Genomic DNA, 57,270 nt, shown 5'->3' with positions numbered 1-57,270 from the left:
AATCGCTGGAAGAAGCGCGAAAAACACTGTTGCTCTGGCTCGTGAACTATAACGCCAGGCAGCAGTCCGAACTGATATGCGTCTTTGATGCCTATAATACCAGTGGTGTGGAATCAAGAGAGTACTTTCACGGTATACATGTCATCTATTCCAAAAGGGATGAAACAGCAGATGCAGTCATTGAACGGCTCGTCTATGATTTATATGATAAGCACATTACACGCATCACTGTCGTAACGAGTGACTTATCCGAACAGCATACGATTTTCGGTGCGGGCGCACTCAGAATTTCTTCAAGAGAATTCCTGCTTGAATTACAGGAAGAGAAAATACTGCTGGAACGTGAATTGATGGATATGAACGAGGATAAGCCACGACTGCGCATTCCGATTGATGAAGAGACGAAGCAGCGGCTTGAGGCATTGCGGAGAGGTTTCAAGTAAAAAATTTATCTTAATGGCAACAATTGTAAAAGTAGATGCAGCATTGTAGAATTAAAAGAAAAAAGAGGTATGCTGTGGACATTCTACTGCTGTATATTTTTGAAACCCCTGCTGATTATCATAGTGAAAGTGATGAAAGTCTTGTCTCTGAAATCAATAAGGGCAGCGAAGTTGCTTTTGAGACATTGACGGCCCGTCTGAAACCCCTTATTCTACATTGCAGCAGTCGCTATCCGCATCTTGATAAGCAGGAAGTCTATCAGGATGCACTGATTCTTCTGTATCAAACGGCACTGAAGTTCAACGAAGAAAAATGCGTCAGTTTCCGTCCGTACTATTTAAAGGTCCTGCATTATCGATTGATAGACTGGGCGAGAAAAGAGCGTCAATATCGTTTATTTATCAGTATGCAGCAGCCCATCCATGAACAGACTTCTGACCAGACGCTTGAAGAGACGCTCCGTGACTCTAAGCCTTCCCCTGAGAGCGATAGTATCTATAAAGAGCTGTGGCTGCTGATCAATCCAGTGACGCTCGGCTTAAGTCCTTTTGAGTACAAACTGCTGAAACATTTGCTTGCCGGACGGAATCTGATTGAAGTGATGGAGCTGGAAGAGAAGTCTGAGCGCATCGTCAGAAACGCGCATGCACGGCTCAGAAGAAAGGTTCTCTCCCAGTTGATGCGTTGACAATTAATTCTTTAGGTTTTATATTAAATAAGATTAAGGTGAGTTAAAGTGAAAAAAGTAGCGATGAACTGTTCGAGATGCGGCAGCAGAAACTATACAGCGACAAAACAGGATTCAGCAGTAAGGCTGGAACTGAAAAAATACTGTAAGACCTGCGATGCACATACGATACACAAAGAGTCAATTTAGGAGGCAATCTCATGCAGAAGGAAAATTTCTTCCAGGGTGTTATATCAGAAATGAAAAAAACGACTTGGCCGACCGGTCAAGAAGTTGTGCGTGATACAACAATCGTTGTGCTCACGGTTTTATTCTTTATTTTATTCTTTTATGCAGTCGATTTAGGCATTACAGAACTGATCAAGTTAATTAATTAAGGAGGCACATCATGTCAGAAGAAAGCAAAAAGCATTGGTATGCGGTTCATACGTATTCCGGGTACGAAAATAAGGTCAAAGACAACTTGGAAAAACGTCTTGAGTCCATGAACATGCAGGATCAAATCTTCCGCGTTGTGATTCCTGAAGAAGAAGAAACAACGATTAAAGATGGTAAGCGTAAGACATCACTCAAAAAAACCTTCCCAGGTTACGTATTAGTGGAGCTCGTCATGACAGATGAGTCATGGTACGTTGTGCGTAATACACCGGGGGTAACAGGTTTTGTAGGTTCAGCAGGAGCCGGCTCAAAACCAAATCCTTTGTTGCCGGAAGAAGCGAAGTTTATCCTGAAATCAATGGGTATGGCAGAGAAAACCATTGATGTGGAACTTGAAATCGGTGAACAGGTCCGCATCACGACAGGTCCGTTTACTAATCAAGTAGGGGAAATCAAGGAGATGGATGCTGAGAAATATAAGCTGACAGTTCTCGTTGAATTATTCGGTCGTGAGACACCTGTTGAAGTTGAATTTGACCAAGTTGAAAAATTATAATAAAAAATTAAAATATACACTTGAAAAATGGTGTAAGAAATGATATTATTCTAGGGTCGTGTCTAAACACGATTGTTGAGTGGGAGGGTAAATCTCATACCCTGTGACCACATCACGATACTATAGGAGGTGCACATCGTGGCTAAAAAAGTTATCAAAGTTGTTAAATTACAAATTCCTGCAGGGAAAGCGAATCCAGCACCACCGGTTGGTCCAGCATTAGGTCAAGCGGGTGTGAACATCATGGGATTCTGTAAAGAATTTAACGCACGTACACAAGAACAAGCAGGTTTAATCATTCCAGTTGAAATTTCTGTATTTGAAGATCGTTCATTTACATTTATCACTAAAACTCCACCTGCAGCAGTCTTACTGAAGAAAGCAGCTAAAGTTGAAAAAGGATCAGGCGAACCTAATAAAAACAAAGTGGCTACAGTAACTGAAGACCAAGTACGTCAAATTGCTGAAGAAAAAATGGAAGACTTAAACGCAGCAAGCGTTGAAGCAGCAATGCGTATTATCGCTGGTACTGCTCGTAGCATGGGCTTTGAAATTAAATAATCAATCGTTTTAAAAAAGCAGACGTCTGACGTCTGCTCTTGCGTTATTAATGTGGGAGGACATTCCGCTAAAACCACTAAAGGAGGAGAAAGACAATGGCTAAAAAAGGTAAAAAATATCAAGAAGCCGTACAAAAAGTTGATGCTCAAAACTTCTACTCAGTAGAAGAAGCAATCAAACTTGCAAAAGAAACAAGCACAGTAAACTTCGACGCTTCAGTTGAAGTTGCGTTCCGTTTAGGAATTGATACTCGTAAAAATGATCAGCAGATCCGTGGTGCAGTCGTTCTGCCGAACGGTACTGGTAAAACTCAACGTGTCTTAGTATTCGCTAAAGGTGAAAAACTGAAAGAAGCGGAAGCAGCAGGTGCTGACTACGCTGGTGATACTGAGTACATCAACAAAATCAACCAAGGTTGGTTTGATTTCGACGTTATCGTTGCAACACCTGACATGATGGGTGAAGTCGGTAAACTGGGTCGTGTTTTAGGACCTAAAGGTTTAATGCCTAACCCTAAAACAGGTACAGTGACAATGGACGTTACAAAAGCAGTTCAAGAAATCAAAGCAGGTAAAGTTGAATACCGTGCTGAAAAAGCAGGTATCGTTCATGCGGCGATCGGTAAAGTATCATTTGATGAAGCGAAATTAGTTGAAAACTTCAACACGCTTAAAGATGTTTTAGCAAAAGCTAAACCAGCATCATCAAAAGGTGTTTACTTCAAATCTGTAGCAGTTTCTACTACTATGGGCCCTGGTATCAAGATTGATCCAGCTGAAATCCGTAACTAATTTATATTGACAAATATCAGATTACACGTTATAGTGTAATCTGTATTTATAACCTAAGACAGCAGGGGCCGTGTGCTTAATTATCCTGCCGAGGTGAAAATTGACTTGAATCTTCAAGCACTTTTTACCATGGGTGAAAAGTGCTTTTTTAATTTATTAAAAAAGCACGAAAATCTTAATGGAGGTGTCAGAATGTCTAAAGCAGTTGAAATGAAACAACAACAAGCGGATTTGATTACTGAACAGTTTAAAAACTCAGTATCTACAATCATCGTTGACTATCGTGGTTTAACAGTTGCCCAAGTAACTGAACTGCGTAAACAACTTCGCGAAGCAGGCATCGAATTCAAAGTTTACAAAAACACTTTAGTTCGTCGTGCAGCTGAAGCGGCAGGTGTTGAAGGAATTGAAGAATTCTTAACAGGCCCTAACGCAATCGCATTCTCTAATGAAGAAGTTGTAGCGCCAGCAAAAATTATTGCTGACTTCGCTAAAGAAAACGAAAAATTAGAAATCAAAGCCGGCATCATCGAAGGTAAAGTGACTTCTGTTGAAGAAGTTAAAGCGATCGCTTCTTTACCATCAAAAGAAGGTCTTATCTCTATGGTACTTTCAGTATTACAAGCACCAATGAGAAACTTCGCTTACGCTGTTAAAGCAGTAGGCGAACAAAAAGAAACTGGTACAGAAGCAGCAGCTCCTGCAGCTGAAGAAGCACCAGCGACTGAAGAAACAACAGAAGCATAATTAAAACTAAAACAAAAATGGAGGAAATATAATCATGACTAAAGAACAAATCATCGATGCAATCAAAGAAATGTCAGTATTAGAATTAAACGACTTAGTTAAAGCTATTGAAGAAGAATTTGGTGTAACAGCAGCAGCTCCTGTAGCAGTAGCTGGTGCAGCTGGTGGCGCTGCTGAAGCAGAACAAACTGAATTCACAGTTGAATTAGTATCTGCTGGCGCTTCAAAAATCAAAGTTGTTAAAGCTGTTAAAGAAGCAACTGGTCTTGGCTTAAAAGAAGCTAAAGACGTAGTTGATAACGCTCCTAAAGCAGTTAAAGAAGGCGTTTCTAAAGAAGAAGCTGAAGAATTAAAAGCTAAATTAGAAGAAGCTGGCGCAACTGTAGAAGTTAAATAATTACCACTTCCATGAAAAAACCCGTTATGATAATAACGGGTTTTATTTTTATATAAAGGAGTGCCGTATGAGTCATTATTACAGTGAAGAACAGGATGTCGCATCAAACCCTGTCCATTTTACCTATACATATGAAACGTATGAACTGAAACTGAAAACTGACAGCGGGGTTTTTTCAAAAGGCAGTATTGATTTCGGGTCGAATGTGCTTGTGCGTGCCTTTCTGCAGGAAGAGATGCACGGCTCAAAAATACTGGATGTCGGCTGCGGTTATGGTCCGATCGGGCTGATGGTTGCGAAAGTTCATCCTCACAGCCAGGTTCATATGGTGGACGTCAACGCACGTGCGCTTAATCTGGCCGAAGAAAATGCGCAAGCTAACGGTATTGGTAACGTGAATATTTATAAAAGCGATGCACTGGAGCAGGTAGAGGAGACTTTTAATGCCGTGCTGACGAATCCGCCTATCCGTGCAGGCAAAGAGGTCGTCAATCAGATTCTCGATCAGAGCTATGAGAGACTGGAGACGGGCGGGGCGCTGTATGTCGTCATCCAGAAGAAGCAGGGTATGCCGTCAGCAAAGAAAAGGATGGAAAGTTTATTCGGCAATGTGACCGTGCTGACGAAAGATAAAGGTTATTATATATTAAAGAGTGTAAAAGGTTGACTGGAAAGTTGCCGTCTGTTATAGTAATAGAATGTTAAATTTTAAATTCAATAAGTATGTACTTTTCTAGCTCGTATTAGCAAGATGAAGACAGTCATATATTTCGAAAATGGAGTTAATATGGATTCCGTTTTCTTTTTGTCTTATGAGCTCGTGAGTCATTACAATCTTTGAGGGGTGAATCTGTTGACAGGTCAACTTATCCAGTACGGAAGACATCGTCAGCGTAGAAGTTACGCACGTATCTCCGAAATTTTAGAATTACCGAACTTAATCGAGATTCAAACGAAATCTTATGAATGGTTCCTTGAAGAAGGGCTTCTTGAAATGTTCCGTGACATTTCTCCGATTGAAGACTTCACAGGCAATCTGTCATTAGAGTTTGTAGACTATAGACTTGGCGAACCTAAATATGACTTAGATGAAGCGAAAAACCGTGATGCGACTTATTCTGCACCGCTCCGTGTTAAAGTTCGTCTGATCATTAAAGAAACAGGAGAAGTAAAAGAGCAGGAAGTATTCATGGGTGACTTCCCGCTGATGACTGATACAGGAACGTTCGTTATCAATGGTGCCGAACGCGTTATCGTATCGCAGCTCGTCCGCTCACCATCTGTTTACTTCAATGATAAAGTAGATAAAAACGGTAAAGTAAGTTTCGGTGCAACTGTCATTCCTAACCGTGGAGCTTGGCTTGAATATGAAACAGATGCGAAAGATATCGTTTTTGTTCGTATTGACCGCACACGTAAGTTACCTATTACTGTTCTGCTGCGTGCTTTAGGTTTCTCAAGCGATCAGGAGATTATTGACTTATTAGGCGATAATGAATATTTACGCAATGCGCTTGATAAAGATAATACAGATTCTGTCGAGTCTGCTTTACTTGAAATCTATGAACGTCTTCGTCCGGGCGAACCACCTACAGTAGATAATGCAAGAGGCTTACTGTATTCTCGCTTCTTCGATCCAAAACGCTATGATTTAGCGAGTGTGGGTCGCTATAAAATGAACAAAAAACTGCATTTAAAACACCGTCTTTTCAACCAGACGCTTGCTGAGCCGATTGTAGATGTCGAAACAGGTGAGATTGTGGCTGAAGAAGGCACACTGCTTGACCGTCGTAACCTCGATCAGATCATTGATGTGCTTGAAAATAATGCCAACCTTAAAGTTTATGAACTTGAGAATGGTCTTCTCGATGAGCCGATTGAAATTCAATCAGTCAAAGTCTATATTCCTGGTGATGAAGAAAAACGTACGACGACTATCATTGGTAATGCTTTCCCTGATGATGAAGTGAAGAGCATCACGCCTGCTGATATTATCTCTTCCATCAGCTACTTCTTCAACTTACTGCACGGGGTCGGCTTTACCGATGATATTGACCACCTAGGTAACCGTCGTCTTCGTTCAGTGGGCGAGTTACTGCAGAACCAGTTCCGTATTGGTCTGTCTCGTATGGAGCGTGTCGTACGTGAGCGTATGAGTATTCAGGATACAGAATCTATTACGCCGCAGCAGCTCATCAATATTCGTCCTGTGATCGCTTCTATCAAAGAATTCTTTGGTAGCTCTCAGTTATCACAGTTCATGGACCAGGCGAACCCATTAGCAGAGTTGACGCATAAACGTCGTCTCTCTGCATTAGGACCCGGTGGTTTAACACGTGAGCGTGCTGGTATGGAAGTGCGTGACGTCCATTATTCTCACTATGGCCGTATGTGTCCGATTGAAACGCCGGAGGGTCCGAATATCGGGCTGATCAACTCATTATCTTCATATGCGCGTGTCAATGAGTTCGGTTTCATTGAAACACCGTATCGTAAAGTAGATATTGAGACGAATCGCGTAACCGATCAGATCGATTACCTAACAGCTGATGAAGAAGATGCTTACGTTGTGGCACAGGCGAACGCACGCCTTGATGACGAAGGACATTTCCTTGATGACGAAGTAGTCTGCCGTTTCCGCGGAGATAACACGAAAATGGCTCGTACACGTATGGATTACATGGACGTATCACCTAAGCAGGTCGTTTCAGCTGCGACAGCGTGTATCCCGTTCTTAGAAAATGATGACTCCAACCGTGCCTTAATGGGTGCGAACATGCAGCGTCAAGCGGTACCTTTAATGAATCCGGAAGCGCCATTTGTCGGAACAGGTATGGAGCACGTAGCAGCCCGTGACTCAGGTGCGGCAGTTGTTGCGAAGTACAAAGGGCGTGTTGAACACGTTGAAGCCCGTCAGATTAAAGTCCGTCGTATCGTCGAAGAGGGCGGCAAAGAGATTGAAACAGATTTAGATACTTACAAATTATCTAAATTTGCGCGTTCAAACTCAGGTACATGTTATAACCAACGCCCTATCGTAGCGGTAGGCGACGTCGTCACAAAAGGTGAAATCTTAGCGGATGGTCCATCTATGGAACTCGGCGAGATGGCCCTTGGACGTAACGTAGTAGTCGGCTTCATGACTTGGGACGGTTATAACTATGAGGATGCTGTTATCATGAGCGAGCGTCTTGTCAAAGATGACGTTTATACGTCTATTCATATTGAAGAATATGAATCAGAAGCTCGTGATACTAAACTCGGACCTGAAGAAATTACACGTGATATTCCGAACGTTTCTGATAATGCCCTTAAAAACTTAGATGATCGCGGGATCATTTATGTCGGTGCTGAAGTTAAAGACGGGGATATCTTAGTCGGTAAAGTAACGCCTAAAGGTGTGACTGAATTAACGGCTGAAGAACGACTGCTTCATGCTATCTTCGGTGAGAAAGCGCGTGAAGTCCGTGATACTTCATTACGTGTCCCTCATGGTGCAGGTGGTATCGTTCTTGATGTTAAAGTCTTCAACCGTGAAGACGGCGACGAATTATCACCAGGTGTCAACCAGTTAGTTCGTGTCTATATCGTTCAGAAACGTAAAATCCACGTCGGAGATAAAATGTGTGGTCGTCACGGTAATAAAGGGGTTATCTCTCGTATCTTACCGGAAGAAGACATGCCGTTCATGCCGGACGGAACACCGATCGATATCATGCTTAATCCACTCGGTGTACCATCACGTATGAACATCGGACAAGTACTTGAATTACATTTAGGTATGGCTGCGAAAAACTTAGGGCTCCACGTTGCTTCTCCGGTATTCGATGGTGCGAACGATGAAGATGTCTGGTCAACAATCGAAGAAGCAGGGATGGCACGTGACGGTAAAACGGTTCTTTACGATGGTCGTACAGGTGAACCATTTGATAACCGTGTCTCTGTAGGTGTGATGTACATGCTGAAACTTGCTCACATGGTAGACGACAAACTGCACGCACGTTCTACTGGACCATACTCACTTGTCACTCAGCAGCCACTGGGTGGTAAAGCACAGTTTGGTGGACAACGTTTCGGTGAGATGGAAGTATGGGCACTTGAAGCATACGGTGCCGCTTACACCTTACAGGAAATCCTTACTTATAAATCAGATGATACAGTCGGCCGTGTGAAAACTTATGAAGCCATCGTTAAAGGCGAGAACATTCCGAGACCAGGTGTTCCTGAATCGTTCCGCGTATTGATGAAAGAGCTTCAAAGTTTAGGGCTCGACGTTAAAGTAATGGATAATAAAGACGAAGAAATTGAAATGCGTGACCTTGAGGATGACGATTATGCTGATACAAAAATCAACTTAAACATCCCTCAAGAAACTGAAGTGACTGAAAAGTAATTCTGACGATGTGCCTGAAAGAAGAGCTTAAGCTCTTCTTTAGACACTTTTAATATAAAAACTTGAGGAGGTAGGGCTTTGATTGATGTAAATAACTTTCATTACATGAAGATAGGTCTCGCTTCACCTGAAAAAATCCGTTCATGGAGTTTTGGTGAAGTTAAAAAGCCAGAAACAATTAACTACCGTACATTAAAACCAGAGAGAGACGGTTTATTCTGCGAAAAGATTTTCGGGCCAACAAAAGACTGGGAATGTAGCTGTGGGAAATACAAACGTGTTCGTTACAAAGGGATGGTCTGCGACCGTTGTGGTGTTGAAGTAACGAAATCTAAAGTTCGCCGTGAACGTATGGGTCACATCGAGCTTGCAGCGCCAGTTTCACATATCTGGTACTTCAAAGGTATTCCGAGCCGTATGGGTCTTTTACTCGATATGTCTCCTCGTTCGCTTGAAGAAGTGATTTACTTCGCTTCTTATGCAGTGATTGATCCAGGTCCGACAGGTCTTGAGAAAAAATCTTTACTGTCAGAACGTGAATACCGTGAATATTATGATAAATTCCCGGGTCAGTTTACGGCGAAGATGGGTGCAGAAGCCATTAAAGATTTATTGACAACAATCGATCTTGATGACGAACTGAAATCTTTACGTGAAGAACTGGAATCAGCTACAGGTCAGCGTCTGACAAGAGCAATCAAACGTCTGGAAGTAGTGGAATCATTCCGTAATTCAGGTAATGACCCATCTTGGATGATCTTAGATGTACTGCCGATCATTCCACCGGAAATCCGTCCGATGGTTCAGCTTGACGGGGGTCGTTTCGCGACAAGTGACTTAAACGATTTATATCGTCGTGTCATCAACCGTAACAACCGTCTGAAGCGCCTGCTTGATTTAGGTGCGCCTGGCATCATCGTGCAGAACGAGAAACGTATGCTGCAAGAAGCGGTAGATGCGCTGATTGATAATGGTCGTCGTGGCCGTCCGGTAACAGGACCGGGTAACCGCCCGCTGAAATCTTTATCGCATATGTTAAAAGGTAAACAAGGTCGTTTCCGTCAGAACTTACTTGGTAAACGTGTAGACTATTCAGGTCGTTCAGTTATCGTCGTAGGTCCAAACCTTAAGATGTATCAATGTGGTCTTCCAAAAGAAATGGCACTCGAATTATTCAAGCCGTTTGTGATGAAAGAACTTGTAGAACGTGAAATTGCTACGAACATCAAGAACGCTAAAGGTAAAATCGAGCGTATGGATGCTGAAGTATGGGATGTATTAGAAGATGTCATCCGTGAACATCCTGTTCTGCTGAACCGTGCACCGACACTTCACAGATTAGGTATCCAGGCCTTTGAACCAACCCTCGTAGAAGGACGTGCAATCCGTCTTCATCCGCTTGTAACAACAGCTTACAATGCCGATTTCGATGGTGACCAGATGGCCGTTCACGTACCGTTATCTAAAGAAGCGCAGGCAGAAGCGCGTATGCTGATGCTTGCGGCACAGAACATCCTGAACCCGAAAGATGGTAAGCCGGTTGTAACACCTTCTCAGGATATGGTCTTAGGTAACTACTACCTGACTCTTGAGCGCCGTGGTTCTATCGGTGAGGGACGCATCTTCAAGGATGCAAATGAGGTCATCAAAGCCTATACAAATGGTTTCGTTCACCTGCATTCAAGAATTGCAGTGAGTGCCTCATCATTCAACAACCCGACCTTCACGGATAAACAGAATACACAGCTGCTGATTACAAGTGTCGGAAAAGTCATCTTCAATGAAATCATGCCGGAATCGTTCCCGTTCATCAACGAGCCGACTTTGACAAACCTTGAAGAAAAAACGCCTGAACAGTACTTTGTGGATGCGACGGATATTCCGGAAGAAGGATTACTCAAATATCTGGAGAATACACCGCTCGTTAAACCATTCAACAAAAAGTTCCTCGGTCAGGTCATCGCTGAAGTCTTCAATCGTTTCCACATCACTGATACATCAATGATGCTTGATAGAATGAAAGACTTAGGTTTCCGTTATTCTTCACGTGCAGGTATCACAGTTGGTGTATCTGATATCGTGGTATTACCGGATAAACAACAGATCATCAGTGAAGCAGAAGAGAAAGTCGACAAAGTAACGAAACAGTTCACACGTGGTTTAATCACTGAAAGCGAACGTTATGCAGCCGTCATTGATATCTGGACTAAAGCGAAAGACGAAATCCAAGCACGTCTGATGAACTCTCTTGATGACCTTAACCCGATCTTCATGATGAGTGACTCTGGTGCCCGTGGTAATGCCTCTAACTTCACGCAGCTTGCGGGTATGCGTGGTCTGATGGCCAACCCGGCTGGTCGAATCATCGAGTTACCTATCAAATCTTCATTCCGTGAAGGTCTGACAGTACTTGAATACTTCATCTCTACACACGGTGCGCGTAAAGGTCTTGCCGATACAGCGCTGAAAACAGCTGACTCAGGATACTTAACACGTCGTCTTGTAGACGTGGCACAAGATGTCATTGTCCGTGAAGCAGACTGTGGTACAGACCGCGGTCTCTTAGTCTCTGCTATCCGCGAAGGTTCAGAGTTGATCGAGCCATTCATTGAGCGTTTAGAAGGACGTTACTCCCGTGAGACAGTCCGTCATCCGGAGACAAAAGAAGTCCTGGTCAAATCAAATGAACTGATCACTCCTGAAATCGCAAAAGCAATTGTGGATGCAGGTATTGAAGAAATGCATATCCGTTCAGCCTTCACATGTAATACACGTCACGGTGTATGTGAAAAATGTTACGGTAAAAACCTGGCAACAGGGGAAAAAGTGGAAGTCGGTGAAGCAGTCGGTACCATCGCTGCACAATCGATCGGTGAACCAGGTACACAGCTTACAATGCGTACCTTCCATACAGGTGGGGTAGCCGGTGCCGATATTACACAAGGTTTACCGCGTATCCAGGAGTTATTCGAAGCGCGTAATCCGAAAGGTCAAGCGATCATCTCTGAAATCAACGGTGAAGTCGTTGAAATCAATATCGTTAAAGACCGTATGCAGGAAATCAAAGTCAAAGGTGAAAACGAAGTACGTCCGTACTTAGCACCAGCGACAGCTCGTCTGAAAGTAGAGGTCGGTTCTAAAGTCAGCCGCGGTGAAGTCATGACGGAAGGTTCAATTGAACCGAAGGAATTACTTGCTGTAGCAGGTCTGAACGCGACACAAAGCTACCTGCTTAAAGAGGTACAGAAAGTTTACCGTATGCAAGGGGTAGAAATTTCAGATAAGCACGTTGAAGTCATGGTCCGTCAGATGTTACGTAAAGTCCGTATCATTGAAGCGGGAGATACGAATCTCCTGCCGGGCGCACTGGTAGACATTCATGTCTTTACAGATGCTAACCGTGAGATCTTCAAAAACAGAAAACGTCCGGCGACAGCGAAACCTGTCTTACTGGGTATTACAAAAGCATCACTTGAAACAGAAAGTTTCTTATCTGCTGCATCATTCCAGGAAACCACACGTGTGTTAACTGATGCTGCGATCAAAGGTAAACGTGATGACTTGCTCGGTCTTAAAGAGAATGTAATTATCGGTAAATTAATTCCTGCGGGCACAGGTATGAGACGTTATTCAGGCGTTGAATACGAAAAAGATGCACCGGAATTTGAACCGGAAGAAGCGTTTGTGACTGAATAGTAAAAGTGGATCCACTAGGATCCACTTTTATTTTTTATTAATAGGAGTTGACACTTATCTCATAAGGTGTTAATATAATTAAGGTTGATGCAGAAGCACTTTGGAGGATTTCCATGTCTAATGAAAAAGTTCATTCTAATCAATATGTAGTGGGCCTGAAGCAGACGCTGAAGGCATTAAAAGAGCACCGTGCAGAATCGATTGTGATTGCGCAAGATGTTCAAATCCACTTATTAACCGATGTGCTCTTAAAGGCACACACGCAACAAGTTCCAATAGAATTCATCGATTCTCGTCGAGAACTCGGAAATCGATTTGGAATTCAAGTGAAAGCGATGATCGCTGCTTACTTGAAAAATGGTTTGTAAGCCATTATTCTTACAAAATTTTTATTTACCCTAAAAATGAACCACCTGGATGTGTGGAATTAAAGAACAGAGAGGAGGACATACAAAATGCCTACTATTAACCAATTAGTTAAGAAGCCTCGTACTTCTAAAATTAAAAAATCAACTGCACCTGCACTGAACAAAGGTTATAACAGTCATAAGAAAAAATCTACTGATGTAGCATCTCCACAAAAACGTGGTGTTTGTACACGTGTAGGTACTATGACACCTAAAAAACCTAACTCAGCGTTACGTAAATATGCACGTGTGCGTTTATCAAATAATATCGAAGTCAATGCTTACATTCCTGGTATCGGCCACAACTTACAAGAACACAGTGTTGTACTTATTCGTGGTGGACGTGTAAAAGACTTACCGGGGGTACGTTACCACATCGTTCGTGGTGCGTTAGATACTTCAGGTGTTGACGGTCGTATGCAAAGCCGTTCATTATACGGTGCGAAAAAACCTAAAGCAAAAAAATAATTGATATTACTAACTGAATTGTTTCATTTATGTAAATATCAAAGTCATTGCTAGACATTAAATCAGCTAATAAATATACTTGGAAAGGAGGACATACACATGCCTCGTAAAGGTCCTGTTGCAAAAAGAGACGTATTACCGGATCCAATTCACAACTCTAAATTGGTTACTAAATTAATCAACAAAATCATGCTTGATGGTAAGCGTGGTACTGCTCAAAAAATTCTTTACTCAGCATTCGACTTAGTTCAAGAACGTTCAGGTCGTGATGCAATGGAAGTTTTTGAAGAAGCTATCAACAACATCATGCCTGTTTTAGAAGTTAAAGCTCGTCGTGTTGGGGGTTCTAACTACCAAGTACCTGTAGAAGTACGCGCTGAGCGTCGTACAACTTTAGGTTTACGTTGGTTAGTAAACTACTCTCGTCTTCGTGGAGAGAAAACAATGGAAGAGCGTTTAGCAAATGAAATCTTAGATGCTGCTAACAACACTGGTGGTGCTGTTAAGAAGCGTGAAGATACTCATAAAATGGCAGAAGCAAACAAAGCGTTTGCTCACTACCGCTGGTAAGATGAAAGTAACCAATCGCAGCAAAGACTTCAGTCTTTGCATGCTTTTGGTGTCTTTCTAAATATAAACCCAATTCCTGGAAGGAGAAAGAATACCCATGGCAAGAGAATTCTCTTTGAAGAACACTCGTAATATCGGTATCATGGCCCACATCGATGCTGGTAAAACGACGACTACTGAACGTATTCTTTATTATACTGGCCGTATCCATAAAATTGGTGAAACACATGAAGGTGCTTCACAGATGGACTGGATGGAGCAAGAACAAGAACGTGGGATCACAATCACTTCAGCTGCTACAACAGCGCAGTGGAATGGTCACCGTATCAACATCATCGATACACCAGGTCACGTAGACTTCACTGTTGAAGTTGAACGTTCACTTCGTGTACTTGATGGTGCTGTTACTGTACTTGATGCACAGTCAGGTGTAGAACCACAAACTGAAACTGTATGGCGTCAAGCGACAACATACGGTGTACCTCGTATCGTATTCATCAACAAAATGGATAAAACAGGTGCAGACTTTGATTATTCTGTAGGTACTTTACACGACAGATTACAAGCGAATGCACACCCAATTCAAATGCCGATCGGTGCTGAAGATGAATTCAACGCAATCGTTGATTTAGTTGAAATGAAACTTCATACTTATACAAATGACTTAGGAACTGATATCGAAGTGACTGACGTTCCTGAAGAGTATTTAGAAGATGCACAAGCAAAACGTGAAGCATTAATTGAAGCAGTTGCTGACTTCAATGAAGAATTAATGGAGAAATACCTGGGTGGAGAAGAAATCGGTGCTGATGAACTGAAAGCGGCTATCCGTCAAGCGACTTGTGACGTTGAGTTCTTCCCAGTTTTAGCTGGTACTGCCTTCAAAAACAAAGGTGTTCAATTAATGCTTGATGCAGCAATTGACTACTTACCATCACCATTAGATGTTAAGCCTATCGTGGGTCATGCAGCTGATGATGAAGAACAGGAAATCGTAGCTAAACCTGACGATGCTGACCCATTCGCAGCGTTAGCGTTCAAAGTTATGACAGACCCATTCGTTGGTAAATTAACATTCTTCCGTGTGTACTCTGGTACATTGAACTCAGGTTCATATGTTCAGAATGCGACTAAAGGTAAACGTGAACGTGTAGGTCGTATCCTGCAGATGCACGCGAACTCACGTGAAGAAATCTCTACAGTATATGCTGGAGACATCGCTGCTGCTGTTGGTCTTAAAGATACAACAACAGGTGATACACTCTGTGATGAAAAAGTTCAAGTTATCTTAGAATCTATGGAATTCCCAGAGCCAGTTATTCACTTATCTGTAGAACCAAAATCTAAAGCTGACCAAGATAAAATGACTAACGCTTTAGTTAAGTTACAAGAGGAAGATCCAACATTCCACGCGCATACTGATCCTGAAACAGGACAAGTTATCATCGGTGGTATGGGCGAACTTCACCTTGACATCTTAGTTGACCGTATGAAACGTGAATTTAAAGTTGAATGTACAGTAGGTGCGCCAATGGTATCTTACCGTGAAACGTTCAAAACATCTGCTGCCGTTCAAGGTAAATTCTCACGTCAATCAGGTGGTCGTGGTCAGTACGGTGACGTTCACATCGAATTCACACCTAACGAAGTAGGTAAAGGTTTCGAATTCGAAAACGCTATTGTCGGTGGGGTTGTTCCTCGTGAATACATTCCATCAGTTGAAGCGGGTCTTAAAGACGCAATGGAAAACGGTGTTCTTGCTGGATATCCATTGATCGACGTTAAAGCGAAATTATTCGATGGTTCTTACCATGATGTCGATTCATCTGAGATGGCCTTCAAAGTAGCTGCGTCACTTGCACTTAAAGAAGCTGCTAAGAAATGTGATCCAGTTATCCTTGAACCAATGATGAAAGTTGAAATCGTAATGCCTGAAGAATACATGGGAGATATCATGGGTGACGTTACAAGTCGTCGTGGACGTGTAGAAGGTATGGAAGCGCGTGGTAACGCTCAAGTTGTTCGTGCATTCGTTCCTCTTGCTGAAATGTTCGGTTATGCAACTAACTTACGTTCTAACACTCAAGGACGTGGTACTTACTCAATGGTATTCGACCACTATGAAGAAGTTCCAAAGTCAGTTTCTGAAGAAATCATCAAGAAAAACAAAGGCCAATAAGCTTTAAGTTATCAAGATTGATTTTTGCAGTAAAATGCTTTATAAATGAGTTATAGCTTTACCTCATGAGGGTGAGAATCCCTCATGAGATATATATAAACTTATATCTAAGGAGAGATTTCAAAATGGCTAAAGAAAAATTCGACCGTTCGAAAACCCATGCCAATATTGGTACAATTGGTCACGTTGACCACGGTAAAACTACATTAACAGCTGCTATCGCAACTGTATTAGCAAAAAAATTAGGTGGGGAAGCTCGTTCTTACGATCAAATCGATAACGCACCTGAAGAAAAAGAACGTGGTATCACAATCAACACTTCTCACATCGAGTACGAAACTGAAAAACGCCACTATGCACACGTTGACTGCCCAGGTCACGCTGACTATGTTAAAAACATGATCACTGGTGCTGCACAAATGGACGGCGGTATCTTAGTAGTTTCTGCTGCTGACGGCCCAATGCCACAAACTCGTGAACACATCCTTTTATCTCGTAACGTAGGTGTACCTGCACTTGTTGTATTCTTAAACAAAGTTGACATGGTAGACGACGAAGAGTTATTAGAATTAGTTGAAATGGAAGTTCGTGACTTATTATCTGAATATGACTTCCCAGGTGACGATGTACCTGTAATCGCTGGTTCAGCATTACGTGCATTAGAAGGCGACGAAGCTTACGAAGAAAAAATCATGGAACTTATGAACGCAGTTGATGAGTACATCCCAACTCCAGAACGTGACTCTGAAAAACCATTCATGATGCCAGTTGAGGACGTATTCTCAATCACTGGTCGTGGTACAGTTGCTACAGGTCGTGTTGAGCGTGGACAAGTTAAAGTCGGTGAAGAAATCGAAATCATCGGTTTAACTGAAGAATCATCAAAAACAACTGTAACAGGTGTTGAGATGTTCCGTAAATTATTAGATTACGCTGAAGCTGGGGACAACATCGGTGCATTACTTCGTGGTGTATCTCGTGATGACGTACAACGTGGTCAAGTATTAGCTAAACCAGGTACAATCACTCCTCACACTAAATTCAAAGCTGAAGTTTATGTATTATCAAAAGAAGAGGGTGGACGTCACACTCCATTCTTCTCTAACTACCGCCCACAGTTCTACTTCCGTACAACTGACGTTACTGGCGTAGTTAACTTACCAGAAGGTACTGAAATGGTAATGCCTGGCGATAACGTTGAAATGAACGTTGAACTGATTTCTCCTATCGCGATTGAAGACGGTACTCGTTTCTCAATCCGTGAAGGTGGACGTACAGTTGGATCAGGTGTTGTATCTGTAATCGAAAAATAATTCATTCTAAATGAATGCCAAAAGCCGAAGAGGACGCTCTTCGGCTTTTTTTAATGCTGATATTAATCAATCCTGTTACTGAGTTCAGCCATATGTTCCACAATGGTCAGAAAAGTTTTTACACCATATAGCATGCCCACTTCATCTATATCAAAATTGGGATGATGATGGGGATAAGCTGCATCTTTCTCGTCGTTCATCACACCTGTATAAAAATAAGTACCTGGTCTTTCCTGGAGGAAGTAGCTGAAGTCCTCACCGCCAAGTGATGGCGGCTGTATTCTGACTTCTGCAGCGTAGCCTGCCTGTTCAACTTTCTGCTTCAGCCATGCTGTTTCAGTATGCGGATTAACGAGTGCCGGATAGCCATCTATATAATCCAGCGTCACTTCCACCTCATAGCCGACTTCCACGGCTTTGATAAGCTGGCGCATACGTGTCTTGATCTGCTCTTTCACTTCTTGAGCGTAAGTACGGACTGTCCCTGACAAGTGAGCATGTTCAGCAATGACATTGAAAGCATCCCCTGCATTAAATTCTCCTATGGTGATCACGCCGGTGGCAGTTGGATTTACAGACCGTGAGATAATGGTCTGGAACTGGGTGATGAGACCGCTTGCTGCAATAATGGCATCATGTGTCTCGTGAGGGGCGGCCCCATGTCCGCCTTTACCCCGGATATGAAGGGTGAAGCTGTCTGCATTCGCATAAGCAGGACCTGGACAGAAAGCGATGGTGCCGGTCGGTAAGTAGCTTGCTGTATGGGTGCCGAAGACATAGTCGACGCTTTCTAATACACCGTCGTCAATCATTGCACGGGCGCCTCCTGGAATGACTTCTTCTGCATGCTGATGGATCAAGACGATAGTGCCTCTGATCTTGTCTGAATGAGCCGTCAGAATTTTCGCTGTGATCAGCAGCATAGCAGTATGAGCGTCATGGCCACAGGCGTGCATGACACCTTCTACTGTTGACTTATAAGGCACATTTTTAGCATCCTGGATCGGCAGTGCATCGAAATCTGCTCTGAATGCAACAGTGGGGCCTGCCAGCTTTCCTTTAATCACACCGACTACGCCGTTACCACCGATGTCACGTTTGACTTCTATTCCTAAATTTTCGAGATAATCTGCAATATAACGCTTGGTCTGCTCTTCTTTAAAGGAAAGTTCAGGATGCATGTGGAGATAGCGTCTCACTTTTATCAGTTCATCTTGATAGTCCTCGATATGCCAGTCCATTATTTCACCCCGCTAAAATAATCTTCTACTGACTGCAGGAAGACTTTTACGGCACTCAGCATCCCTTTTTCGTCGATGTCAAACTTAGGGTGATGATGCGGAAAATCTGCCTTAAAGTTTTCATTGCGAGTGCCCGTATAGAAAAAGGCACCAGGTACGCGCTGTAAGTAATAGGAGAAGTCTTCGCCCCCAAGAGAAGGTTCAAGTTCGATCAGTTCTGTGACACTTTCTATTTTTTTTGCGGCTTCGACAATCAACATCATTTCTTTTTCCGTGTTGACAACAGGTGGATAGCCCTTTAAATACTTTAAGTCATATGTGATACCCGTTGTAGTGACCAATCCTTCGAGACAGTTTTTAAGTTCCTGATACATGATGTTCTGTGTTTCAGCATCAAACGTCCGGATGGTCCCTCCAATAAAAGCAGTGTCGGGAATGACATTGTTTTGTTCTCCGGCATTCAGCATGGTAATCGAAAGGACAGCAGGTGCTGTCGGTTTTGTCTTCCTGGAGACGATATACTGCAGATCATTGCATAGACGAATGGCTGCTGCAACGGGATCAATCGTTGTATCTGGATGCGCCGCATGCCCGCCTTGTCCTTGTAAGGTGATCCAGAAGTCATCCGGAATACCGGTGACAGTTCCGACTTTATAGCCGATCTGTCCGACAGGAAGGGAACTTGAGACATGCTGACCTATAATAGCATCGACGCCTCTTAAACAATCGTCAGCTATCATCTGGATAGCGCCGCCTGGGTCCACTTCTTCAGCGTGCTGGTGAATGAAGACGAGGTTGCCGGGAATCTCATCTTGATGCTGGCTGAGTATTTTGGCAGTGATGAGCAGTACCGCTGTATGCGCATCATGGCCGCACGCATGCATGACACCAGGAACTGTTGACCGATAAGGCACTTCCTTTTCATCCTGAATAGGTAGGGCGTCGAAGTCTGCCCGAATCGCCAGTGTAGGCAGCGCAGGGTCTTTGATGATACGGCCGACAACACCGCGGCCGCCGACTCCGGTCTCCACCTCTATACCTAAACTGTGCAGGTAGTCGGCAATGTAGGCCGGTGTCTTTTCTTCCTGAAATGACAGTTCGGGATGCATGTGTAAATATCTGCGAATTTTAATCAGTTCATCATTATATTGATCAGCTAATTGAGTCAACATTTAATATACCTTCTTCCATTAAGATAGCTAAAAACATTTTAAGGCCTGTCGCCAGTGAATCCTCATCCAGGTCAAAGAGGGAATGATGGTGAGGCTTAGCATCTGCATGACCGGCGCCCGTTAAAAAGAAGGCGCCCGGCTTTTCCTGAAGATAATAAGAGAAATCTTCTCCAATCATCATCGGCTCTGCTTCAGCAAAAGGCAGGTTCAAGCGTTCGGCAGCGCGCTTGACGATTTCATATTCCCGGGAATGATTGACGACTGAGGGATAGCCGTCAGTATAATCCAGCTTATAAGTGATGCCTTTTGCCAGGGCGAGTCCTTGCAGCTCGTGTTCCAGTCCGTCCTTAATCTGCTGTTTGACGGCAGGATCAAATGTGCGGACAGTGCCCGTGCACGTTGCTTCGTGACTGATGATATTGAATGCATTTCCTGCGGCCACTTTGCCGATTGTCACGACAGCAGAATCGACCGGATTGATCGTTCTTGAAACAAGTGTCTGGATGCTGGTAATGAACTGCGCCATGGCCACAATGGAGTCGACTGACGTATGAGGTTTTGCGCCATGGCCACCTTTACCGATGATCGTGACTTCGAACATATCCGGACTCGCCATCATAGGACCAGTTGTACAATGAATTTCGTGCGTATTAAATGGACTCCACAAATGCTGACCATAAATGACGTCTACATCTTCAAGTGCACCATCTTCTATCATGGGTTTCGCACCCCCCGGCGCTAATTCTTCAGCGAACTGAAATATCATGCTGACGTTACCGTTCAGTTCAGCATGGTGTTCGTCCAAAATGGACAAAAGTGATAACAGGATTGAAGTATGACCATCATGACCACATGCATGCATCACCCCCGGCACCTTCGATTTATAGGGGACATCCTTTTCGTCCTGGATAGGCAGTGCATCAAAATCAGCTCGAAAGGCCACCGTTCTTCCGCCATTCCCTTTTATTTCAGCGACTATACCCTGTCCGCCGACTTGCTCTCTGATATGAAAATGAGTGAGTTTCTGTAGATGTTTCAATATATATTGATAAGTTTCAGTCTCCTGGAATGAGAGTTCTGGATACTGATGAAGATATCTTCTCTGTTCAACCAGAGAGGACAACTGCGTGTCAACAAGTTGTGCTATGTCCATATTTCAGCCCCCCGTTTTCTTTAAATTCTAGCAAACCTGTTCGCAGAATAAAACAACTGTATTTTAAATCATCAGAATCGTCTGAGAAAAAGTGCATGCATGAGAGACAAGATAGCGGCCAGAAATTTCTGAAAATAGTGTTGACATTAAACAAGCAGTCCTTTAATATTCATATTAACCAAAAATTAAATAGTTCTTATCAAGAGTGACTGAGGGATTAGGCCCGATGACGTCCAGCAACCTGTCCACTGGAAAAGGTGCCAATTCCTACAGTACACCCGTACTGAGAGATAAGTAGAGATACTGATGGCGACGTTTTTCCTGTAGACAGGAAAAACGTCTTTTTTTGCTTCTTGATGATGAACAAGGGGGAAACTATGAATTTTGATGAGTATTTCTTAATGGATGAACAAGCAGTCAGCGCTTATATCAAATACAAGACGACCTTGTTTGAAACAGATGACCTGACTGTGACAGAAATCGGTGATGGCAACCTGAATTATGTCTTCAGAGTTTCTGATGGAGAACGCTCTGTCATCGTCAAGCATTCCGGTCACACGGCCCGTATCTCCGATGAGTTTGTGCTGTCGACGGACCGTACAATCAGAGAAGGACATCTGATTCAGGCACATAGCCGTTACGTCCCGGACCTTGTGCCTGACATTATTCTGATTGATCCAGTGATGAAATGTGTCATCATGGAGGATTTGAAGGATTATACGATATTACGGACAGCTCTGCAGGACGGACAGCTCTTCCCGTTTCTAGGTGAGGAGTTAGGCCGCTACTTAGCAGAAACTTTGATCCGGACTTCGGATTTTATCATGCCGGCTAAAGAGAAAAAAGCACTGCAGAAAGAGATGATCAACCCGGAACTCTGTGAGATTACTGAAGACTTGGTCTATACAGAACCTTTCTACAATAACTTCAACCGTAATGAGCTGAGCGAAGACTTAGCAGCAGTGGTGGACCGCATCGTCTATCAGGATTCTGCTCTTAAGGCTGCTGTTGCACAGGCGAAGCTGAAATTTCTGAACAAAGCAGAGAGTCTGATTCATGGTGACCTGCATTCAGGATCAATTTTTATCAACAAGTCTGGCCTTAAAGTCATTGATCCTGAATTCGGCTTCTTCGGTCCGGCAGGCTATGACCTCGGCAATATTATCGCCCATCTGTTCTTTGCACATACCCATGCCTCCTCATCAGGGCGAGTTGAACAGGCCCTCTGGATAGAGCGGACACTTGATGAGGTGCTAAGGACATTCCGCTCTCAGGCGCTCAGTATTCTCCAGCGGGAAACAATAGATGTCGCCTTGCGTGACGCCTCTATTATTGCAGGATTCATCAATGAGATTGAGAAAGATGCCTATATTGTCGCAGGACTGGAAATTATCCGCCGTATTGTGTGGATTGCCAAAGTCTCCGATATTACGAGCTTAGAAGATGACCGTACGAGAGCGGAGACACAGCTGTTACGGTTCGCCGTCTTTTTAATCAAGTATCCTGAACAGGTCAGAGCTTACTCATCATTATTCACACTGCTTGACAGCAGTAAGGAGTCAGTCGCATGAAAGCTATCTCTTACAAAGAAGGCCAGCTGACACTGCTGGATCAGACGGCGCTCCCTCATCAGACAGTCTATAGAACTTATACAGAACATGAAAAGATTGCGCGGGCTATTGAAGATATGGTGGTCAGAGGAGCACCTGCTATCGGGATAACGGCTGCTTACGGCGTGGCGGTAGGTGCACGTGAATATCAGCGCGGTTCTTTCAGAGAACACATGATGCGTGTGATTGAAAGGCTGCAGCATACACGCCCGACAGCTGTTAATCTGCACTGGGCACTGAGACGGGTTCATGCGGTTATCACGGAGAATCCCGCTGAGACTATTCAGGCACTGGAAGAGGAAGCCGCTCAAATCTTTCAGGAAGACCAGGCCATCAACTTAGCGATTGGTCAGCATCTTAAGCGATTGGTGACGGACTCATCGGCTTTTCTGATTCACTGCAATCCTGGCCGGCTCGCTACTAGTGATTACGGCACAGCGACTGCCCCCTTCTACCTGGCACATGAAGAAGGGACACAGTTTAAAGTGTACAGCGGAGAAACCAGGCCGAGGCTGCAAGGGGCACTGACAGCCTACGAACTGTCACAGGCGGGCATTGATGTAACCATTATCACGGATTCAACAGCTGCAACATTAATGCAGCAAGGGAAAATCACGGCGGTATTTGTAGGCTGTGACAGAGTGGCAGCGAACGGGGATGTGGTCAATAAAATTGGCACACTGCCTCTGGCGATAACCGCCCATTATTTCAACGTTCCCTTTTATGTGGCGGCGCCTACACCGACGTTCGACTTGAGCATAGAAGACGGCGGTGCTATTCCGATAGAAGAGCGGCATGCCACTGAAGTGACTCATCTCCGTGATCAAGCGGTGACAATCGAAGGTGCCGTCTATAATCCGGCATTTGATATCACGCCGGCCGCACTGATTACAGCCATCGTCACAGAACAGGGTGCAATCGAACCCACTTACGAAGCAATTCAGAACTTATTCAGCAAAGGGGAAAAACAATGAAACGAACATTCGGGCTATTAATGGCTGCAGGTATACTGCTGGCTGGCTGCGGTGAGCAGGAGCAAACAGCAGCAAGCGCAAATTAGGGACTATTCTCGGCGCGCTTCTAATCGCCGTACTGGAAAACGGACTGGTCATGCTGTCAGTCCCTTATTACCCCCTGAACATTGTAAAAGGATGTGTACTTGCCATAGCACTCATTTTAAATTATCAGCCATTTACAAAAGGAGGTCGTCATCATGTCTGAAATCACAGCTAGTTATTTTTTCACAGGGAAAGTGGCGGCTGCTGAGCCATTTGCTGAAAAGCTGGCTGTCGGTCTGACGGTCGGCAGCTGGACCGAGCTGACCACACTTGATCAAGAGCACCTTGCGGCCTACAAGGGCCGGGTTGTACACGCCGAACAGCAGTCAGATGGTCTAGCCATCAAGATCGCCTATCCGGTTAAAAATGTGACACCGGACTTTTCTTCTATTTTGACGACAGTATTCGGCAAGTTATCACTGGACGGTGCGGTTAAACTCATTGATATTGATTTTGGCGACTATGTCAGTCATTTTCCGGGGCCTGCTTTCGGTATTGAAGGAATAAGACGTCACCTCGGAATTGAGTCCAGGCCGCTAGTTATGAGCATATTTAAAGGGATCATCGGCCGGGATGTGGAATTTTTCAAAGCACAGCTTCGTGCTCAGGCACTCGGGGGCGTAGACATTATTAAAGATGATGAGATTCTCTATGATGTACCTGAACTGCCTTTTGAAGAGCGTATCAGCGCTGCAGCAGCCGTATTGAAGGAAGTGGAAGACGAGACGGGGCATAAAGTCCTCTACGCCGTCAATCTGTCGGGGCCTGTCTTTGAGCTCAAGGATAAAGCAGTCCGTGCCAAAGAGCTGGGGGCGACGGCGATCCTTTTTAACGTTCATGCTTATGGACTGGACGTTCTGAAAGGAATCAGGGAACTAGACACCGGACTGCCGATTCTCGCTCATCCTGCTTTTGCCGGTGCGATTGCCGGCAGTGACAGCCATGGTATCAGCTACCCGCTTCTTATCAGTAAGCTAGCACGGTTGGCGGGAGCAGATCTGATCTTATTCCCGGCACCCTATGGTTCTGTCCCGCTTGACCAGCAAGAAGCAGAACAAATTGTTCGCGCTGCCCGTTCAGCAGCACCTGTACCGCGCGCCTTTCCGGTGCCGTCCGCGGGTATTCATCCGGGGCTGGTCAGTCGTCTGATCGATGACTTCGGCTCTGATATTGTCATCAATGCTGGAGGCGGTGTCCATGGGCATCCGGACGGTGCTGCTGCCGGCGGACGGGCGTTTCTGGAGGCCATTGAATTATATGAAGGCAAGGCGGCGGGTCCGGCATACGAAAAGGCGGTGATACAATGGGGTTCATTATAGCTTGCGATTTTGATGGCACGGTAACGTCAAGCGATACCATTGTCGCGATTATGCAGCGTTTTGCGCCGGCAGGCAGTCAGGCGATTTTAACTCAGATTCTCGATAGAACGCTTTCCGTGAAGGAAGGGGTCACCAGCCTTTTCAATCTGCTGGACAGCCGTGAACGTCAGGCCATTGTTGAGTTCGTCTGCAAGGAAGTGAGTATCAGACCTGGCTTTCAGACTCTGCTGGATAAGGCGCAGGAGATGAATATACCGTTTTATATCATCAGTGGCGGCATGCATTTCTTTATTGATCCTATATTAAACGGCTTCACTGGTATTAAAGATGTCTATGCCAATCACGTGGACTTCAGCGGGGAGAAGATGCAGGTGGAATGGCGGTATCCTTGCGATGATCTATGTGCCTCAGGTGAGTGCGGCACTTGTAAACCTTCAATCGTCAGAACACTCGGCAATCACCAGGTCATTGCTATCGGTGACAGCGTGACTGATATCCGTCTGGCTGAAGTAGCGGATATCCTCTTTACCACTGATAAACTGACCGTTTACGCAGAGACAGAAGGTATTTCGCATCTTCCGTTCCAGACCTTTTATGATATAGCTGAGCAACTAGAGGAGGTGGTCAGATGACATGTGATACGTTGCATAACCTGACAATTGTTAAAGAACGGCTGGCAGCCCGTGGATTATTTCCCGGGACAAGTGGTAATCTCGGCATCAGAAATGACGATGGCACTTTGTATGTAACGACAAGTGGTGTTGATAAATACATTACGAACGACCGGAGTTTTGTCCATGTTTCTGCAGAGGGTGTGCCGCTTACGGACCTCACGCCTTCGCTTGAAACGGTGCTTCATGTTGAGATATTCAGAAGAACAAGGGCACGGACTTCTATTCATATCCATACGGTCAGTAATAATGTCATTTCTGAAATATATGGTGATCAAGGCCAGGTTGTGTTCAGAAACCAGGAGCTGATCAAGGCATTTGGTTTATGGCAGGAGGAAGACGAACTGGTTATTCCGATCATCAATAATCCAAGTGATGTGAATCATCTTGCCGCATTTCTTGTGCCCCACCTGACAGCGGATTACGGCGCAGTGCTGATTCGTAATCATGGCATCAATGTCTGGGGCCGCACCAGTACAGAAGCAATGAAGTTATTTGAAGCGGCTGAGTTTTTATTTGAATATCAACTGCAGCTGAATGCAGCTCAATATTATATTAAAGGGGAGAAATAACATGGCATATTTAGTATTACAGAAGACACAGGAGAAAATTGAGAATCAGGACGAAGTAAGGGCTTATCTTGAGAAGAATGAAGTCATCTATGAACAGTGGGATACATCAAAACTACCTGACAATCTTAAAGAAAATTATGCCCTGACTGATGAAGAAAAAGAACAGATTCTGGCAACTTTTAAATCTGAAATTGACGATATCAGTGCAAGACGGGGTTACAAGGCAAGCGACGTGATCAGTCTATCTTCTGCGACACCTGGTCTGGATGAGCTGCTGGCGAATTTCCAGCGTGAGCATCATCATACAGATGATGAAGTACGCTTTATTGTGAGTGGTAACGGCGTATTTGTCATTGAAGGCTCAGATCAGTTCTTTGAAGTACACCTGACGCCTGGCGATCTTATTTCGGTACCCCCGAACGTCAGACACTACTTTACCCTTGATACGAGCCGTCAAGTAGTAGCCGTCAGAATATTTGTAGATGAAGCAGGCTGGGTGCCTGTATATGAGAAGTAGTATCAGAGCATTCACTTGAATGCTCTTTTTTTCTTCCTATCCTTATTTCAGTTATAATGAATCATAACAAGAGTGTTGGAGGATGAATATGAGCGCTATTAAAGTAATTGAACGAGAAGTACTGAAAGAGAAACCACAGGGACCGATGGGTTTTGGTCAGCTCTTTACAGATTATATGTTCACGATGGATTATAAAGAGGGGAAAGGCTGGCACCATGCACTGATCAAACCTTATCAGAACATCGAAATCTCTCCGGCAGCACAAGTCCTGCATTACGGACAGGCAGTCTTTGAAGGGATGAAAGCATATCGTCAGGGTGATGACATCATTCTCTTCAGACCGGAGGAGAATTTCAAGCGAATGAATCTGTCTAATGCTCGTCTTAACATCCCTGAAGTAGATGTGGCGTTTCTGCTGGATGCACTTCAGCAGCTGGTGCGTCTTGAACAGGACTGGATTCCAGCAGGGCAGGGCGAATCGTTATATATTCGGCCGTTTGTGATTGCAACTGAGCCTTACCTTGGTGTCCATGCAGCGACAGAATATCAATTCATGATTATTCTGTCGCCGGTCGGTGCTTATTACGGCGATGATCAGCTGATGGCAACGCGTATCTATGTAGAAGATGAATATGTACGAGCAGTACGTGGGGGAGTCGGTTTTGCTAAAGTGGCCGGTAACTATGCAGCGAGTCTCGCAGCACAGACACGTGCCTCAGAACTCGGCTATCATCAGGTTCTCTGGCTGGACGGTGTTGAGCAGCGCTATATTGAAGAAGTCGGCAGCATGAACATCTTCTTTGTGATGGACGGGAAAGTCGTGACGCCAGAACTGAACGGCAGTATCCTTCCGGGTATCACACGTAAATCCATTCTGCAGCTGGCTGCTTATCTGGGCTATGAAGTCGAAGAAAGACGTATCGCGATTGAAGAGGTGATGAATGCAGAAAGTGTCTCTGAAATTTTCGGTACGGGTACAGCAGCCGTCATTTCACCGGTCGGCTCTATTCGCTATCAGGACCGGGAAGTGGTCATCAATAATGGCGCGACAGGCCCTGTGACGCAGCATCTCTACGATGAATATACAGCGATTCAGGAAGGCAGAAAAGCAGACCCCTTTAACTGGTGTCTGAAAATTAACAAGAGGTGACATATGACTGAACTGATTATTTTCGATAAAGATGGGACACTCATGGAGCTTGGCAGTATCGGGGTTAAACTTGCTGATGATCTGATCAATGAATTTTCAGCACGTTCCAATATTCATGTACCGAAGTCAGAGATCAAGGATGCTTTTGGCCTGATTGATGATCAGCTGGATAAAGTGCTGCGCGCTGAGAGCGTGAAAGCCATCGTTGAACGTCTGCGCGTATTACCTGAAGGAGATCGGATGGCGGACTGGACACTCAATCAGATGGAACATCTTTCTGCTGACAATGAAGCCAGTGACATTGAAATCATCCCGGGTGTAAAAGAGACATTGCAGCGTTTAAAAGAAGCGGGCTATAAAATGGCAGTAGTCTCCGCTGATGATCAGCAATCCATGAATTTATTTCTCGATAAGTTTGAATTGTCCTCTTATTTTGACCTGGTTATAACAAGTGATAATACCCACTACCAGAAACCACAGAAAGCATTGATTGATGAGATTGTCAGTAAACTGAATGTCACGGCGTCCGAAGTCGTCATGGTCGGTGATACAGAGATGGACGTCATGCTCGGAAGAAACGGGCAGGTCAAGAAAGTGATCGGCGTTCTAAGCGGCTCCGGTGACAGACAGGATCTGCGCGATGCCGACTTGCTGCTTGGCAGTGTCGGTGAGATTCAAATAGACCAAATAAAATAGACCGCATATGCGGTCTATCTTTGTTGTGAGGTGCGGTGAGCGGCAATCACTTTGCCGATCTTGTCGATAACAGGGTCCAGTGAATCAATATCACCGAAGACATCGTATTCATCAATGTGAATGCGGACGACTGGACAGGCATTGAAGCCGTCAATCCATTTCTCGTAACGAGCAAATAAAGCCCGCCAGTAAGCTTCATCCGTTTCAATCTCCATCTGACGTCCCCGTTCTGCGATGCGGCGGATCACTGCATCATAGTCGCATTCAAGGTATATCAGACAGTCTGGCCGTGGAAAGTACGGCGTCATGACCATTGCTTCATAGAGCTGGAGGTAGGTTTCGAAGTCTTCAGCCGTCATGGTACCGCCTTCTTCGTGCATCTTCGCAAAGATGTCGACATCTTCATAAATAGAGCGGTCCTGAATGAAGCCGCCGCCATATTCAAACATCCGTTTCTGCTCCTTGAAACGTTCAGCCAGGAAATAAATCTGCAGATGGAAGCTCCAGCGGTCAAAATCCTGATAGAATTTTTCGAGGTAGGGGTTGTTGTCCACCTTCTCAAATGAAGTTCTGAAATTTAATTTCTCAGCCAGGGCCTTGGTCAGCGAAGATTTGCCGACACCGACTGTACCGGCGATTGTTATAATGGCATCATTGGGTATGTTATACATTGTTTTCTCCTAACAAAGTAGTGATTTGTGATAATATTTTGGCATAATCTTCGGGGCGATGGACAAAATCAAGGTGCGTCGTATCGATATAGAGGGCACGAGTGGTCGACTGATAGACATCATGGTAATCCTTGATCAATGTCAGTAAATAATCATCAGTAATGGACATCTCGAAGTCGCGGTGACGTTTTCTGATGCGTTCTTTAAGGACAGGCAGCTCAGCTGTCAGGAAAATAGTCACATCAGGGCGACGCAAGTCCTCGGTCATGACGTCGTATATCTTTTCGAACATCGCATATTCAGTGGTGTTCAATGTATTTCTGGCAAATACTTTATTCTTCAAAATATGATAATCGCTTATGACAGAGCGGTCAGCGAGGTCGTTGATCTGTTTATAGCGATTGCAGAGGAAGAACATCTCCGTCTGAAAACTCCATTTACTGATATCTTCATAGAAATCACTGAGAAACGGGTTTTCCTCAACAATTTCGTATAACGTCTCCATCTGAAGAGTCTCCGACAGCATTCGTGTGAGGGAACTTTTGCCGACACCAATGGGTCCTTCAATAGCTATATATAATGACATAATTTTCTCCTACCGATAAAATGTATATGTATTGTAACACAAATCGAATTAAGGTGGTCTATGATGAAACATGAATTTTTTATGAAACAGGCACTGGCGGAAGCCCGGAAAGCTGAGGCGATAGGGGAGGTGCCGATTGGAGCAGTCGTGGTGCACCAAGGTGAAGTCATCGGACGCGGTCATAATTTACGCGAAACTGAACAGAATCCGACTTATCATGCTGAAATGATCGCCATCAATGAAGCGGCGGCACATCTCGGATCCTGGCGATTGGAAGACTGCATCATCTATGTGACGCTCGAACCTTGTGTGATGTGTGCGGGTGCCATTGTGATGAGCCGCATTCCTGTTGTCGTCTACGGGGCGACTGACCCTAAAGGCGGCTGCAGTGGCAGCCTGATGAATTTACTGACAGAACAAAGATTCAATCACCGGGCGACAGTCATTAAAGGGATCTGTCAGGAAGAATGCAGTATGATATTGACGGCATTCTTCAGGAATATACGCAAAAATAAGGTAGCCAGACACAAAGGTGTAGTAAAATGGGATATGGCAGCAAAAGAAGAGGAGATGAAAGAATGATCAGACTTATCGCAACAGATATGGACGGAACATTACTTAATTCAGGACACGAAATCTCACAGGAGAACATCGAGGCCATCCGCTATGCACAGAGTAAAGGCGTGACAGTCGTCATCGCGACGGGCCGAGCTTTTTACGAGGCGAATATGCCTGTTAAACCGACTGGATTGACAGTCCCATATATTTGTCTGAACGGCGCGGAGATCAGAGATGAACAGTTCAATATCACGCATACATCACATTTAAATCAAGGACAGATTAAAAAAGTGACAGACGTGCTGCGCAAATATGATATCTTTTATCAAGTCTATACGAACTTCGGAATTTATACAGAAGATAAAGAAAAAGACCTGCAGATCTACCTTGATATCGCGATGCAGGCCGGCAATACGCCTGATGTAGAGAAAATACGTGAAGGTATCAATAAACGACTTGCCCAAGGGACGTTAAAAGAAGTGGCTGACTACAGCATGATCTATGACCGTGAAGGTGAACTCGTCATGAAGCTGCTGGCTTATACGAGTGATCACGACAAATTAACGCAGGCTAAAAGTGAACTGCAGGCTTTCAGCAGTCTTGCGATCTCAGCGTCTGCCCGTAATAACTTGGAGATCACCCATGCAGATGCCCAGAAAGGCGTGGCCTTAAAGCGTATCGCTGAGCAGCTCCAGATTCCGTTGTCTGAAACGATGGCACTCGGAGATAATCTGAATGATGTCTCGATGCTTGAAGTAGCGGGATTTTCCGTGGCGATGGAGAACGCAGCAAGTGAGACGAAAGCGGTCGCTAAGTATTTGACGGATTCCAATGAAGAAAGCGGCGTGGGAAGAGCGATTATGAAGTACGTCAGACAGGAAAATGAATAAAAAAATGGACTGATTGCTCAGTCCATTTTTTTATTCGATAATTTGTATGACTCTGGCAGGTACACCTGCCACCACCACATTATCAGGCACGTCCTTAGTGACCACACTGCCACTTGCTATTACCACATTGTTCCCGATCGTTACGCCCGGATTGACGACAGAATGACCGCCGATCCAGCAATTATGCCCGATTTTGACAGGTTTGGCATACTCGACACCGCTGTTCCGTTCATCAGGATTGACTGGATGGGTTGCTGTATAGATATGGACACCAGGTGCAATCATACAGTTATCACCGATCTCAATGCGTGCAACGTCCAGCAGTGTCAGATCGAAGTTCGAATAAAAATTTTCACCCACATGAATATTATAACCGTAGTCGACTCTTAGATTGCTTTCGACATGAATCTTTTCACCTGTTGAACCGAAGATAGCTTTCACTTTTTTAGCCCGTTCTTCAGATAAATTTTCAGGCAAGGCATTAAAACTGCGTATTGCAAGCTTCGCCTGAAGCCGGTCACTTGCAAGAGTGGGATCTTGAGGGTCATAAAGCTCTCCGCGAAGCATCTTTTCTTTTTCAGTCATAAGGGCTCCTTACTTACTGTATTTAAGACGAGCAAAGGCATCGTGCTGGTGAATCGATTCTTCATTGCGACATTCAATCTCAAATCCTGTGATGAAAGGTAGTTCCACTAAATCCGCAGCAATTAAACGAAGTAAATCTTCAACAAAGCGTGGATTTTCATAAGCCCGTTCTGTCACAGACTTTTCGTCTGTACGCTTCAAGATCGGGTACAGCATGCTTGATGCATTGATTTCCATTGCTTCAAGCATCTGTTCTTTATAATCAGCCGGCAGTTCTTCTGTCAGGTCTGCCTTGACCGTCACGACGCCCCGCTGATTATGTGCAGAGTATTCACTGATTTCTTTTGAGCATGGACAGAGCGTTGTGACCTGCGCTTTAATCGTTAGCGACTGGCTGATCACTTTTTCATCAGCGACGGTCATCTCAAATGTCGTGTCCGCATGTCCCACTGCTTTTAAGTTAGTGATCGGGCTGTAGCGGTCGAAGAACCAGACACCTTCTACTTCAACAGATGCATTTTTCTGTTTCATCGCTGTCTGAAGTGTGATAAGGACTTTCTTCAGAGTATCAAAGTCCAGCGTCAGACCGTTTTCATAATGTGATTCAACAGACTCCAGAATGCGGCTCATATTAATGCCTTTTTCATCTTTTGCAAGATGAGTAGAGAGGCTGAAATGGCCGACTGTCTGGAAATCTCCGATACGCACCGGATAAGTCAGATTCTTGATGCCCACGTGGTCGATTTCAAATAAGAAGTCTTTTTTAGAGCTCTGTAAATCCATCATCAGCTCTTTTTCAGTCGGTTTAGTACCTTTGATAGGATCAACAGAACCGAAATGTCTCCAACGACCTTCACGTGTCTTTAAATTATATTCTTTCATTTTACTAATCTCCTAAGTTTCTTTATACAGTATAGCTGTAAAAGCGTTCAGTTTTCATCCACATATCACGCGCTTCTTCTGCTTGCTGAGAGTCTGCAGCCAGATTTTTCAGCATAGGGCCTGTCTGGGAGGCATGCGCTTCCAGGACACGCATTTTACGTTCTTCATATCCTGTGATATCGACAACGACGTCTGGGGCTCCCAGTACCTCAAATGTATCATGACTGAAAGCGACCAGATTGAGCTTTGGACGTTCATTTTCAGGCAGACGTCTAACAGCTTCAATCACTGCATCAGCTGTTGCTTCGTGGTCTGGATGAACAGCATGTCCTGGATAGAATGAAATGATGAGAGAAGGCTTCAGCTCATCGATCAAGGCACCCACCATGTTAGCCAGATCTTCTGTTTTTTCAAATTCCAGTGTTTTATCACGGTAGCCCATTTTACGTAAATCTTTAATACCGATAGCCTCTGCTGCACGTTCCAGCTCCTGCTCCCGGATAAAAGGGAGGGATTCACGTGTCGCAAAGGGAGGATTACCTAAATTACGGCCCATCTGTCCAAGTGTCAGGCAGGCGTAAGTAACGGGAACACCTGCATCCATAAATTGTGCCAGTGTGCCGGAAACGCCGAATGCTTCGTCATCAGGATGGGGAAATACAACTAATACTTGTGATTCTGTCATTTTGTGCACCTCTTATAAATGAAATGGTGTTCGACTGATTTCAAGGGCGGCAGCCAGCTGACCATCATAGTTATGGCCCGCCATCAGAAAAGCACCATCTTCTGCGATTTCGTAATGCGTAAGTCCCTGGACATAGACCCAGCCGCCTTCAAGCTTTAAGCCGACACGGTAAGGATCTTTTTTACCACCTGTAATTTTTCCCTGGATGTAGGTCACTTTGATATTGCGAAGAAAAGTGCCTGCATTGAAGACGCGTTCATCAAAATGGGACGCATAGGCGCCGTTTGTCGTTTCGACATGGAGATAGACAGGGGTATTGGCGAACTCGTCCAGATGCTGCTGTACAGCTTGTTCATTGATTAATTCCATCATTATAACTCCTTATCAATACTGCTCCTTTTTTCGGAAGTGAGCAACTGAATTTTAGCTTGTGTTGAGAAAGAAGAGTGCACCATAAGGTCCACTCTCCATTGTTGACAGTTTATACTTCTTTCGTTGCTACTTCGATTTTCTCTACTTTATTAGAAGCACCATGCTGAACGGGACCTACGAAATCGTTCATTTTCCAGCCATATTTAATAGCAGAAGCGACGAATCCTTTAGCGTTGATGATAGCTTCACGTGGAGATTGACCATTGGCTAAGTTTGCTGTTGTTGCAGCAGCAAATGTACAGCCGGCACCGTGGTTATAAGAAGACTGGAATTTTTCTGTAATCAGCAGTGTATATGTTTTGCCGTCAAAGTAAAGATCCATTGCTTCTTGTCCTTCAAGTGCTTTGCCGCCTTTAATGACGACGTGCTGAGCACCGCGCTCATGAATGATGCGTGCCGCTTCTTTCATCTGGTCGATTGAAGTCAGTTTACCCAGACCAGATAATTGTCCTGCTTCAAAAAGGTTAGGCGTTACGACTGTAGCGAGTGGTAACAGTTCTTTGATCATGGCATCGGTATTGCCTGGATTTAAAACCTCATCTTCTCCTTTGCAGACCATTACCGGGTCAACAACGAAAATTTCAGCATCTGAATCCTTAAAGGCCTGTGCTGCGCGGCTGATGATTTCCTCTGTACCCAGCATTCCTGTTTTAATGGCATCAGGTCCGATAGATAAGGCTGTCTTAATCTGTTTATCTAATAAGTCGATGGGTAGCGGTGTTACATCGTGGCCCCATGTTTCCGGATCCATTGTAACGACTGCAGTCAGGGCGACCATACCATATGTATTTAACTCCTGGAATGTTTTTAAATCAGCTTGCATGCCTGCACCGGCGCTGGTATCAGACCCTGCAATAGTTAAAGTTTTCTTAAGTGACATGTGACATACCCCATTCTTTTTCTGATTATTATTATCATAGCACGAATACGGGTATGACAAAATAAAATGCTTACAAATTATGATACAATCCATATGAAGAGGTGATGAGATGAATTGGGAGACTATATTTAAAAAAATCAAGGCCCAACATGATTTTACGGAGATGGATTTATTTCTGGAAGAAGCTTATCGAACAAAGGAAATTTATCCGGCGAGAGAGAATATCTATAATGCCTTTAAATATACACCGTTCGACAAAGTGAAAGTCGTGATTCTAGGGCAGGACCCTTATCATGGACCCGATCAGGCCCATGGTCTAGCGTTTTCAATCAAAAATGGGACAAAGCTGCCGCCTTCACTGCGCAATATGTATAAGGAACTGGAGGAAGACACGGGATGTGTCAGACATACAGGTGAGCTGACAGGCTGGGCGGAAGAAGGGGTGCTGTTACTCAACACGGTTATGACGGTAGAAAAAGGCCGGGCCAACTCACACCGGGGCATCGGCTGGGAAACGTTCACGAATGAGGTGATTAAAGCGGTCAGTGATGAGAAGGAACATGTGGTATTCATTCTGTGGGGGAAACCGGCACAGAGTAAACTACCCCTTATTGATACGACGAAACACCATATAATCACAAGTGTTCATCCAAGTCCTTTGAGTGCTTTTCGAGGCTTCTTCGGTTCAAAGCCCTACAGTCAGACCAACGATTATTTAAAAGCACAAGGTCTTGAGCCGATCAACTGGTGCAAGGAGGTTATAATGAGTGAGAAGTAAGATCATTCAGCAGATAGAGGCTGAACTTAATAAGGCGAAGAGCGCTGATGGTGAAATGTTTGCAAGACATATGTATGCGGTAGAAACACTGGCGCGACTGGCGGCTGAGTCAACTGCCACTTCAGCTGAGAGCGTCCAGCATATGAATGTCTCAAATCTGTCGCAGCCTGCAATAACTGCTGCAGAATTGAAGATGATGGGTGCGAAAATCCCGACGGCAGACAATAAAGCTGTTACAGATGATGGCTTTGGCAACGGCGATTCCTTATTTGATTTTTAGGAGGAGAACATGAAGACATTTATTATCATTGGTGCCCTTAATGCACTCATCGCAGTAGCGCTCGGCGCTTTTGGGGCACATGGACTTGAAGGTAAGCTGAGCGAAAAATATCTGGACATCTGGAATAAAGCCACGACCTATCAGATGTACCACGCACTAGGAATAGTGATGATCGGTATCTTGATGGGAACGACTAAACTGAACTTAAATACGGCAGGATGGCTGATGACGGCAGGTATTATTTTCTTCAGCGGTTCACTGTATGTTCTTGCGGTCACACAGATCAAAGTGCTCGGTGCGATTACGCCGATCGGTGGCATGCTGTTCATTGCCGGCTGGGCGTTGATGATACTTGCCGCATGGAAAGCATAAAAAAAATGACTCTCAGATGAGAGTCATTTTTTTTAGCGATTATAGTTATTTGTGTTGTTACGTTTGTTTAACTGACGTTGTAAAATCAGTAAAATAATTGGAGCTAATTTAATTAATAATGAGATTAATCTTTTCATATTGAACGCCTCTTTTCACGGTTTTCTTATTTATAGCCATTATATAAATAGCTTAAACATGCTTTTTAAGGAACAGATAAAAAGGAATACCGACGACAACGATAATCAGTGAATAGAGCGCACCTAGGAAGTCACTCTGCAGTGTGCTGACAATGATGAACAGGCCACCCAGAATAGCGACGATAGGGACGACAGGATAAAGAGGTACTGAGTAAGCTCTTTGACCATTATGCCGTTTTCTGAGCAGGAAGAGACCGACAAAGGCCATAATATAGAAGACATAAATCACAAAGATACAGATCTCTGATAAGTAGTCTGCGTTGACGACTGCTGGAAATGCCATGGTCAGAAGGACGAGTATCAGTCCGAGCAGATAAACAATGGTGAGCGCACCGACCGGCGTATTGGTTTTAGGGCTGACGTAGCCGATAACTTTAGAGAACGGCAGTAAGTGATCGTCTGCCATGGCAAACGGCACACGCGGGAATGTCATGATCTTGCCGTTCAGACAGCCGAAGATTGAGATGATCACACCGATATTGACGAATTTTGCGCCGATAGAGCCGAAGAGAACAGTCGCAGCCTGCGCGGAACTTGTATTGCCCATGCCGATCAGTTCTGCTGCGGGGATGACATGAAAGACTGCAATATTGATAAAAACATAAGCGAGCGTTACAACTGAGAGTCCGATCAGCATGGCGAGCGGCAGATTGCGTTTCGCATTTTTCATTTCGCCTGTTAAGTTCGTCAGCATGATCCAGCCGTCATAAGCAAATAATGTTGCAAGTACTGCACGGCCGAAGTTGATTTCATCTCCATCTTTAATAAGACTCGTGACATCCTGGTTGAAGATATCAGCTTTTCCCCATAATAAACCGAAGATGATAATCGCAAATACCGGAATCAGCTTAGCAACGGTCGTGAAGTTCTGCATCGCGCCTCCGAGGCCGGTCCCCAAAATATTAAGAATAACCAGGAAAGTGAGGGCTGCAATTCCTACCCAGATACCCAGGCTTTCGCTGAAACCAAAAAAGTTCGCAACTAAGATCCCAAAAAACAGAGTGAGCGAAGCAATGATCGCCGGCCCATAAATAACGGTCTGAACCCATCCAGTCAAGAAGCCCCAGAAACGCCCATATATATCGCGAATATAAGCATAAAGGCCGCCTGTCTTTGGAATCTGGGCCCCGACTTCAGCAATGGTCAATCCTGCAGCGAGTGTCAAGATCCCCCCGACAACCCAGGCTGCAATCGCCATGTTGCTCGATCCTGCATGACCGAGTACGACAGATGGCTTAACAAAAACACCGGATCCGATGATAGTACCGATAACAATTGTGATGGCTGTCATCAAGCCGATGGATTTTTTCAGAGAATCTTCCTGATGCATAAAAATACCCCCTTAATATTAAATAACACTCTCTCAATATAGCATGAAAAAGAAAACATAAATAGCCCGTAATGTATGCGCATACAACTTATCAAATAAATCTTCTTTTAAATAGGAAAGAGCAACATGTTATGCATTTAAATACAGAAAAAGGTTGAAATGTGGCTGATCTTTGTTATCATTATAAATGATAATGATTATCAATTGCAGAGGAGCTTTTCTAATGAAGTTGCGGTACTTAACCCTTTTACTCGTTGTGCTGTCTGTGCTGTCTATTTTTATCGGTGTAGTAGACCTGGCCCCCAGACATCTTTTACAGCTGTCAGCCAATGACAAAAATATATTGATCAACAGCCGGTTACCGAGAACCATCTCCATTATTCTGGCTGGCGCGGCGCTCAGTATTTCAGGCCTATTAATGCAGCAGCTGACGCGCAACAAATTCGTCTCACCGACAACAGCAGGAACGATGGACTTCGCGAAACTTGGTATTCTGATCGCCATGATATTCTTCACAGAAGCACATATTCTGGTAAAACTCATTTTCGCGATAATGGCCGCCATTATCGGGACTCTTTCTTTCATGTATATCGTCAACCGTATCAAATACAAAGACGCCATCTTTATTCCGCTCGTCGGACTCATGCTCGGCAATATCGTTTCAAGTTTTGCTACTTTCATGGCCCTTCGTTTCAATGCCATGCAGAGTATCGGCAACTTCTTTGTAGGTGATTTTTCGATGGTGACATCGGGGCGTTATGAAATTCTGTATATCATTATTCCGATGGTCATACTGATTTATTTCTACGCCTATCATTTCACGATTGTCGGTATGGGAGAATCATTCAGCCGTAATTTAGGCATTCCATATGAACGCATGATGAATATCGGTGTCATCATCAGTGCCGTTGTATCGGCGACAGTCGTAGTGACTATTGGTGTCCTACCGTTCCTGGGTCTGGTAGTGCCGAATATCGTTTACATGCTGGTGGGCGATCATCTTCAGAAGACCCTGCCGTATACAGCCTTACTTGGCTCGATTCTGGTAATGGTAGCGGATCTTTTCAGCCGCCTTATTATCTTTCCCTATGAAATCCCGATCGGCCTCACGCTCGGCATTATCGGCAGCGTGCTGTTTATGCTGCTTCTCTTGAAAAGGAGGAACGAGTATGTCGCCAAAATCTAGAAAAATTCTGTTGTTACTCGTGACAGCTGTGACACTTATCGGTCTTTACATCTTGATACAGCTGAACATGAATGCACTCGGCTACGTTTTACCTGCACGAATACGTAAAGTTGCCGCCATCATTTTAGTAGGGGCGGCCATCGGGGTCTCCTCCCTGATTTTTCAGACGTTGACAGAGAACCATCTGCTGACACCGTCAGTGATCGGACTGGATGCGGTCTATTTATTTCTTCAGACAGTCATCATCTTTATCTTTGGCGCCGTCAGTTCGCTGCTCATGAATACCTATATCAATTTCTTTCTTTCTGTTGCACTGATGGTGTTGTTCACACTGGGACTTTTTAAGCTCGTTTTCAGAAAGAATACGTCTGTTTACTTCATCCTGCTCTTCGGACTGGTCATGGGGACATGCTTCCAGAGTCTTTCGAGTTTTATGCATATGGTGATGAATCCGGATGATTTCCTGATGCTGCAGGACAGATTATTTGCAAGCTTCAACACAGTGAACGAGAAACTGCTTATTCTCTGCGCGGTTTTAATCTGTTTATTACTGCTTCTCGTCTACCGCAAGAGCCATGAACTGGATGTGTTAAGTCTCGGTAAGATTCACGCGGTCAACCTTGGTCTTGATGTTGACGGACTGACTAGGTCGATGCTGCTGATAGTGGCTATCCTCGTCAGCATATCAACAGCACTGGTCGGACCTATCACATTTCTCGGCATTATCGTCTGTAACATTACCTATCAGTTTATCCGGACCTATGAACATAAGCTGCTCATTGTCTGTACCATGCTGATCTCCGTGATCACGCTCCTGATCGGACAGATGATGACACAGTATATTTTTGACGGGACGACTGAAATTACGATTATGATCAATTTTGTCGGAGGACTCTACTTCATTTATTTACTATTTAAGGAGGGCGCACATGATTAAAGTCAGTCACCTATCGCTCGATATCGGAAAGAAAAAGATCCTGAAAAACGTCTCAACAGAAATCAGAAAAGGCGCTATCACAGCTATTATCGGTCCTAATGGTGCCGGTAAAAGCACACTGCTCAATGTAGCAACGCGTCTGATTGATGTGACAAGCGGTTCTGTTGAACTGAACGGCACTGAAATCACTCGCCTGAAAAGTGAGCAGGTGGCTCGGGAACTGGCGGTTCTTAAGCAAAGCAACCATACAAATTTAAAGCTGACTGTGCGTGAGCTGGTGAATTTTGGCCGCTTCCCCTATTCAAAAGGGCGTCTGTCGGCAACCGATATACAGATAGTGGATGAATCGCTGGCATATATGGGGCTTACGAACATGGAGGATGCTTATTTAGATGAACTGTCAGGCGGTCAGAGACAGCGTGCCTTTATAGCCATGACACTTGCTCAGGATACGGATTATATCTTTTTGGATGAACCGCTGAACAATCTGGATATGAAGCATTCTGTTCAGATGATGCAGCTGCTTCGACGCCTCGTACGGGAGAAACAGAAGACAATCGTGATTGTGATACACGATATCAACTTTGCCTCCTGCTACGCGGATTATATCGTCGCGATGAAAGAAGGCGAGATACTGCTGGACGGGCCGAAAGATGACGTCATCACACCGGAAGCATTGAAGGCGGTCTATGATATGGACATCAACATTGAATGCATATTCGGTCAGCAGATCTGTGTCTATTTTGATGATGAAAAAACAGTGGATGACTACGTCAGGGAAGTGCAGATGATTTAGTGGCGGACAATGAAAGGAGTGGTGCCGGGGATCAGGTGTTACATTGGGCGCAAAAATTCGGGGGAAAATGATTATACAAGGAGATTACCATGAAGAAATATTCACTTTTAGTACTTAGTTTTGCATTAATTTTGATCTTAGCAGCATGTGGCAGCAAAAAAGAAACGGCAACAGAAGAGAAGACAGCAGGAGAGTCATCAGAAAATACTGTAGCAATCGCAAATGAATACAAAATGATGGGTGAAAAAGAAGATGGCAGTGATGCAAAAGATGTATCAGAAAAAGTGGAAGTCCCTAAAAACTCTAAAAAAGTAGCAGTATTCGACTACGGGACATTAACCACTATGCAGGAGCTGGGTCTTGCTGACCATGTCATCGGTTTACCTAAGGGTGAAGGTAATCGCTCTGTCCCTGAGTTTCTGAAAGAATTCAAAGACGATAAGTACACCAACCTCGGTTCACTTAAAGAACCTAACTTCGAGAAACTGGCTGAACTCAGTCCTGAAGTCATTCTTATCTCAGGACGTCAGGCCTCCGCTAAAGTTCTGGATGAAATGAAGAAAGCAGCACCAGACGCTAAGATAGTTTACGTAGGTACTAAAGATACAGCTTACGTTGAGAGCGTAAAAGCAAACACAGACAATATCGGTAAAATGTTTGATAAAGAAGACGCAACAACAAAATTAAACAAAGCATTAGATGACAAGATTGCAGAAGTGAAGAAAATGACAGCAGCATCTGATAAAAAAGGGCTATTTGTATTAGCGAATGAAGGCGAACTGTCAGTCTTTGGTAAAGGAGGGCGCTTCGGCTTTATCCATGACGTCTTAGGTGTGAAAGAAGCGGATAGCAACATTAAAGCAGAGGGTCATGGTCAAGTCGTCAACTATGAATACTTCAACAAAGTGAACCCTGACATTATCTTTGCGATGGACAGAGGCGTTGCAGTGGGTGGAAAATCATCAAGCAAGCAAGTGCTGGCCAATAAAGTCATCAAAGATGTTAATGCGATCAAAGAGAATCAAGTCATCGAATTAGACCCATATTTATGGTACTTCTCAAGTGGCGGCGTTAAAACAACAATGCAGCAGATTGACGAGATCGAAAAAGCATATAAATAATCAGAAAATCCGACAGCTGTCGGATTTTTTGGCATAAATTGACATATACATCGTTTCTTTCTATACTGAAAAAAACTTTGGGGTGATGACATGAAGAGAGTCTGGTGACGGTACGGCGTATTCATGATTGCAGGCATCGGTCTTATAACAAAGTTATTAAGTACAAGAAGAACTATCACTCTTTACAGTCTTTAAAATTTTTTGAGCAAAACTTAGCGCTACTTGTTAAGGACATGAAAAAAGATGAGGAACAGTTATAGAGAATATGGAAGTGTCCGTTATCCGGCATTTACCGGACACATCCCAAACTTCCATCATCAGTCATCTAAAAAGAGTCCGCTACTCACAAAGTAACGGACTCTTTTCTTCCTTATTAAACTTCAAACAATGATGACAGGTCATCCTGCTTCAATATATTGCCGACGAAGAACTCACCAAACTCGCCGTAGCGGGCAGAGACTTCATCGAAACGCATTTCATATACTAACTTCTTGAACTGCAGTACATCGTCAGCGAAGAGTGTAACACCCCATTCATGGTCGTCAAAGCCGACGGAACCGGTAATGAACTGTTTCACTTTACCTGCGTAGCTGCGTCCGATCATGCCATGTGAACGCATCAGTTCTTTGCGGTGATCCATCTCAAGCATATACCAGTTATCGTTACCCTCACGACGTTTGTCCATTGGATAGAAACAAACGTACTCTGTACGAGGGATTTCTGGATATAAGCGAGAACGGACATGAGGATTCTGATAAGGATCTTCATTAGAGTCACCAGCTAAATAGTTGCTCAGTTCAACGACAGATACGTATGAATAAGTAGGGATTAAGTAGTCGCTGATAGAGAGTTTATTGAATTCTGTTTCAAGTGCTGTCAGCTGCTTCATTTCAGGACGTAGCATCCAGAGCATTAAGTCCGCCTTCTGTCCTGTGATGTTGTAGAACGCATAAGAGCCTTCTTTTGCTTCATGATTCGCTTCAAGCTTGGTTAAATATTCTTTAAGCTCAGTGACCATTTGTTCACGGTTTTCTGCTTCAACGAGTTTCAGGCTTGTGAAATCGATGGCGTAGAATAAATGGAGGCTATACCAGCCATCGAGTGTTTTTGCTGCTTCGATCATTCATATCTCTCCTCTTGTCTTAGTCCTCTCCAATATACCATAATTAGCGGAAAATTCTGCATTCAGACTTTTACAAATTGATGACGTGAATTCTATTCGTAAATGCTCTATAATAAGGATGTAAATTGTATGAAACACTACTAGGAGGCTGTTATGGCTAATTTAATGGATGTATTAAAAAGCAAATTAGAAGGGAAAAATGTTCGTATCGTTTTCCCTGAAGGTAACGATGAGCGTGTTCTTGCAGCGGCAGTGGAACTCGGCAAATCTGACTACGTGGCACCTATCGTGCTAGGTAAAGAAGAGGAACTGAAAGCACTCAGCGAAAAAATCGGTGTATCTTTAGACGGTTTAGAGACTATTGATCCTGCGACGAGTGAATTACGTTCAGAATTAATCGCTTCTTTCGTTGAACGTCGTAAAGGAAAAGCAACTGAAGAGCAAGCTGAACAGCTGATGAACGACGGCAACTACTTCGGTACCATGCTTGTGCATACAGGTAAAGCAGCGGGTCTTGTATCAGGTGCTGCACATTCTACAGCTGACACTGTGCGTCCAGCACTGCAAATCATCAAAACAAAACCAGGCGTCGCGAAAACATCTGGTGTCTTCTTCATGTTACGTGAAGACGAGCAGTATGTGTTTGGAGACTGTGCCATCAACCCTACTTTAGAAGCATCTGATTTAGCGGAAATCGCTATTGAAAGTGCGAAAACAGCTCAAAGCTTCGGTATGGAACCTAAAGTGGCGATGCTCAGCTTCTCTACAAAAGGGTCAGCAAAAACGCCTGAAACAGAAAAGGTTGTTGAAGCTACTCGTCTTGCTCAAGAGAAAAAAGCAGAAGCAGGGCTCGAAAATGTTATTATCGACGGTGAATTCCAGTTCGATGCTGCATTTGTTCCTTCTGTTGCTGCTAAAAAAGCACCTGAATCACCAATCCAAGGTGATGCGAATGTATTCGTCTTCCCAAGTCTTGAAGCAGGTAACATCGGTTACAAAATCGCTCAACGTTTAGGTGGATTTGATGCAATCGGCCCTATCCTTCAAGGTTTAAATGCACCTGTCAACGACTTATCTCGTGGCTGCTCAACTGATGATGTCTATGATTTAGCGATCATCACAGCAGCACAAACGCTTTAATGTCCAAGTTTCAGGACAGATGGCAATATATTGATCACACGACAGGACTGCAGCCCATGCAGTCCTTCAGTTTTGATGATACCTTTTGCCATTTAGTCGGTAAGGAGAACTGGCATAGTGTCGTCCGTACATGGATTCATCAGCATGTCGTCATATTGGGAATCCATGACAGCAGACTGCCTCATCTGAAAGAAGGAATTGATTATCTCATTGAACAGGGGTATGGCGCCATCGTCCGTAATTCAGGCGGACTCGGTGTCGTGCTGGATAGCGGGGTCCTTAATATCTCGTTGATCTTCAACGGCGGGGAATCGTTCTCGATAGATAGCGGTTATGAGCTGATGTATCAACTTATTAAAGAGATGTTCAAAGACTATGGTGTGATGATTGAAGCGAAGGAAATTGAGCACTCATATTGCCCGGGCAGTTATGACTTGAGCATCAACGACCGGAAGTTCGCTGGCATCTCTCAGCGACGGGTGCGCGGCGGCGTGGCCGTACAGATTTATCTCTGTGTAGAAGGAAGCGGCAGTGAGCGTGCACAGCTCATGCAGGAATTCTACAAGCGGGCCCTTCAAAATGAGAAGACAAAATTCAGCTATCCTGACATTCATCCTCAAGATATGGCGAGTTTAAGCGAACTGCTGGGGCTTGAGCTGACTGTCCAGGAAGTTCTTTTTAAGCTGTTAGGGGCCATGAAAAGCCTGGGTTCAGATTTATCGATGCTGGAGATGACAGATGAGGCCTGGTCATTGTATAATGATTACTTCGATAGAATGATTGAGCGTAATGATAAAATGAGAAGAAATATGGAGGATGTGAACAGCAATGCGTAATAAGTTTCAAGTCTGCGATGACTGTCAGGCCGTTAACCTGCGAACATTATTGCCTAAACTCGAGAAGCTTGATCCAGATGCGGAAGTTGAAGTCGCATGTCAATCCTACTGTGGTCCCGGACGAAAGAAAACTTTTGCGTTTGTGAACAACCGTCCATGTGCTGCCCATACAGAAGAAGAGCTGATGGAGAAAGTCGAGAAACGACTGGCACAAAAACGTGATCCGGAGGAAGAGGCACGTCTTCAGAAACGTAATGAAGAACGTAAACGCCGGATGGAAGAGCAGGAAGCAAAAATCAAAGCAAAACGTATGAAGTAAAGTTCCGCCATTATGAACGGTGGAACTTTTTTCTTTACAATGCAACAACATTATCTTTATCTCAAATTTACAGGGGCTTTACAACAGCTTGATATAGTAGAGGGGAAGAATAATGATGAGATGAAAGGTGGACTTATACAGATGAAACGTATTCTGATAACAGGTGCACGTGCACCGATCTCTTATGCAGTAGTCCAGCAGCAGGGTGCGCTCGGCAATCAGGTTTATCTGACTGATTCTACCAATAAAGTCAGCATCAAAAATACTAAATTCATCGAGAAATTCATCATGACGACTTCTCCCCGCTTTTCTACACTGGAATACATAGAAGATATCAATGCGATTGTACGTGAATACCATATCGATTATATTCTGCCGCTCAACGAAGAATCATTCTACCTTTCATACTCCAAGCATCTGCTGGCGGCACCGGTCTGGGTAGAGGATATCGATAAAATGCTGTCTGTCCATAATAAATTCAATTTTACAAAGCTGATGCAGGAGATGGGCTTCAAAGTCCCTGACACCGCTTATGTCTATACTAAAAAAGAATTGACTCATTTCATCACAAACCATCCAGCTGAACACTATATCGTCAAACAGCCTTTTGGACGTTTTGGTCAGTCTGTACGTAAAATCTCCAGATATTCATTAGATTTCGGCAATGAAGTCCAGTTTCCCTTTATGATTCAGACGCTGATATACGGGACAGAGTGGTGTTCATATTCAATGGCTTATGAAGGAAGAACCCTGTCGACGTCACTTTACTTATCTAACACACATGAAAGCTACAACTGTTCCACGCATTTTCATTCACAGCGCAACCCTGAACTGCAGGCAGTGATTGAAGAGGTCATCCATAAACTAGAGTGGTCTTATCAGATTGCCTTTGACGTTATTCAGTGCAGCAACACCGGTGATTTTTATTTCATCGAGTGCAATCCGAGAGCAACGAATGGTGCCTTGTTCATGAAGCCTGAAGTCTGGAATCTGACAGTCACTGCCCCGACTTATGAGGTAAGACAGCTGATTTTTGTCTCGCTTTTCAACTGGATGAAGAAACCGAAGAAGGACACCTTCGAGAAGCTCAAATACGGCAAAGATGTCTTCTGGCACCCTAACGAAAAAGTGATTTTCTTTGAACAGCTGATCAGCGGGGCCCGGTGGTGGGTCTCGGCAAAAAGAAGGAAAGTCGCCGTCAATGCAATCACGACGCATGATATTGAATGGAATGATGAACTGATCAGCTTATAAAGCGAGGGATTCGATGATTTATACGAGGTTCGATGCTATTCCGTTTGAACAAGTCACTGATTCACCTGTCAATAAAGACTATCTGAAATATATGATGAATGGGATTGAGCGCGGCATCACGAATGTACAGGCGAAAGTAGAGGTGCTGCTGATAGATGGGCAACTGATACCATACAGCGTTAAATCTGGCGGCTATCAGGACAGCTGGATTCATTCCTTTACCGGGCAATATATCGAGGAGATGGTCAGTGAGATTGAACGGATGACCTTACCTCCGCTCGTTCAAAAAGGAGCAGGTCTCTTGCTCAGTGCAGGGCGCTTGGTCTTAAAAGGCACGCGGGAAAAGACGGTCACTGTTTTTCCGTCCTTTATGTCAACGACGCTCTACACCGGCGACCAGCTCAGGCACATTGAGCAGATTACAGAGGAGCTCAGTCGCCGCTATCCGCGTCATGCACTTGTCTTCAGGACGGTCAGTGATGAGCTGGTCAAAATACAGCTGGAAGGAGCGGGTTACGAACCACTGATATCTCGCGCTGTCTATCTCTATGATTCTGCTGAGCCCCATACGAAGAATGAACGGAAAGACCTCAAAAAAGACGGCAAAAAACTTGAGAAAAGTGGACTGACTGTCTCAGACGAGCTGTCAGAAGCTGACTTTGATGCGCTTATTCCTTTATATAAGCAAGTTTATCTTGATAAATATTCTATACATAATCCGCATTATACTGCTGACTTTTTCCGTTTTATCTATCACCATACATCGCTCAAATGGTTTGTGTTAAGAGAGCACGAGCGCATCGTTTCTTTTATGGGGGTCCAGCAAAAAGGAGATATGCTGTTCCCGGCGTACTTTGGGATGGACCAGTCTTATCAAGGGCTGTATTTTATGACGAGTGGTCTGCTCTATCAGTATGCGAATGATAAGGGGCTTAAAATCAATAACAGTGCAGGTGCAAAAGACTACAAACTGGCGCGTGGCTCCAGACCCTTTCTTGAATATCATCTGATTTATACGAAACATCTCAAGATAGAGCAACGCGTCTTCTACGCTATATTTATTAAATGTGCCACACCTCTTGGTGCATTTTTACTCAAAAAACTCCAGTTCAAGTCAACAGTTTAGCTACTATTCTGACAATTTTGCGGTATAATAAGCATATCATTTTAAAGAGAACAGTCGGACGCAGGTCCGTCTTTTCTTTTTTTATTAAGAGGTGTGGCATATGGTTAATATCAGAAAGGCGAATATAGAAGATATTCCGGCTATCCGCCGTGTTGCGACGATGGCATGGCATGATACGTATCAGAACATTGTGGCAGCCAGTACTATCGCCCAGTTTCTTTCAGCCGCTTATAGTGATGAACATCTGACAAAAAGACTGGCTAGTTCGGTATTTCTAGTGGCGGAAGAAAACAACGAAGTCGTTGGATTTACAAACTTGATCAACGGCACAGAACTCTTTTTATCAGCTATATACGTGATTCCCGGCTACCAGCGTCAGAATATCGGGGGCAGACTGATTGCTTCTGGTCTTGAAATCTGTAACGATTACCCGGAACTTTTTGTTGAGGTGGCAAGTGACAATCAGACAGCAGGTCAGTTCTACCGTAAGAATGGCTTTGAACTTGTTCGCGAGTATGAAGAAGACTTATTCGGAGAGAAAGTCATAACAGGTTTACTGAAGAAAAAACTATAAGTCTACAGGGAAACGCGATACGAGAGCGTTTCCTTTTTTTATGGTAAAATTGAAGTATTCTATGTTGGAGGACACGAATGAGCTATCAATTTCAGAAAATGCCTGAAGAAAAAGTATTTAAAGATCCCGTCCATCGTTATATCCACGTCAGAGATCAGCTGATCTGGGATTTGATCAAGACGAAGGAATTTCAACGATTGAGACGTATCAAGCAGCTCGGTACACTGTATCTGACGTTTCCTTCTGCAGAGCATTCAAGGTTCACGCATTCGCTCGGTGTCTATGAAATCGTCAGACGGATGATTGATGAAATCTTCAGAAATCGGCCTGCCTGGCATGACGAGGATCGACCGCTGGCGCTGTGTGCAGCGCTTCTGCATGATCTGGGGCACGGGCCATTCTCTCATTGTTTTGAGAAGATATTCCATACAGATCACGAGGCATATACCCAGGCGATCATTACAGGCGATACAGAAGTCAATGCTGTTCTGTCGCGTGTACATCCCGGCTTCGCGCAGGAAGTAGCAGACGTCATCAACAAGACGCATCAGAATAAGCTGGTTATTTCGATGATATCTTCACAGATAGATGCTGACCGTATGGACTATCTGCAGCGAGACGCCTACCACACGGGGGTAAGTTATGGTAGTTTTGATATGGAGCGTATTTTAAGGCTGATGCGGCCGACGGAAGATGAAGTCGTCATTAAAGAGAGCGGTATGCATGCGGTGGAAGATTATTTGATGAGCCGTTATCAGATGTACTGGCAGATTTATTTTCATCCGGTCAGCAGAGGCGGAGAAGTATTGCTGAACCGTTGTTTTAAACGGGTGAAAGCACTGTACGAAGCAGGTTATCAGTTTAAGTCACCACCCGTTCATCTGCTACCCTTCTTTAAAGATACAGTTTCTGTTCAGGATTACTTAAGGCTGGATGAGACGGTTTTATTTTTCTATCTTCAGGAGTGGATGGATGAGGAAGATGCTATTTTAAGTGATTTGTCGCGACGATTTGTTAATCGCGATCTGTTCAAGTATTTGCCGTTTGATGGCTCTGTGATTACAATCGGTGAACTGACTGAGCTTTTCATGCAGGCAGGCATTGATCCCGAGTATTATTTTGTGTCAGACGCTTACAGCGATCTGCCTTATGACTATGACCGGCCGGGCTCCAAAAATAATCGTAAACCGATTCATCTGCTGACACGTCAGAATCAGATTAAAGAAATCAGTACACAGTCTGTCATTATCAACAGTATTACAGGCGTCAACCGGATGGATTATAAGCTTTATTATCCGAAAGAGATGATTGTGAATATCAAGGATCCGGCCATTAAAGGCGCCATTATTAATCTGCTGAATGAATTAAACTAGAGGTGAAGTCAAATGGCACAATTTCAGTTCAATATTATTAAGAATGATCCTTTAGACGGGCACAAAGGCACCAATGCAGGCGCAATCAGCCTTGAGAATGTGGCTCCTGTCTTTATAGATGTGCTTGAGAAACATGCCTTCATTGATATCGGGGCTATGCATGCGAGAAGTGAAGTGGAAAAGCGTGTAAAATGGATAGACGATGAAGAAGAAGTGAAGGGTGAGGATGCGAAACCTTACTGGCTGGTCTGGGTGACAACAGAGCGGGGTGTGAATGGTCCATACTATGCAGGGGTTACAGCGTGCTATATGCTCGTCAATAAAGTGAAGAAGCGAGCGTTCAAACGGATGCATGAACATGTCAATATGATGGATAAATCGATGAAACATCATTTTATTCTTGACCAGATGGGTGAGGATAATAAGCGGGTGCTCGCTGAATTCCTGCAGCAACATAATGAAACGATGTGGCAGAATGCACCGCAGGAACTGAAAGCACAGTTAAATGTGTCAGAATAGTGAACCCCTTGAATTTTTAGAAAGAGAGTCGTAAGATGGTACTAGCTATCAAAATAGCTAGGACACTAAAGAAAGCAGGTCACTGTACCTGCTTTCTTTATTTTTTGCTATAATGTTTGCAGGTGAATAAAAATGAAAATTTGGGTATCGACAGAGCAGAAAATTAAACAGCATAATGAAGTGCAGAAATTCAGGGGAGAAAGCGCTGGTGAGCTGACCGAAAAGCGCGTGCCTTATCTCACTTACACAGAAGAAGTGGGAGATGAAACGATTGCCGTCAGAGTCAAACTCGATCCGGCAGGCATCCGTATCTCCCGTAAAGGCATGATCAACATGGATTTTCTGTTTGTAGAAGGCAAAACCACACAGAATTCCTACGAAACCCCGGCAGGCCGGGCTGTAATGGATGTCCACACTACAAAACTTGACTATAAAAAACTAGCGGTCGGTGGCCGTCTTGTCATTGAATATGAACTCAGTGAGCAGAACGTCAGTCACGGGCATTTTAAATATCAACTGGATTATAAGGAGAGATTACAATGAATATTGTTAACACGCTCAAAAACACTTTGATTGAAGAAATCAAAGCGGCCATTTTAAAGGCGGAACTCGTGACTGAAGTACCTGAAATCAAGATTGAAACACCTAAAGATACAGCAAATGGGGATTATGCCTCTAATATTGCGATGGTACTGACAAAGCTTGCCAAACGCAACCCACGTGAAATTGCACAGCTGATTGTCGACAATCTGGATGCCTCTAAAGCGCATGTCGAAAAAGTGGAGATTGCGGGACCGGGTTTCATCAACTTCTATATGGACAACAGCTATCTGACGGATATTATCTCACAGGTATTGTCTCAGCAGGAGAAGTTTGGCCATCAGTCTGAACGGAAGAAGGAAAAGATTCTTCTTGAATATGTATCTGCGAACCCGACAGGTGATCTGCATATCGGACATGCACGTAATGCGGCAGTCGGCGATACTCTGGCTAATGTTCTGGCGGCGGCAGGCTATCCAGTGGAGAGAGAATATTATATCAATGATGCCGGTAAGCAGATTGAGAACTTAGCTTACTCAATCGAAGCACGTTATCTGCAGGCACTGGGTCAGGAAGCTGAACTGCCGGCAGATGGCTATCACGGCAAGGATATTATCGGTATCGCAGAAGAGCTTGCTCAGCAGAATGCAAGCTATAAAGACATGCCGTCTGATGAACGTCTGAAAGCATTCCGTAAACTTGGGTTGGAGTATGAGATGAAGAAACTGAAACAGGATCTCTCGGACTTCAATGTCCATTTTGATAACTGGTTCAGTGAAACAACATTATATGAGACAGGCAAAATTGATGCGGCACTTGCTAAGATGACAGATAACGGTTATATCTTTGAAGAAGATGATGCGACATGGTTACGCACAACGGACTTTAAAGACGATAAAGACCGCGTCCTTATCAAGAAGGATGGCAGCTATACTTACTTCCTGCCGGATATCGCATACCATTATGACAAGATTGAACGTGGCAATGATACGCTTATCAATTTATTCGGTGCTGACCATCACGGCTATATCCCTCGTCTGAAAGCATCGCTTGAAACGCTCGGTATCCATTCAGAGCGTCTTGAGGTACAGGTGATGCAGATGGTCCGTCTCATGAAAGATGGCCAGGAGATGAAGATGAGTAAGCGGACGGGAAATGCGATCACGCTGCGCGATATCATGGATGAAGTGGGTGTTGATGCTGCCCGTTATTTCCTGACGATGCGTAGTCCGGATACTCATTTTGACTTCGATATGGAGCTTGCGACGAGTGAATCAAGTGATAATCCTGTCTATTATGCCCAGTATGCGCACGCACGTATCTGTTCGATCATCAGAGCAGCCAAAGAGCAAGGTATTGACATTGATGCAAACGCGGATTTCAGTCTTATCACCAATGACAAGGCATATGAACTGCTGAAACGTGTTGCTGACTTTGAAAGTACGATAGAATCAGCTGCAGAGCATCGTGCACCTCATCGCATTACGAATTATATTCAGGATTTAGCAAGTCACTTCCATAAATTCTATAATGCAGAGAAAGTTCTGACAGAAGACGCTGCGAAATCAAGCGCGCATGTTGCCATGATTGAAGCGGTTAGAATTACACTGAAAAATGCCCTGACATTAATCGGTGTTTCTGCCCCGGAAAAGATGTAATTCCCAAGCGGAACTGAAGAATCAGTTCCGCTATTTTTCTATGATAAAGGAGATGCCCATGAAAAAATCAGTCATATTACTCTCACTGTTTCTGCTCGGCGGATGCCAGGCGGAGCAGCCGGAAGAAAGAATCATCAGTTTGATGCCTAGTAACACAGAGATTCTCTATGAGATGGGACTCGGCAAGGAAGTAGTCGGTGTGACCACCAATGATGACTTCCCGAAAGACGTGAAGACGAAAGAACAGTTTGACAGTTTTAATCTGAATAAAGAGCAGTTACTGAGAGCGAAGCCCTCTGTCATTGTGACCCATGAATCTGCGCGCGCGAGTCAGCAGAAAGTGCTGGACTCACTAAAAGATAAGGGCGTCAAGATAGTCTATATCAAAGAAGCGAAGAAGCTGGATGAAATAGATGACACAGTGATGCAGATTGCTGAAGCGGTCGGGCATGAAAAAGAAGGCGAAAAGTTGGCTGATCGCATTGAGCAGGAGACAGCGGCAGTGCTGAAAAAGTATGACCATTTACCTGACAAGAAAGTATTTATAGAAGTCTCGTCAGAGCCGGATATCTATACAGCAGGGCAGCATACCATGCTGGATGATATGCTGACACAGCTTAAAGTGACGAACACCTTCCATGACATTGAAGGATGGCAGCCTGTCGCACTTGAAACGGTAGTGCGACGAAAACCGGATATCATGTTATCTGTGACGGGTGCTAAGGCTGAAGATTACGCCAGACTTGTCAAAGAGCGTCCAGGACTGAAAAGTGTCAAAACAGATACGTTGAATGATGACTGGATGACGCGGCCAGGCCCAAGAATCGCGAAAGGACTGGAAGAACTTGCACAAGCCCTGGAGGACTAGGTTAGCTATCATCCTGGCAGGTGCTATGTTCTGCCATATTTTCTTTGTGAAAGGACATCTCCTGCCCGTCGATGCATTTGACTGGCTGATTATCCGGGACATCCGCCTGCCACGCACGCTGCTCGGATTCCTGACAGGTTTTATCCTTGCCGCTACAGGGGCAGTCTTCCAGACCATCTTCAATAATAAGTTAGCTGATTCTTTCACGCTCGGTATCGCAGGTGGTGCAAGTCTTGGCAGTGCGCTGGCTGTCCTGCTGGGTATCTCCGCTACGGTGATGAGCATCACAGGCAGCCTTCTGACCCTTCTTGCGGTCGTCTCACTGACCCAGCTTTATTTCCGCCGGGACCAGCGCGCCGGTATGATACTTTTCGGCATGTTCATTAACTTCTTCTGTTCAAGTGCCCTTTACGGTCTGGTTATCCTGTGGCCGGGTCAATCGAGACAACTCTTAAATTATCTCTTTGGCAGCATTGGTGCAGCCGAATGGCAGAATATCTATGTGCTGGTGCCGGTGACTTTAATGGGAATAGTGGTACTCCTTAAACTTGCGCGGCCGATCATGATAAGCGCAAGCGGTGAAACCATCGCACGCGGTGTAGGGATTAAACAGCAGAAAGTGGAATATACAGCGCTGATTACAGCCTCAATCATGACAGCTGTGCTGGTCAGTATCACGGGTATTATCGGATTTGTCGGGCTGATTGTGCCCCAGTTTTTTAAACAGACGACGACACTGCTGACGACGGGAATAGTAGGGGGAGTGGCGGTTATAGCAGCAGATTTTCTGGGTAATAACATGTTGACGCCACTGCAGATACCCGTCAGTGTGCTGCTATCATTAGCAGGACTTCCTTTACTGATGACGATGATGCTCAAAAAAGAATGGAGAAGGGGATAGTCATGACTAGTTATTATCATTATCACAATGGCAGCTGGACTAAACAGGCACTTCATGTAGAGGATATCAGACCTGAAGATATCACCTGGACAGAACGAATAAGTGAAATGTCCGTGATGACCGGCAATATACTGAAGATTGAAACAAGGGAAGATCATGAAGCACTCTGGGGTTCTCACATTTACAGGCAGAGCCTTGGAGATGAAGCTGATCATGCAGATTTTCAGTTTTATCTCGATAGGGATGATTTAATCCTGATGAATATAGATGTGCCGAAGATGTTCTCTTATACAGAAGTAGAGCTTTTAAATGACAAGAGCAGGCGTTCAGCTGTCGAGACCTTTTATATCATCATCAAAAATACGACCCACGAATATATGGCACAGATTGATATATTTGAACAGAAGCTTCATTCAATTCTTTGGGAAGTCAAGGAGCGTAACAATATCAAGATTCTTAACCAGGTAGCGGAAGCGGACCATCAGCTGCTGCTCTGTAAAACACAGATTGTGACGGTGACCGAACTCTTTATGATGACAGAAGAAGCGTTTGGCAAGGAAGTTGAGGAGAGCAAGTATTATTATCAGATGAAGATGCGGGTGGAACGTGCAAGATTCCTCATCAATGCTTATGAAGAAGAAATAGACGCCTTGCTCGATTTTGAGAATCTGGTCTCCTCTTATCGCGGCAATGAAATCACCAAGACACTGACGATTTTCACGGCTCTGTTTGCTCCTGCCACTCTGCTCGGCGCTATATGGGGCATGAACTTTAAGTATATGCCGGAGCTGGACTGGAAGCTCGGCTATTTAATGGCACTTCTATTGATGATAATGGTGACGTATTTCATCTATATCTACTTGAAAGGTAAAGGATGGATGGGTAATCTTCTTGATAACAAGTCACATCATAAGAATAAGTTTTTCTGATGCAGATGGTATTGGTAAAGTGAAGCGATATGGAGCGCATTCTGGAACTGTCCATGCATAATAGCTGCTTCCACTTCGGACAGAGACATGAGCTCAGTAGAGATGACTTCAAATGAATCCGGCTGAGTCTGACCGGTGTTAGTTGTCTCCGGAATCAGCACGGTATGACACCGGTTCGTCTGGAGCGCAGGATTAGGCAGCATCTCACTTAGCAGCTGTCCACATCCTTTATAACCGGTTTCCTCCAGCAGTTCACGCTCTGCTGCAGCGATGATCCCTTCGTCACGCTCGATGATACCAGCAGGCAGTTCAAGAATCTCTTGATCACAGCCTATTCTGAACTGTTTTTCCACAATGAGCTGGCCTTTATGAAAAGCAATAATATTGACCCAGTCAGGCTGGACAATTTGATAGAAGATACCTTGTTCACCACCCACAGTCATTTCAAGTGTTTTAATTTTAAAGATATGGTAGTCGTGTTGTGCCATTAATTTTTTCACGGATGATTCCCCCTGTCTGTTCGTTACTATCTTAACAAAAGGGTATAACATAAAAAACATTTGATAGAGGAGCTGTGAATGACAGTGGAGAGATTGGCGGGCGGTATTTTTGAAACAATTCACTTGGACCAATCTATAACGTATACCTCGAGTGTTGAAGCGCATGAAGTGGATGTGCAGAGTGGCTCAGTTGTCATTGAAGGACGTCTGAATGCACCATATTTAGTCAATGCAGGCGAAGTGGAGATCACATCCACTCTGGAAACAACTCACCTGACCAACCAAAAAGAGGCTTATCTGAAAGTGACGGATGGGGTTGTAGCACATACGGTCAATAATGCAGGTATACTTGAACTGGGCGCTCACTGCCAGGCAGAGACCATTCAATCAACAGGTCAACTTCAGGCAGCAGGCACAATAGAGGCTGCATCAGTACGTCTGGAAGGCGTCCTTCAATTGCATGATGTCCGTGCGGACCAATTAAATATTATCGTCACTCACAATGGTTCAGCCGAATATCTGACAGCATCCGATATTAACATCACCGCTAAACGAGAAGCCCTTATTTTCAAGGATCAGGATCATTCTCTAAAAGTAGACGAAATAGATGGCGGTCATGTATATGTGGAGAATATAATCGCTGATCTGGTCAGAGGCGACCAGGTCACCATTGGGCCGAATTGTATCATCAAGGTCGTAGAGTACACAGAGGACTTCAAACTGGATGACCAATCTGATGTTCTTGAACTCGGAAAAATAACAAGAGACTAGGAGAACAACATGAATATTATCGTAACAGAAAATGATGTAGCCATTCATTATGAAGTGAGTGGAAGAGGTTATCCGCTGATTTTACTGCATGGTCAGTTTATGAATGTGACGATGTTTAATGAATTTGAGACAGCTTTAAAAGAGAACTATCAGCTGATCAAAATTGATTTAAGGGGACACGGTCACTCAGATAAACCCTTCAAAATCCGTATGGAAGATTATATGGAAGATGTCCTGACAGTAATGGATGAACTGCTGATCAAGCAGGCTCATTTCCTAGGTTATGGTCTAGGAGGAATGGTAGCTGAAGCAATCGCAAGTAGCTATCCTGGAATTGTGCAGCGCCTGATATTAGTAACAGTCGGCAATGAACCGTTTAATGTGTCAGAGGATAAGTTTCAGGCCCAGTATTCAAACATTCTCCGGACGATGAAGCCCGAGAAGCGTCAGAAGTTTCTTGAGGAATATCTGTATCACGATGCGAAGAAAGTGAACAAGTGGAAGAAGTCTTTACGCGATACAGATACTAATTTAACGAAACGGGAGCGTACTGCGGTCAATCATTCAACAGAAGGAATTGACTTACTCAGCAGCGCACATCACATCACTGCCCCGACCCTGATTATAAGCGGTAAACATGATGAACTGATCAAACCTGATAACGGCTATACTTTAAGCAAGGAGATTCCGAATAGCTTTCATTACCTTTATGAAAACAGCGGACATGCGCCGATGATAGAGGAACAAAAAAGATTTCTGGAGGATATCCAGACCTTTCTTTCTACAGAAACGCAAGTATAGAGTCTGGGACATAAGGAGTTCTAGCTTATAAAAAAAGACGAAGAAAAATGTATGTTTAACATTTTTCTTCGTCTTTTTATTGTTTTTACAGATAAGCTGACTACCTACGGTAGCCATTTTCCTGA

At 44.2% G+C, this 57,270-nt stretch carries 62 protein-coding genes, 1 riboswitch and 1 other annotated feature (1 of these 64 only partly in view); of the genes, 49 read left to right on the top strand and 13 right to left on the bottom strand.

The annotated features are described in order from the left end of the window. The 17 genes from ERX55_RS08915 to tuf form a co-directional block, all read left to right on the top strand. Positions 1-443: the 3' portion of an NYN domain-containing protein gene (locus tag ERX55_RS08915; RefSeq protein ID WP_133452246.1), read on the top strand. The gene continues 76 nt to the left of window position 1, outside the view; only the last 443 of its 519 coding nucleotides appear in the window; its start codon lies off the left edge, out of view; its stop codon occupies positions 441-443. Between the two features lie 74 nt (positions 444-517). Further along, positions 518-1,132, top strand: a complete 615-nt coding sequence (locus tag ERX55_RS08910; protein WP_165983764.1) for a sigma-70 family RNA polymerase sigma factor — start codon at positions 518-520, stop codon at positions 1,130-1,132. Between the two features lie 48 nt (positions 1,133-1,180). Next, the gene (gene rpmG, locus ERX55_RS08905; RefSeq protein ID WP_208001524.1) at positions 1,181-1,321 is read left to right on the top strand and encodes a 50S ribosomal protein L33; all 141 of its coding nucleotides are present in this window, start codon (positions 1,181-1,183) and stop codon (positions 1,319-1,321) included. Between the two features lie 11 nt (positions 1,322-1,332). Continuing rightward, positions 1,333-1,509, top strand: a complete 177-nt coding sequence (gene secE, locus ERX55_RS08900; RefSeq protein ID WP_133452223.1) for a preprotein translocase subunit SecE — start codon at positions 1,333-1,335, stop codon at positions 1,507-1,509. A gap of 11 nt (positions 1,510-1,520) precedes the next feature. Beyond that, entirely contained in the window at positions 1,521-2,066 is a 546-nt protein-coding gene (gene nusG / locus ERX55_RS08895; RefSeq protein WP_133452222.1) for a transcription termination/antitermination protein NusG, read from the top strand. Positions 2,067-2,204: 138 nt separating this feature from the next. After that, positions 2,205-2,627, top strand: a complete 423-nt coding sequence (gene rplK, locus ERX55_RS08890; protein ID WP_133418118.1) for a 50S ribosomal protein L11 — start codon at positions 2,205-2,207, stop codon at positions 2,625-2,627. 95 nt (positions 2,628-2,722) lie between these two features. Beyond that, positions 2,723-3,418, top strand: a complete 696-nt coding sequence (gene rplA / locus ERX55_RS08885) for a 50S ribosomal protein L1 (RefSeq protein ID WP_133452221.1) — start codon at positions 2,723-2,725, stop codon at positions 3,416-3,418. A 34-nt stretch (positions 3,419-3,452) separates the two neighbouring features. Continuing rightward, positions 3,453-3,577, top strand: a sequence feature (ribosomal protein L10 leader region). Between the two features lie 33 nt (positions 3,578-3,610). Further along, the gene (gene rplJ, locus ERX55_RS08880; RefSeq protein ID WP_133452220.1) at positions 3,611-4,165 is read left to right on the top strand and encodes a 50S ribosomal protein L10; all 555 of its coding nucleotides are present in this window, start codon (positions 3,611-3,613) and stop codon (positions 4,163-4,165) included. Positions 4,166-4,199: 34 nt separating this feature from the next. After that, on the top strand, positions 4,200-4,562 hold the full coding sequence (gene rplL, locus ERX55_RS08875; RefSeq protein WP_133452219.1) for a 50S ribosomal protein L7/L12: 363 nt from the start codon (positions 4,200-4,202) through the stop codon (positions 4,560-4,562). A gap of 67 nt (positions 4,563-4,629) precedes the next feature. After that, positions 4,630-5,229 (top strand): class I SAM-dependent methyltransferase, encoded by a 600-nt coding sequence (locus ERX55_RS08870; protein WP_133452218.1) that lies wholly within the window; start codon positions 4,630-4,632, stop codon positions 5,227-5,229. Between the two features lie 186 nt (positions 5,230-5,415). Continuing rightward, positions 5,416-8,955: a DNA-directed RNA polymerase subunit beta gene (gene rpoB, locus ERX55_RS08865; RefSeq protein WP_133452217.1), complete on the top strand. Its 3,540-nt coding sequence runs from the start codon at positions 5,416-5,418 to the stop codon at positions 8,953-8,955. 78 nt (positions 8,956-9,033) lie between these two features. Further along, entirely contained in the window at positions 9,034-12,651 is a 3,618-nt protein-coding gene (gene rpoC, locus ERX55_RS08860) for a DNA-directed RNA polymerase subunit beta' (protein WP_133452216.1), read from the top strand. Positions 12,652-12,764: 113 nt separating this feature from the next. Beyond that, positions 12,765-13,019 carry a ribosomal L7Ae/L30e/S12e/Gadd45 family protein gene (locus tag ERX55_RS08855; RefSeq protein WP_133452215.1) on the top strand — a complete coding sequence of 85 codons (255 nt, stop codon included), beginning with the start codon at positions 12,765-12,767 and terminating at the stop codon, positions 13,017-13,019. Between the two features lie 87 nt (positions 13,020-13,106). Continuing rightward, positions 13,107-13,526, top strand: coding sequence for a 30S ribosomal protein S12 (rpsL, locus tag ERX55_RS08850; protein WP_133431846.1), 420 nt, complete (start codon positions 13,107-13,109; stop codon positions 13,524-13,526). Positions 13,527-13,625: 99 nt separating this feature from the next. Further along, entirely contained in the window at positions 13,626-14,096 is a 471-nt protein-coding gene (rpsG, locus tag ERX55_RS08845) for a 30S ribosomal protein S7 (protein WP_133418109.1), read from the top strand. A 97-nt stretch (positions 14,097-14,193) separates the two neighbouring features. Then, the gene (fusA, locus tag ERX55_RS08840; protein WP_133452214.1) at positions 14,194-16,275 is read left to right on the top strand and encodes an elongation factor G; all 2,082 of its coding nucleotides are present in this window, start codon (positions 14,194-14,196) and stop codon (positions 16,273-16,275) included. A 125-nt stretch (positions 16,276-16,400) separates the two neighbouring features. After that, complete coding sequence (tuf, locus tag ERX55_RS08835; protein WP_133452213.1) at positions 16,401-17,588, top strand: elongation factor Tu; 1,188 nt, start codon at positions 16,401-16,403, stop codon at positions 17,586-17,588. Between the two features lie 62 nt (positions 17,589-17,650). Here the strand turns inward: tuf and ERX55_RS08830 are convergent, their stop codons facing one another. Genes ERX55_RS08830 through ERX55_RS08820 form a run of 3 tightly spaced genes read right to left on the bottom strand, consistent with a single transcriptional unit; the run spans position 17,651 to position 21,154 of the window. Next, the gene (locus ERX55_RS08830) at positions 17,651-18,829 is read right to left on the bottom strand and encodes a M20 metallopeptidase family protein (protein WP_133452212.1); all 1,179 of its coding nucleotides are present in this window, start codon (positions 18,827-18,829) and stop codon (positions 17,651-17,653) included. Continuing rightward, on the bottom strand, positions 18,829-20,001 hold the full coding sequence (locus tag ERX55_RS08825) for an amidohydrolase (protein ID WP_133452211.1): 1,173 nt from the start codon (positions 19,999-20,001) through the stop codon (positions 18,829-18,831). Before ERX55_RS08825 ends, ERX55_RS08830 begins: the two co-directional genes overlap by 1 nt. Then, a complete protein-coding gene (locus tag ERX55_RS08820; protein WP_133452210.1) occupies positions 19,982-21,154 on the bottom strand; it encodes an amidohydrolase in 1,173 nt (390 codons plus the stop codon). Before ERX55_RS08820 ends, ERX55_RS08825 begins: the two co-directional genes overlap by 20 nt. Positions 21,155-21,347: 193 nt before the next feature. Next, positions 21,348-21,451: riboswitch (SAM riboswitch) on the top strand. A gap of 80 nt (positions 21,452-21,531) precedes the next feature. Here ERX55_RS08820 and mtnK point away from each other — a divergent pair. The 8 genes from mtnK to ERX55_RS08780 all read left to right on the top strand — a co-directional run bounded on the left by mtnK (position 21,532) and on the right by ERX55_RS08780 (position 28,747). Next, complete coding sequence (mtnK, locus tag ERX55_RS08815; protein ID WP_165983763.1) at positions 21,532-22,725, top strand: S-methyl-5-thioribose kinase; 1,194 nt, start codon at positions 21,532-21,534, stop codon at positions 22,723-22,725. Beyond that, positions 22,722-23,738, top strand: coding sequence for an S-methyl-5-thioribose-1-phosphate isomerase (mtnA, locus tag ERX55_RS08810; RefSeq protein ID WP_133452208.1), 1,017 nt, complete (start codon positions 22,722-22,724; stop codon positions 23,736-23,738). Before mtnK ends, mtnA begins: the two co-directional genes overlap by 4 nt. Positions 23,739-23,977: 239 nt before the next feature. Then, positions 23,978-25,141: a 2,3-diketo-5-methylthiopentyl-1-phosphate enolase gene (locus ERX55_RS08805; RefSeq protein ID WP_133452207.1), complete on the top strand. Its 1,164-nt coding sequence runs from the start codon at positions 23,978-23,980 to the stop codon at positions 25,139-25,141. Next, on the top strand, positions 25,126-25,773 hold the full coding sequence (locus tag ERX55_RS08800) for an MtnX-like HAD-IB family phosphatase (RefSeq protein ID WP_133452206.1): 648 nt from the start codon (positions 25,126-25,128) through the stop codon (positions 25,771-25,773). The genes ERX55_RS08805 and ERX55_RS08800 overlap by 16 nt, the downstream gene beginning before the upstream one ends. Then, entirely contained in the window at positions 25,770-26,384 is a 615-nt protein-coding gene (gene mtnB / locus ERX55_RS08795; protein ID WP_133452205.1) for a methylthioribulose 1-phosphate dehydratase, read from the top strand. Before ERX55_RS08800 ends, mtnB begins: the two co-directional genes overlap by 4 nt. Before the next feature lies 1 nt (position 26,385). After that, positions 26,386-26,901, top strand: a complete 516-nt coding sequence (locus ERX55_RS08790; RefSeq protein ID WP_133452204.1) for a 1,2-dihydroxy-3-keto-5-methylthiopentene dioxygenase — start codon at positions 26,386-26,388, stop codon at positions 26,899-26,901. A gap of 88 nt (positions 26,902-26,989) precedes the next feature. Further along, positions 26,990-28,051, top strand: a complete 1,062-nt coding sequence (locus tag ERX55_RS08785) for a branched-chain amino acid aminotransferase (RefSeq protein ID WP_133452203.1) — start codon at positions 26,990-26,992, stop codon at positions 28,049-28,051. Between the two features lie 3 nt (positions 28,052-28,054). After that, complete coding sequence (locus ERX55_RS08780) at positions 28,055-28,747, top strand: HAD family hydrolase (protein ID WP_133452201.1); 693 nt, start codon at positions 28,055-28,057, stop codon at positions 28,745-28,747. A gap of 14 nt (positions 28,748-28,761) precedes the next feature. Here the strand turns inward: ERX55_RS08780 and ERX55_RS08775 are convergent, their stop codons facing one another. Beyond that, entirely contained in the window at positions 28,762-29,418 is a 657-nt protein-coding gene (locus ERX55_RS08775) for a deoxynucleoside kinase (RefSeq protein WP_133452200.1), read from the bottom strand. Further along, the gene (locus tag ERX55_RS08770; RefSeq protein WP_424960687.1) at positions 29,411-30,004 is read right to left on the bottom strand and encodes a deoxynucleoside kinase; all 594 of its coding nucleotides are present in this window, start codon (positions 30,002-30,004) and stop codon (positions 29,411-29,413) included. The genes ERX55_RS08775 and ERX55_RS08770 overlap by 8 nt, the downstream gene beginning before the upstream one ends. Positions 30,005-30,064: 60 nt before the next feature. Between ERX55_RS08770 and tadA the strand changes: the two genes are divergently transcribed. Then, positions 30,065-30,586: a tRNA adenosine(34) deaminase TadA gene (tadA, locus tag ERX55_RS08765; RefSeq protein WP_133452197.1), complete on the top strand. Its 522-nt coding sequence runs from the start codon at positions 30,065-30,067 to the stop codon at positions 30,584-30,586. After that, positions 30,583-31,452, top strand: coding sequence for a Cof-type HAD-IIB family hydrolase (locus tag ERX55_RS08760; protein WP_133452195.1), 870 nt, complete (start codon positions 30,583-30,585; stop codon positions 31,450-31,452). The genes tadA and ERX55_RS08760 overlap by 4 nt, the downstream gene beginning before the upstream one ends. Positions 31,453-31,482: 30 nt before the next feature. Here the strand turns inward: ERX55_RS08760 and ERX55_RS08755 are convergent, their stop codons facing one another. The 5 genes from ERX55_RS08755 to thiD form a co-directional block, all read right to left on the bottom strand. Beyond that, on the bottom strand, positions 31,483-32,037 hold the full coding sequence (locus ERX55_RS08755; RefSeq protein WP_208001523.1) for a sugar O-acetyltransferase: 555 nt from the start codon (positions 32,035-32,037) through the stop codon (positions 31,483-31,485). 9 nt (positions 32,038-32,046) lie between these two features. Continuing rightward, positions 32,047-32,919 carry a GTP cyclohydrolase FolE2 gene (folE2, locus tag ERX55_RS08750; protein ID WP_133452193.1) on the bottom strand — a complete coding sequence of 291 codons (873 nt, stop codon included), beginning with the start codon at positions 32,917-32,919 and terminating at the stop codon, positions 32,047-32,049. A 22-nt stretch (positions 32,920-32,941) separates the two neighbouring features. Beyond that, positions 32,942-33,604, bottom strand: coding sequence for a bacillithiol biosynthesis deacetylase BshB2 (gene bshB2 / locus ERX55_RS08745; protein ID WP_133452192.1), 663 nt, complete (start codon positions 33,602-33,604; stop codon positions 32,942-32,944). A gap of 12 nt (positions 33,605-33,616) precedes the next feature. Next, positions 33,617-33,973, bottom strand: a complete 357-nt coding sequence (locus tag ERX55_RS08740; protein WP_133452191.1) for a YojF family protein — start codon at positions 33,971-33,973, stop codon at positions 33,617-33,619. Positions 33,974-34,085: 112 nt separating this feature from the next. Beyond that, the gene (thiD, locus tag ERX55_RS08735) at positions 34,086-34,916 is read right to left on the bottom strand and encodes a bifunctional hydroxymethylpyrimidine kinase/phosphomethylpyrimidine kinase (protein WP_133452190.1); all 831 of its coding nucleotides are present in this window, start codon (positions 34,914-34,916) and stop codon (positions 34,086-34,088) included. A gap of 109 nt (positions 34,917-35,025) precedes the next feature. Between thiD and ERX55_RS08730 the strand changes: the two genes are divergently transcribed. Genes ERX55_RS08730 through ERX55_RS08720 form a run of 3 tightly spaced genes read left to right on the top strand, consistent with a single transcriptional unit; the run spans position 35,026 to position 36,346 of the window. Next, a complete protein-coding gene (locus ERX55_RS08730) occupies positions 35,026-35,694 on the top strand; it encodes a uracil-DNA glycosylase (RefSeq protein WP_133452189.1) in 669 nt (222 codons plus the stop codon). Next, positions 35,684-35,974, top strand: coding sequence for a YwdI family protein (locus ERX55_RS08725; protein WP_133452188.1), 291 nt, complete (start codon positions 35,684-35,686; stop codon positions 35,972-35,974). The genes ERX55_RS08730 and ERX55_RS08725 overlap by 11 nt, the downstream gene beginning before the upstream one ends. A 9-nt stretch (positions 35,975-35,983) precedes the next feature. Beyond that, the gene (locus tag ERX55_RS08720) at positions 35,984-36,346 is read left to right on the top strand and encodes a DUF423 domain-containing protein (RefSeq protein WP_133452187.1); all 363 of its coding nucleotides are present in this window, start codon (positions 35,984-35,986) and stop codon (positions 36,344-36,346) included. A gap of 189 nt (positions 36,347-36,535) precedes the next feature. Here the strand turns inward: ERX55_RS08720 and ERX55_RS08715 are convergent, their stop codons facing one another. Then, entirely contained in the window at positions 36,536-37,873 is a 1,338-nt protein-coding gene (locus ERX55_RS08715; RefSeq protein ID WP_133452186.1) for an APC family permease, read from the bottom strand. 223 nt (positions 37,874-38,096) lie between these two features. Between ERX55_RS08715 and ERX55_RS08710 the strand changes: the two genes are divergently transcribed. From ERX55_RS08710 to ERX55_RS08695, 4 genes are all read left to right on the top strand, one after another. Further along, positions 38,097-39,059 (top strand): ABC transporter permease, encoded by a 963-nt coding sequence (locus ERX55_RS08710; RefSeq protein WP_165983762.1) that lies wholly within the window; start codon positions 38,097-38,099, stop codon positions 39,057-39,059. Next, the gene (locus ERX55_RS08705) at positions 39,043-39,996 is read left to right on the top strand and encodes an iron chelate uptake ABC transporter family permease subunit (RefSeq protein ID WP_133452184.1); all 954 of its coding nucleotides are present in this window, start codon (positions 39,043-39,045) and stop codon (positions 39,994-39,996) included. Before ERX55_RS08710 ends, ERX55_RS08705 begins: the two co-directional genes overlap by 17 nt. Continuing rightward, positions 39,989-40,792 (top strand): iron ABC transporter ATP-binding protein, encoded by an 804-nt coding sequence (locus tag ERX55_RS08700; protein ID WP_133452183.1) that lies wholly within the window; start codon positions 39,989-39,991, stop codon positions 40,790-40,792. The genes ERX55_RS08705 and ERX55_RS08700 overlap by 8 nt, the downstream gene beginning before the upstream one ends. 89 nt (positions 40,793-40,881) lie before the next feature. After that, on the top strand, positions 40,882-41,913 hold the full coding sequence (locus ERX55_RS08695) for a ferrated catecholamine ABC transporter substrate-binding lipoprotein SstD (protein ID WP_133452182.1): 1,032 nt from the start codon (positions 40,882-40,884) through the stop codon (positions 41,911-41,913). 373 nt (positions 41,914-42,286) lie between these two features. On the opposite strand, the gene hemQ is transcribed toward ERX55_RS08695, so the two are convergent. Continuing rightward, positions 42,287-43,036 carry a hydrogen peroxide-dependent heme synthase gene (hemQ, locus tag ERX55_RS08690; protein ID WP_133452181.1) on the bottom strand — a complete coding sequence of 250 codons (750 nt, stop codon included), beginning with the start codon at positions 43,034-43,036 and terminating at the stop codon, positions 42,287-42,289. Positions 43,037-43,189: 153 nt separating this feature from the next. Between hemQ and pta the strand changes: the two genes are divergently transcribed. The 13 genes from pta to ERX55_RS08625 all read left to right on the top strand — a co-directional run bounded on the left by pta (position 43,190) and on the right by ERX55_RS08625 (position 55,073). Next, positions 43,190-44,176: a phosphate acetyltransferase gene (gene pta / locus ERX55_RS08685; protein WP_133452180.1), complete on the top strand. Its 987-nt coding sequence runs from the start codon at positions 43,190-43,192 to the stop codon at positions 44,174-44,176. Continuing rightward, the gene (locus ERX55_RS08680) at positions 44,176-45,012 is read left to right on the top strand and encodes a lipoate--protein ligase family protein (protein WP_208001522.1); all 837 of its coding nucleotides are present in this window, start codon (positions 44,176-44,178) and stop codon (positions 45,010-45,012) included. The genes pta and ERX55_RS08680 overlap by 1 nt, the downstream gene beginning before the upstream one ends. Continuing rightward, a complete protein-coding gene (locus ERX55_RS08675; protein ID WP_133452179.1) occupies positions 45,005-45,331 on the top strand; it encodes a YuzB family protein in 327 nt (108 codons plus the stop codon). Before ERX55_RS08680 ends, ERX55_RS08675 begins: the two co-directional genes overlap by 8 nt. Positions 45,332-45,472: 141 nt before the next feature. Beyond that, positions 45,473-46,585 carry an ATP-grasp domain-containing protein gene (locus ERX55_RS08670; protein WP_165983761.1) on the top strand — a complete coding sequence of 371 codons (1,113 nt, stop codon included), beginning with the start codon at positions 45,473-45,475 and terminating at the stop codon, positions 46,583-46,585. Between the two features lie 13 nt (positions 46,586-46,598). Then, complete coding sequence (locus tag ERX55_RS08665) at positions 46,599-47,711, top strand: GNAT family N-acetyltransferase (protein ID WP_133452177.1); 1,113 nt, start codon at positions 46,599-46,601, stop codon at positions 47,709-47,711. Positions 47,712-47,811: 100 nt separating this feature from the next. Further along, entirely contained in the window at positions 47,812-48,285 is a 474-nt protein-coding gene (locus ERX55_RS08660) for a GNAT family N-acetyltransferase (RefSeq protein WP_133452176.1), read from the top strand. Between the two features lie 77 nt (positions 48,286-48,362). Beyond that, on the top strand, positions 48,363-49,658 hold the full coding sequence (locus ERX55_RS08655) for an HD domain-containing protein (protein WP_133452175.1): 1,296 nt from the start codon (positions 48,363-48,365) through the stop codon (positions 49,656-49,658). 12 nt (positions 49,659-49,670) lie between these two features. Then, positions 49,671-50,177, top strand: a complete 507-nt coding sequence (locus ERX55_RS08650; protein WP_133452174.1) for a YwhD family protein — start codon at positions 49,671-49,673, stop codon at positions 50,175-50,177. 132 nt (positions 50,178-50,309) lie between these two features. After that, entirely contained in the window at positions 50,310-50,720 is a 411-nt protein-coding gene (locus ERX55_RS08645; protein WP_133452173.1) for a YwiB family protein, read from the top strand. After that, on the top strand, positions 50,717-52,375 hold the full coding sequence (gene argS, locus ERX55_RS08640; protein ID WP_133452172.1) for an arginine--tRNA ligase: 1,659 nt from the start codon (positions 50,717-50,719) through the stop codon (positions 52,373-52,375). The genes ERX55_RS08645 and argS overlap by 4 nt, the downstream gene beginning before the upstream one ends. Before the next feature lie 58 nt (positions 52,376-52,433). Beyond that, the gene (locus tag ERX55_RS08635) at positions 52,434-53,243 is read left to right on the top strand and encodes an ABC transporter substrate-binding protein (protein WP_165983760.1); all 810 of its coding nucleotides are present in this window, start codon (positions 52,434-52,436) and stop codon (positions 53,241-53,243) included. Continuing rightward, entirely contained in the window at positions 53,221-54,144 is a 924-nt protein-coding gene (locus tag ERX55_RS08630; RefSeq protein WP_165983759.1) for a FecCD family ABC transporter permease, read from the top strand. Before ERX55_RS08635 ends, ERX55_RS08630 begins: the two co-directional genes overlap by 23 nt. Positions 54,145-54,146: 2 nt before the next feature. Continuing rightward, entirely contained in the window at positions 54,147-55,073 is a 927-nt protein-coding gene (locus ERX55_RS08625; RefSeq protein ID WP_165983758.1) for a magnesium transporter CorA family protein, read from the top strand. On the opposite strand, the gene ERX55_RS08620 is transcribed toward ERX55_RS08625, so the two are convergent. Next, complete coding sequence (locus tag ERX55_RS08620; protein ID WP_165983757.1) at positions 55,052-55,573, bottom strand: NUDIX hydrolase; 522 nt, start codon at positions 55,571-55,573, stop codon at positions 55,052-55,054. The genes ERX55_RS08625 and ERX55_RS08620 overlap by 22 nt on opposite strands. Before the next feature lie 78 nt (positions 55,574-55,651). Between ERX55_RS08620 and ERX55_RS08615 the strand changes: the two genes are divergently transcribed. Both ERX55_RS08615 and ERX55_RS08610 read left to right on the top strand, forming a co-directional pair. After that, a complete protein-coding gene (locus tag ERX55_RS08615; RefSeq protein WP_165983756.1) occupies positions 55,652-56,344 on the top strand; it encodes a hypothetical protein in 693 nt (230 codons plus the stop codon). Positions 56,345-56,353: 9 nt separating this feature from the next. Next, positions 56,354-57,145, top strand: a complete 792-nt coding sequence (locus tag ERX55_RS08610; protein ID WP_133452166.1) for an alpha/beta fold hydrolase — start codon at positions 56,354-56,356, stop codon at positions 57,143-57,145. The last annotated feature ends 125 nt before the right edge of the window (positions 57,146-57,270 follow it).

It is taken from the genome of Macrococcus bovicus, assembly GCF_004359575.1.
Lineage (GTDB): Bacteria > Bacillota > Bacilli > Staphylococcales > Staphylococcaceae > Macrococcus > Macrococcus bovicus.
The sequence above is the reverse complement of the archived record's forward strand: the minus strand, read 5'-3'. Positions and strand labels throughout refer to the sequence as shown.

Coding starts and splice junctions, on each gene's coding strand:
- ERX55_RS08610 (WP_133452166.1), top strand. CDS start 56,354: ATGAATATTATCGTAACAGAAAATGATGTAGCCATTCATTATGAAGTG.
- pta (WP_133452180.1), top strand. CDS start 43,190: ATGGCTAATTTAATGGATGTATTAAAAAGCAAATTAGAAGGGAAAAAT.
- ERX55_RS08870 (WP_133452218.1), top strand. CDS start 4,630: ATGAGTCATTATTACAGTGAAGAACAGGATGTCGCATCAAACCCTGTC.
- rplJ (WP_133452220.1), top strand. CDS start 3,611: ATGTCTAAAGCAGTTGAAATGAAACAACAACAAGCGGATTTGATTACT.
- ERX55_RS08825 (WP_133452211.1), bottom strand. CDS start 20,001: ATGTTGACTCAATTAGCTGATCAATATAATGATGAACTGATTAAAATT.
- rpsL (WP_133431846.1), top strand. CDS start 13,107: ATGCCTACTATTAACCAATTAGTTAAGAAGCCTCGTACTTCTAAAATT.
- ERX55_RS08675 (WP_133452179.1), top strand. CDS start 45,005: ATGCGTAATAAGTTTCAAGTCTGCGATGACTGTCAGGCCGTTAACCTG.
- ERX55_RS08670 (WP_165983761.1), top strand. CDS start 45,473: ATGAAACGTATTCTGATAACAGGTGCACGTGCACCGATCTCTTATGCA.
- mtnK (WP_165983763.1), top strand. CDS start 21,532: ATGAATTTTGATGAGTATTTCTTAATGGATGAACAAGCAGTCAGCGCT.
- ERX55_RS08635 (WP_165983760.1), top strand. CDS start 52,434: ATGAAAAAATCAGTCATATTACTCTCACTGTTTCTGCTCGGCGGATGC.
- rpsG (WP_133418109.1), top strand. CDS start 13,626: ATGCCTCGTAAAGGTCCTGTTGCAAAAAGAGACGTATTACCGGATCCA.
- secE (WP_133452223.1), top strand. CDS start 1,333: ATGCAGAAGGAAAATTTCTTCCAGGGTGTTATATCAGAAATGAAAAAA.
- ERX55_RS08695 (WP_133452182.1), top strand. CDS start 40,882: ATGAAGAAATATTCACTTTTAGTACTTAGTTTTGCATTAATTTTGATC.
- ERX55_RS08705 (WP_133452184.1), top strand. CDS start 39,043: ATGTCGCCAAAATCTAGAAAAATTCTGTTGTTACTCGTGACAGCTGTG.
- rplA (WP_133452221.1), top strand. CDS start 2,723: ATGGCTAAAAAAGGTAAAAAATATCAAGAAGCCGTACAAAAAGTTGAT.
- ERX55_RS08700 (WP_133452183.1), top strand. CDS start 39,989: ATGATTAAAGTCAGTCACCTATCGCTCGATATCGGAAAGAAAAAGATC.
- ERX55_RS08760 (WP_133452195.1), top strand. CDS start 30,583: ATGATCAGACTTATCGCAACAGATATGGACGGAACATTACTTAATTCA.
- ERX55_RS08820 (WP_133452210.1), bottom strand. CDS start 21,154: ATGGACATAGCACAACTTGTTGACACGCAGTTGTCCTCTCTGGTTGAA.
- nusG (WP_133452222.1), top strand. CDS start 1,521: ATGTCAGAAGAAAGCAAAAAGCATTGGTATGCGGTTCATACGTATTCC.
- ERX55_RS08755 (WP_208001523.1), bottom strand. CDS start 32,037: ATGACTGAAAAAGAAAAGATGCTTCGCGGAGAGCTTTATGACCCTCAA.
- mtnB (WP_133452205.1), top strand. CDS start 25,770: ATGACATGTGATACGTTGCATAACCTGACAATTGTTAAAGAACGGCTG.
- ERX55_RS08790 (WP_133452204.1), top strand. CDS start 26,386: ATGGCATATTTAGTATTACAGAAGACACAGGAGAAAATTGAGAATCAG.
- ERX55_RS08615 (WP_165983756.1), top strand. CDS start 55,652: ATGACAGTGGAGAGATTGGCGGGCGGTATTTTTGAAACAATTCACTTG.
- mtnA (WP_133452208.1), top strand. CDS start 22,722: ATGAAAGCTATCTCTTACAAAGAAGGCCAGCTGACACTGCTGGATCAG.
- ERX55_RS08775 (WP_133452200.1), bottom strand. CDS start 29,418: ATGTATAACATACCCAATGATGCCATTATAACAATCGCCGGTACAGTC.
- ERX55_RS08740 (WP_133452191.1), bottom strand. CDS start 33,973: ATGGAATTAATCAATGAACAAGCTGTACAGCAGCATCTGGACGAGTTC.
- ERX55_RS08650 (WP_133452174.1), top strand. CDS start 49,671: ATGGCACAATTTCAGTTCAATATTATTAAGAATGATCCTTTAGACGGG.
- bshB2 (WP_133452192.1), bottom strand. CDS start 33,604: ATGACAGAATCACAAGTATTAGTTGTATTTCCCCATCCTGATGACGAA.
- ERX55_RS08730 (WP_133452189.1), top strand. CDS start 35,026: ATGAATTGGGAGACTATATTTAAAAAAATCAAGGCCCAACATGATTTT.
- ERX55_RS08660 (WP_133452176.1), top strand. CDS start 47,812: ATGGTTAATATCAGAAAGGCGAATATAGAAGATATTCCGGCTATCCGC.
- rplL (WP_133452219.1), top strand. CDS start 4,200: ATGACTAAAGAACAAATCATCGATGCAATCAAAGAAATGTCAGTATTA.
- argS (WP_133452172.1), top strand. CDS start 50,717: ATGAATATTGTTAACACGCTCAAAAACACTTTGATTGAAGAAATCAAA.
- folE2 (WP_133452193.1), bottom strand. CDS start 32,919: ATGAAAGAATATAATTTAAAGACACGTGAAGGTCGTTGGAGACATTTC.
- tuf (WP_133452213.1), top strand. CDS start 16,401: ATGGCTAAAGAAAAATTCGACCGTTCGAAAACCCATGCCAATATTGGT.
- fusA (WP_133452214.1), top strand. CDS start 14,194: ATGGCAAGAGAATTCTCTTTGAAGAACACTCGTAATATCGGTATCATG.
- ERX55_RS08805 (WP_133452207.1), top strand. CDS start 23,978: ATGTCTGAAATCACAGCTAGTTATTTTTTCACAGGGAAAGTGGCGGCT.
- ERX55_RS08830 (WP_133452212.1), bottom strand. CDS start 18,829: ATGGACTGGCATATCGAGGACTATCAAGATGAACTGATAAAAGTGAGA.
- ERX55_RS08710 (WP_165983762.1), top strand. CDS start 38,097: ATGAAGTTGCGGTACTTAACCCTTTTACTCGTTGTGCTGTCTGTGCTG.
- thiD (WP_133452190.1), bottom strand. CDS start 34,916: ATGTCACTTAAGAAAACTTTAACTATTGCAGGGTCTGATACCAGCGCC.
- ERX55_RS08780 (WP_133452201.1), top strand. CDS start 28,055: ATGACTGAACTGATTATTTTCGATAAAGATGGGACACTCATGGAGCTT.
- ERX55_RS08785 (WP_133452203.1), top strand. CDS start 26,990: ATGAGCGCTATTAAAGTAATTGAACGAGAAGTACTGAAAGAGAAACCA.
- ERX55_RS08645 (WP_133452173.1), top strand. CDS start 50,310: ATGAAAATTTGGGTATCGACAGAGCAGAAAATTAAACAGCATAATGAA.
- tadA (WP_133452197.1), top strand. CDS start 30,065: ATGATGAAACATGAATTTTTTATGAAACAGGCACTGGCGGAAGCCCGG.
- hemQ (WP_133452181.1), bottom strand. CDS start 43,036: ATGATCGAAGCAGCAAAAACACTCGATGGCTGGTATAGCCTCCATTTA.
- ERX55_RS08720 (WP_133452187.1), top strand. CDS start 35,984: ATGAAGACATTTATTATCATTGGTGCCCTTAATGCACTCATCGCAGTA.
- ERX55_RS08770 (WP_424960687.1), bottom strand. CDS start 30,004: ATGTCATTATATATAGCTATTGAAGGACCCATTGGTGTCGGCAAAAGT.
- ERX55_RS08665 (WP_133452177.1), top strand. CDS start 46,599: ATGATTTATACGAGGTTCGATGCTATTCCGTTTGAACAAGTCACTGAT.
- ERX55_RS08625 (WP_165983758.1), top strand. CDS start 54,147: ATGACTAGTTATTATCATTATCACAATGGCAGCTGGACTAAACAGGCA.
- ERX55_RS08715 (WP_133452186.1), bottom strand. CDS start 37,873: ATGCATCAGGAAGATTCTCTGAAAAAATCCATCGGCTTGATGACAGCC.
- ERX55_RS08800 (WP_133452206.1), top strand. CDS start 25,126: ATGGGGTTCATTATAGCTTGCGATTTTGATGGCACGGTAACGTCAAGC.
- ERX55_RS08855 (WP_133452215.1), top strand. CDS start 12,765: ATGTCTAATGAAAAAGTTCATTCTAATCAATATGTAGTGGGCCTGAAG.
- ERX55_RS08680 (WP_208001522.1), top strand. CDS start 44,176: ATGTCCAAGTTTCAGGACAGATGGCAATATATTGATCACACGACAGGA.
- ERX55_RS08655 (WP_133452175.1), top strand. CDS start 48,363: ATGAGCTATCAATTTCAGAAAATGCCTGAAGAAAAAGTATTTAAAGAT.